Below are 43,209 nucleotides of genomic sequence, written 5' to 3'. Positions count from 1 at the left end.
CAGGACTGAATCTCAAACAAGAAGCAGAACGCATCTTAGCTTCTTCAACCGTCGGGACGACGGGGTTAGCCTGATCAGGTTTCGACCGTCAGGTCGAATAACTCAGGAATCCCCCACCTCTAAGTAAGGCGTAGGTGGGGGTAGTTCAAGGCTGGATTCACTTCAGTTTGTATGACGTTTAGAGTGAGGCGAAAAACATGATGATTGGCTATATGCGAACATTTTTTGAAGCTCCGGCATGTGAAAGACAGGCGGATGTACTCGGTACGTACGAGACGGATGATCTCCGGATTGAGGAACATGGTTCTTCAAAACGACGAATCGTACTTGACCAAACTTTGGAAGGTTTAGCTCCAAACGACGTCGTACTCGTTTCCCATCTCTACGTACTGGCAGACTCGACCCGGCATCTGATTGAGGTATTGGATCTGCTCGAAGCAAAACAGGCGTATCTGGTGTCCATCCGGGAGGGCATCGATACCCGGCAGGCGTTAAACCAGTCGTTCCGCGAAATCGTCCAGCACCTCGTCGCCCTGCAAAGCGACGTCGTCAGCATGACGACACGCAAAGGGTTGTCAAAAGCAAAAGAACTTGGGAAGCAGACCGGACGTCCCCGAAAAGCCGATGAAAACGTGAAACGCACGATTGAGAGGCATCAAAGCAAACAGTATAGCTTAGCCGATATCCGTGAACAAACGTGGATTAGCAAAAGTACGCTCTACCGATATTTTGAGCAATGAAGACAAACGATCCCCCGCACACAGTCATTCGCGAAAGGGATCGTTTTCTAATAGAGAGGAGAATAAACCATGACGAGCGATTTTAACGCGTTACAGGAAACCTTACAAAAACGGTTTGCAGCACATATTCATCGTCACCCCACTGTCGAGTGGAATGAGGTTCGGGCCAAGTTATCAGTAGCGACTCTTCGGTCATTAGGTTGGATGGAACAGACGGGTGGAGAACCGGATGTCATATCGATGCCGGACGGTCGCCTGCTTATGATCGATTGCGCATCGGAAAGTCCGACGGGACGACGAAGTTTGTGTTACGACGATCTGGCACTCGAAAAACGGAAGAAAAACAAACCAGCCGGCAGTGCGGTCGCGACCGCAACGTCACACGGTGTCGCGTTATTGACAGAGGACGACTATCGTCATCTGCAAACGTTAGGTGAATTTGATTTGAAGACATCGACTTGGATTGAAACGCCGGAGACGATCCGGACACAAGGTGGCGCCCTCTTTTGCGATCGGCGCTATGATAACGTTTTCGTCTATCATAATGGAGCGGATTCCTATTACGCGAATCGGGGCTTTCGAACGTATGTGGTGCTTTAAGTCTTAAGAAATGGATTAGAGCAAATGGATTTTATGCCCTATTCTAATTGTTAAGAGACACAAATCCGGAGACCAATTCATCAGAAGGCGAAAGGAGCATTGTTCATTTGCACCCTTCCTATCAAAAGCTGCTTTCCTACGTAAGTGAGATTAAGCATCTAAATCATAGCAGTGCCGCAGCGGTAGTTGTCATGCAGAATGATCAAATCATTTTAGAACACTACGAAGGATTTCATTCCAATGAAGATTCGAATCCGATCGGTAGACATTCCATGTTCAATATTGCTTCCGCTCGTAAAAGTTATTTAGCGTTAGCAATTGGTTATGCGTTGTATGAAAAAAAGATTCGCAGTCTTGATGATTGTGTCTCGAAATACTTGAGGAACTATGATCAACAGATTTTTCAAGGAATGACCATTCGGCATCTGGTCACCCACTCACATGGTTTAGATGAACGAGAGGACGGATCGATTTACAGGGAGTTCGCTGCAGGTGAAAGTTGGGCCTACCGTGGAATCAATATCCGGATTATCACGGAACTGTTTAAGTATCTATATGGCTATGATTTCACTCAGTTATTGAAGGAACGCGTTTTCATGCCGTTAGGATTTACGTCTACCGAGTGGTCAACGGAGGAGTCGGAAGCTTTGGTCAAAGTCATCGATGACCCTGAGCAGAAGGCAACGTTCCAGCTGTACCCATATGATGACGGAATGGGTTCAAACCTGCATACGACTGCAAAAGAATTTGCGTTATGGGGAAATCTTCATCTGAATATGGGATGTCATGAAGGGATTCAAGTTGTTCCGGAGGAAGTCATTCGAATCTGTACATCCATTCAAAGTCTTCAGTACGATGATGGACGACTTCCTGCCAATGGATTGTTTTGGTACGTGCAAGACGAAGCAAAGGAAAGAAGTGAGATAGGAGAACGTGTTCCAAAGGGTTCTTATCAAATTCTTGGAAACACTGGTCCATTCTTACTCGTAGTACCCGAAAATCAGCTTGTTGTTGTGAGGATGTATAATAAACGGTATAACTATGGCGGTAAGAACTATCTCCACTATCTTCGTGAGTTTAGTAATAGAGCCTCGGACGCGTTTACGATTCCGACATGCTCAAAAATGCATCGACTATGAACTCAAAAAGGTCAGCAAAACACGAGCTGTTTTGCTGACCTTTTTGTCGTGCAATGAGAAAATCTTTTATCTTTCCAGAAAGGGTCACCTTGCTGATCAATATACTCCTATCGCTCAGTATAATATCAAGAAAGTAAATATGTGAATTGTCATTTTTTGTATGTATTATTCAAGGCATTTGCTATAATTTAGTGTGTTCTATTGGCAACTTATGTACATTATCACTCATACATACGTTTTGATATGAGCTGAAGCATTAAAAATAAGGCAGGTGAAGCTTTTGTTGTGGTTTGGAATGACAATTGGGATTGGATTGACCCTCCTATGTTGTTGGATATTCAAAAAGATGCGTCCGCTGTCTCCACCTTCGACGATTGCCGCATTCGGGAACCATTCCAAAGATATCATGTATATCTTTGAAGTCAGACCGGTCTATCGCTTTCGTTATATCAGTCCTTCTCTCGATGAACATATCGGTGCCGGAACCGTCGAAGCAAGTTATGCGGATCCGTCTGATTGTTTCGACCGGATTCATCCGGAAGATATCGAGATTTTAATGTCGAAAATCTCGGGTAACTGTAACTACGATGAACCCTTCCTGCAACGCTGGCGGACAAACGCTGGTACATATATTTGGTTTGAAGAATACACGACTCCGATTTATGAGAACGGCGAAATCGTTGCCGTTCAAGGAGTAATTCGAAATATGGACGCAGCTAAAGCCAGGCAGCAGGAACTCGAGCAACTGTGTCAACGCGATACGTTGACCGGTCTCTACAATCGCCATGCATTCGACTGCTTGATCGAAGGGATGATATCCTCTGAAGCCATTCTGCTGGGTGTTCTCACGCTGGATCTGAATGATTTAAAACGGGTCAATGACCGGTTTGGTCATATCGCAGGTGATGCGTTGCTCCAACAGACGGCCCTTTGCTTAAGCCGTTTCAGCCAAGAGGCGTTCCGTCTCGGGGGAGATGAATTCGTCATCGTCTGCCAGGGGTACACGGAACAGCAGTGTCTCCATTTGCTGGAACAATTACGGAGCGAGTTCCTCAAACATGACCTGTCGATTGCCGTTGGGTTTGCGTATGATGAAGCAACAACCGATGTAGTAACCGTGTTTCAAAAAGCGGATCAAGCGATGTACAGCGAGAAGCAGCGGACTAAATCACTGGTTGGACTGAACTAAGATGCTCCGTTTCATTGCGACACGTCCTTTACTGGAGTTTGGTCGAGCTGTCGGATTGCCGCGATGACAAGTTCCGGCCGGTCGAGGTGAACGGCATGGCCTGCTCCTTCAGCAACCGAATCGTTGCCGTTTTTGTCAGATTCGCCTGTCGTAATATGAGTTGATGCCACCGCTCTTCCAGCTGACGCACTTCCGTTTCCGGTAATCCGTCCTGCAGTCCTTCGGCAATGGCTTGCCTTTGATCCCGTCCGATGACAATCAGTGGCACGTCGGGAAACGTGTTTCTTTTTATCCGTTGTGCATCCATTTTCCAGTGTGTGACTTCGGTCGCCATCATCGCATACAGTGCCGGTTCGGTCTGGAAGTCAAGCAATGCCGACTGAATCGTTTGTGGTAATTGCTGTTGCGCCGGCGTCAGTACCGGTTGAACCAAATGACGTAATTGATCCTTCGTTTGCGTTGCGTAATGCCGGCATTGTTCAATCCAGGTGGCATCGGATGACAGAGTATCAAGCACCGGTGTATCAAGAGTATCCAGTTCGTGTAAGTCAACCGATGTCGAATCGACCAAAAGCAATCCTTTTAACTGATCGGGATGACGCATCGCAAACTCTTGCGCAATCAGTCCCCCGTAGGAATGGCCGACCAAGAGAATCGGTTCGTCTACGTTGCAATGGGTCAATAGTGTCTTTAGTTGTTGAACAGCGTGACTGGTCCGGTGAACCCCGTCCCCTTCCCGCCATGAATGCCGGTGGAAGCTGAGCACCCGGTTGGTTGTTTGAAGGGCTTGGACAATCTCATACCATTCATGATAGGAACAGCCCATTCCGGTCAAAATCACGATGGGTGTTCCGTCTGTTTGTGTATCCAGATACTGTACTAGGTCAAATGAAGATATTTTTGTTTGCATGTGACTCTCCTTGTGCAAGCAGTTTAACGAATATAGATATAGTGATGTTCTGTACAGATTTAAGATATCCTGTTTGAATCTTGTGATTTTTTTATATTAAAATTACGGTAATTGAAATATATATAATGAATAGGAGTTGCTATTTCATGACCCTCTCCGCTGTTTTGTTCGATCTCGACGGGACGTTACTTGATCGTACGACTTCTTTGCAGCTCTTTTTGAAATCTCAACATGCTCGTCTGATTGCGCCCGTTTCAACTTGTACATTTGACGCTTATCAAACCCTCTTTCTGACCTTTGATCAAAACGGTCTCGTCTGGAAGGATGTCGTCTATCAAAAACTAATCACCTACTTTCAGTTTGAAGGTGTCACTGCTACTGAGTTGTTACAAGATTATCTCTCGTCGTTTGCCTCAAGCAGTGTCTTGTTCCCTCAAACGCTCGAACTTTTGCAACGTTTATCACACACGTATCGCCTTGGACTCATAACGAACGGTCGGAGTGACTTGCAACGATCGGTCATCGCCCACCATCAGTTGCAGACATTTTTTGATCCGATCCTGATTTCGGAAGAAGTTGGTCTTGTAAAACCCGATCCGGCTTTGTTCCTCCGTCCCGTACAAGACTGGGGACTCACACCGGAACAGGTCCTGTTTATCGGGGATCGGATCATCCACTGCACGATATCAAAGGAGCAGAAGCGGTTGGCATGACGGCGGTATTAAAAAGCAATCGACCGGTCGTCAATAGTCCGTCCTCCTACACTGTGAACGACTGGTCGGAACTCGAACCCATTCTCATACAACTGAACTTAGAAAGAAGGTCACGCTCATGACAACTGCATATCAGATCCGCCCGTACCAAGATCAGGACTTCCCCGCCATTCAGCGCTTAAATGCTGCGGAAGGTTGGAACCAGCTCGTCCGGCTGCATGAACGGACCCAACTCGCTTGGCAACACTCAAACGCTGCGCTTGTCGTCGAACATGCGGGTGACGTCATCGGTTATGTCCGCGGATTGACAGACACGCAGGTCACGTTGTACATCTGTGAATTACTGATTGATACGAATTTCCGTGGCCAAGGTCTTGGTCAACAGCTGTTCGCCCGTCTCCATGACTGGTATCCGACGACCCGGATCGAAGTCCTCGCGTCAAGCAGCTCGGAAAGTTTTTACCGCGGCCAGGCGTTCCGGCCGTTTTACGGCTTTCGGAAGTCCTTTGAGTAATTGGTGTTACTGGTTCAACTGCCCCCAGACATCATCAAATACTGGACCGTTGACGGCAAAGTAAAGGTCGAGCGGTTCATAATAAACATAGCCTTCACGAATCAACCGGAATTGGTTCGTCACCCCGTCTGCCATCGTCACGTTCAGAATCCGCAGGTCGGTGTCATTTTGATACTCGACGACATCCGCCGTTAGATCCGACTCGCGTAACGGAACCGCCTTGTTCAATTCAGCAAATAATTGACGCAGCCGGGACCCTGCGGAAATCGGTTCCGAGCTGGTCGATTCCCATGTCGAGAACGTTTGATAATTAGCACGAAGAATTTTCTGTTGCAGGTAAAGCTGTTGGAAATAATCCGGACGGAATGTCGACCGGTCCAGCACGCGGACGATTTCAGCCCCGTCTTCCTGTCCGACCGCGAGCAGTCGGATCGCGGGATCATATCCTTTTACGATGTAAATCGTATAATTCTCTAGATTCGATCCAAATGATTGCTTGACGTTAACGGCTTCCGCGCCTGCGGTCCAGGTGTTTTGGGAGACACCTAACTTTTGTCCACGCAACTGAAACTCCGTTTCTTCGGCGATTGTTGTATCACTTTGCAGGTATATCGCTTTCTGGTAGACAAGTCCTGGAATCATCGAGGCGGTCGATTGGTCGATCGGCGGCTGGATCCAGGATTCAATCCGATCATAGTGCAACAGACCAATCAGCAGACTAGCTGCTAAAATCAGTTGCGGTAAACGATGCATCCGTTTTTTCTGGCGGAGTCCCTGCTCCATCCGGGCATGAACGTTATCCGGTACAGGAATGTCTTTTAACACGGTCTCAAGTTGCTGTTTCATCCGGACTCTCCTCCTTTCGCTTGGTGCCGTTGCAGTTTTTGAATCGCCCGGTATAACGTACTTTTCACCGTACTGACCGGAATGTCGAGTAAGTCAGCGATTTCCTGAAAGGAATAATCGGCCTGATAACGTAACGTGACTAACGACCGTTCCCTGACATCGAGTCGCTCGAGTAAATCAGTCAGGTATAGTTGATCAACGACCAAATGTTCAAACGATGGGATTTGCGGCTTACTCAAATCGTGTGTACCGTCGTTCGTCCAGACTAACATTTGGTGTTTCTTAAGATGATCGAGTGCTGCATTGATCGTGATCCGGGTCAGCCAGGTCTTAAAGTAGGCGACTTCCTGCAGCGATTTCCGGTACTTCCAGGCGCGAAAAGCGACTTCCTGCACGTTTTCAAGCGCTTCCTGCTCGTGTTTTAAATACAGATACGACATCCGGTAAATATAGCGTTCTTCGGCATATAACGCCGCGAGAAACGCATCATCCGTCCAACTCCCGACGATTTTTTTACGAAACACAGCACTCCTCCCTTTCCTTTCTATATCATTAGACTGATTATGTACCGATTTAGTTTCAAAAATCTGTAAAAAAATTATACGACAGGAGATCGTTAGAGGAACTTTTATACTGCTAGCAGCTTCCGCAACATCGAAAACGTCCGTTTCATAAACGACCGATTAATCAAGCAAGGTCATCATCTGACGTACGACTGGACACAATCGAAACGGGTCGATACACCGGCTGCCCTGCCACGGATTGGACAGTTGGAACTGGATGCCGTCCGGTCGAGCGATTGCTTGATTGTAGTGCTCCCTGCCGGAAAAGGCAGCCACGTCGAGCTTGGAATTGCCCTTGCCAACCAGATTCCGGTTTTCCTTTGTATGCTCGATCCGACGAGTTGGACCGGTTCGAAAGCGAGCACGTTTTATCACATCGGTGATGTCAGACCGTGCTTCGGTCAAGCCGAAGACTGGGTCCGGACTATTCTAGACGCAATGAACGAGCAGACTATCCGGTGAGATTGTGCTGAAAGAACGAATCTGCCAAAGTGTTAATATGCCTCAGCTAAACACAACGTTTCGCTGATTTTTTTATTCTCATTCAACCGGAAACTTCTGTTTCGATTTTCTATTCTCTATTTAATAAATCTTTTTTAAATAGACAAAATTTTCAAATAATACTACACTTATTTTACCTTAATTTGTAAAATGAGTGGTTTGATGGACATCATCGTCAAAGACGTCTCGCATACATTCAGCCGGTCAGGCTTACAAAGTGACGTCTTAAAAGGATTGACCTGTCAGTTTTCTGCGAGTGACATCATCGCCCTTGTCGGACCGTCCGGATCGGGCAAATCGACTATGACGGACAAGACATCACGAAGTGGAAGAACCGTCAATTGTCGAAGTTCAGGGCGCAGGAAATCGGATTTGTCTTCCAACAGTTTCACCTGTTGCTGGCGTTGACGGTCAAAGAAAATCTGCTCGTTCCCTTGCTGAAACAAAAAACCGACTTCAACAAAGAAGACCGGATCGCAGAAATTCTCGAAAAAGTCGGACTGACAGCGAAACAGCATGCCTTACCGGCGCAATTATCCGGCGGTCAACAACAACGGGTCGCAATTGCCCGGGCTCTGATCAATCGCCCGCGCTGGATTCTCGCCGACGAACCGACCGGCAATCTCGATTCGGTCAACGGGGAGATCATCTTTCAACTGTTGCTCGATCTCCATCAGGAAGAACAATGCGGCATCCTGTTCGTCACGCACGATTTGGCACTCGCTGAGCGGGCGGACCGGATTTTATTCATGCAGGATGGCCAGATTGTCGAAGACCGGCGGAAACAAACGGTCCGAAGTGTGTGATTCGACGTTAATCTTCATATAAAAAAAAGGAGGGGTTTAATGTTACGTTTCGTTTTGAATCACTGGCGCCGGCAACCGTTTAAGTTCATCCTGACGCTGGTCGGCGCCCTGATCATCAGTGCCGGACTCAGTCTGATGTTCAACCTGACCGATTCAAGTCAAGGCACGGTCGAACAGACGTTACAGAAAAAATGGTCGTCTGCTTACGACATTGTCGTCCGACCAAAGGGCAGTCAAATGGCAACCGAGTCGAATAACCTATTGGAACCGAACTACCTGAACGGCATTAACGGCGGGATTTCCTTTAAGCAGTACGAAACGATTAAACAGATGAAAGCAATTCATATTGCGGCACCAATTGCAGTCATGGGGTATGCCAATATCAATGCCAGCATTCCGAAAATATTAAAATTCCCGAAAGAAAATGGCATTTATCGTCTTACTACACGGGAGTTTGATGATTCAGGGATTAAAAAGGAGCGCCTGTATGATCAGACGTATCATATCGCGCAAGGAACAAAAATTGTCATGCCCGAAAAAAGTAGCATGTCGACGACACCGCTCAAAGAATTTTCAGATCTTCACTTGAACCATCTGACCTTGCTCGTTGCCATTGATCCCGATGCGGAAGCAAAGCTCGTCGGCTTAGATAAAAGCATTTTAGATCAACAAAATTCGCGTTACTTTATGGATTCCGATCGCTATCGCGCAGGAGGAGAAAATGGATTTCATTCTATCCCTGTCCTCATCAATCCGGATGCTGTCAGCGCCGGAAACTTTGAATTCACAGTCGAAAAATTAGAAGTACCCTATTCGACTGAACAAGATCAACAAAAAATCGATGTTTGATTCGTCCTTAAACACGTATTCTGCTAAAGTCCTGCAAAAAGTCACCGTGCCGGTCAAAGATATGCAACAGATTTACTTTAATTCACTTCATGGGAAGACAACCCGCTATATGAACCGTGACGCAGCGGGTTCAACTGAAGCTGGACTATTTTTTAAAACAAGTCCACTTACTTACGAACCCATTGCTAGTCCATTTAAAACCCATTGGCCACATGCCTATGAAGTCAAAACAGCACCAACCAAACTGACCAATTGGTCATTCTCCACTTCCAACATTCCAAAGTATGGGTATCGTTCAATCCAATCGAACGGCAAGAAAACGAAGTCAGATGATCCGATGATGCTTCCTTACGAAGTTCCCTATGTGTCGATGGATATCGTCGGGCAGTACGATGGCAATTGATTCAACGTCTCAAAAGATCCGTTGAATCAATTGCCGATGGAAACCTATCGTCCGTCGACGGCAGATTTAGTTCTGGATGCCACTCAACAACCGATCAATCCGGCACGAAAGATTCAATCATCCGGTAACCCGGTCGGACTGTTGACGAACTCACCAAATATCTTAACGACGCTGGATAGTGCGCGTGCCATTTATGGTGAAACATCGATTTCCTCTATCCGTTTGAAAGTCAACGGAGCAACGACCGTCAGCGAAGAGTCGGAAGAACTGCTCCAAGACGTCAAGACACAAATCGAACAGGAAACAGGACTGCTAGCGACCATTACAAAAGGCTCGTCCCCGCAACCGGTCGTGACGAAAGTCGTCGAAGAGAGCAAAACACTCGGTTGGATTGAACAGCCGTGGGTTCATATCGGTGCCGCGATGACGATTTTCCGCGAGACGAGTGTCGGCTTCTCCGGTGTCATCTTCGCGATGCTTGCTGTGGCGATCGTCTATGTCCTTGCGACAAGTTACGTCTCGATGCTCGCCCGGCGGAAGGAATTTGCCGTCTTACTGGCGCTCGGTTGGCGGACAAAAGACTTGTACCGGATTGTGCTGATTGAAGCCGCCCTGCTTGCCGGTTTTGTCTCCGTCGTCGCTCTGATCGTCGAAAGTATTTTCTCCTATGTCCGAAACGAGACGATGAACGGCTGGAGCCTGCTTTGGATTACCCTGTTCAGTCTTGTAATTTACTTTGCCGGTGCCGCCTGGTCGTCGTTTACGATCCGAAAGATCTCGCCGTACGAAGCAATCAAGACGGGTGAATATGCGTCATCATCGCACGTTAAACTCAGTCTCCGTTCGACCTGGACGCTGGCACTGAAAGAGATCTTCGGTAAATGGAAACGCAATGCGCTGTCGATTCTCTCGATTGCGTTACCAACGGCGTTGTTGACGTTCTTTTTGTTCGTGACGTTCCATCTGCAAGGGGTGCTGTATACGTCCTGGCTCGGTCAGTTCGTTGCGTTACAGGTCGGTCCGATGCATTACGTGACAATGGGTGTTGCGATTACGATTGCCATCCTAACGACCGGGGAAATCATGTGGCAAAACGTCACCGACCGCCGGGCCTCGCTCGCGATTTTAAAAGCCGTCGGTTGGACGAACGGTTCGGTCCGCCAGTTGATTGTCTTGGAAGGGATATTGATCGGTTTCGTCGCCGGAATCGTTGGACTGAGCATCTCCTACATCACGATTTATCTGATGTACGATCTGGTCCCGTGGGATGAGCCACTGTTGATTGGCATCTCGCTCCTCCTGCCGGTTCTGTTCGGGACGATCGCTTCCCTATTGCCGGCGCAAATCGCGGCACGGGTGAATCCGTATCAGGAACTGAAGGACGCCGGGTGACAATCCGCCTGAGGATGGACTCTCTGTACGGAAAGGCATGCTACACTGGGTTCACATCAATTCCGTACAGAGAGAGGATGTTCGAGATGGGGAACTGGCAATCGTGGCTTGAACTGTACAGTTACTGGGGTGTCGTACTAGCTTTACTCGCGCATTTCATTCCGACTGAACTAATCATGGGGTATGCCGGCTATTTGGTCGCATCAAATCATATGTCGTTTCTCTTGATGTTCGGAGCGGGGCTGGTCGGGTTTTATGCCTCTCAATCCATCCTTTACGCTCTGGCATATTATGGCGGCGAACGTGTTCTGTCTTTTTTGAAACGATGGCTTCATGTCAATCCGGTCCGGATGCAACTAGTCGAAACGAATCTTCGGGCGTACGGCGGTTGGTATCTTCTGCTCTCTCCGATTTGGAAAACCCTGTTCGGTCTGATGGCAGGCACATTACGCCTTCGTTTTTCAACGTTCACCCTCTCGACGTTACTTTCATTCACCGTCTGGTCGTTGTTTTTCATGACGAGCGGGTATCTGCTGCAGGAGCGGTGGACGATTGTAGGGACGTTTGCAACACGCCATCTCAGTTGGATCATCATCGGCAGTATTGTCCTCTTTTTGTTGATTCGAACGATTATCAAAAGACGCCAGTCGAAAAAGAACCGTCCTGAAGATTGACTTGTTTCACAAAGGATATCAGTCCTCTTTTAAAATAATTGATACACTTAACTATATTCGTTTTCAAAGGAGGATGCTTAGATGTTAGGTGGAATTCCGCTTCATCCGTTGCTCGTTCATATGCCGATTGGTCTCTTGTTATTCGCGACGCTCTTGCTTTTCGGAAGCCTGAAGTGGACGCAACTTAAACTCTTTTCTTTAATTACGTTATGTGCCGGGCTGTTGTCCGGCATCGCCGCTTACTTAACAGGAGACGGTGCGGAGGAATTTGCGGAAAGCCAGTTGAACGTGGCGCGTGATGCGATTCATCTTCACGAAGACTTCGCTTTGTACAGTCTATTAACGTTTGGTCTGTCCCTCGCCCTGCTTCTCCTGCATTACCGGTCGAAGAAGAAACAACCATTGCTGATCGCAAGTCTCGTCATCGCCATCATCGGCAGTGGCCTTCTCACCTATGCCGGGCATCTCGGCGGACAGATGGTTTACGTTAAATAAGTAAAAGCCAAGCAATCTTTTTCTCGATGTGAGAACAAGATCAGTTTGGCTTTTTGAATACCCAATAATTTTGTCCGATGAAGTTCAAGACCGTATAAAGGACCATTCCGACAAGAATCGCTCCCGTTCCGCCGAACGACGGAACGAACAGGTCGATTACGAACAGGCTGAGACGATAGGCAATCAGATAGCTCAGGAGTACGACGAGCAAAAAACGAATCCAGTCCGTTTTGAAGCTAGTCGTTGCAGAAAACGTAAACCGGCGATTGAGCAGATAGCTGACCACGATGCCGCATCCGTTCCCGAATGCCGTCGCCACCCAGTACCCGGTCTGAAAGCCGTGGTACAACAAAAGGGTCATCCCGAGTCCAATCAGCGTGTTGACGAGACCAACCAGTAGAAAACGCAGGATTTTCCGTGTCATTTCAACGTTTCCTCAATCGTATACGAGGGGCGCCGTTTCACTTCACTGAAAATTTTACCGACATACTCGCCGATCAAGCCGATCCCGAACAGCTGTAAGCCGCCGATGAACCAAATCGACAACATCAAGGACGCCCAGCCGCTCATCGTTTCCCCTTCCGCAAACCGGTACAACGTATATCCGACAAAACCGCCGGACACGAGGACCATGAATAACGATAGAAAAAATAACAATTTGATCGGTCGGACACTGAACGAGGTCACACCGTCCCAGGCGAGCGCCACCATTTTCCGAAGTGGATATTTCGACTCTCCGGCCAGACGTTCTGCACGGGTATACGGGACTTCCGATGTCTGAAAGCCAAGTGTCGGAACGAGTCCCCGTAAAAACAGATTACGTTCCGGATAGGCCGCTAAGGCCGCCACTGCCCGCCGGCTCATCAGCCGGAAGTCGGCATGGTTATAAATCGTTTCCACCCCAAGTGCCTTTTCCAGCCGGTAAAACCACTGGGCCGACGTCCGTTTGAACCAACTGTCGCTCGTTCGATCCGTCCGGACGCCGTAGACGATATCCACACCGGCTTGAAACTGTTTTACGAAAGTCTCGATGATGTCTAAGTCATCCTGCAAATCTGCATCGACCGAGACGAGACAGTCCGCGGCTTCATAACCTTCCATCAATCCAGCATGCAAGGCGTGCTGATGCCCCACATTATGGGCAAGCTTGATCCCTTGAAACCGAGCATCATGCTGATGGATGCGTTCGATCTGTCGCCATGTGTCGTCGCGACTTCCGTCATCAATGAAGAGGACAAACGATTCGTTCGAAATTTTTCCGTTCCTGATCCAGTCAGACAGATGTTTCTGAAGCGCATTGATCGTGATCGGTAAGACTTCTGACTCGTTATAACAGGGAATCACGATTCCTAGAACCGGTGCTTGCAACATACGGGAACCTCCTTTTAAGGCGCGACACGATACAGATAAATCAACCAGGCCGACTGATCGTCACGGAACGTCTTCTCATATTGAAGACCGAGCACACGTGCATTTTGAATCGGAACAGCCGACAACAGATAATCTCCCCCCATTCGTTTGAGCTGAACGGTGTCGATGTCCAACTGACGGACCGGCTTCTGATTCGTTTTCGTATAGTCGTAATGTTTACCAAGCTCTGCTGCATACACGTAGACACGATTCCCCCAGTTATCAAAATAGCGCGTAAGACGTGGACTTTTCTTCAATTCACCAGCAATGATGTTTCGGAACTCCCGCTTATAGTCAATCGGATAAAAATTGACGTAACCATCGAGGGTCTGGAACCCGTTGTACTGGGCAACTGCCGGATGGAGACCAAGCGAAACGACGTTGTACGTTTCACGGGGTTTCCCGATGTATGTTCGGATCGTCGAAAACTGATCCACTGCATAAAATTCACTGAAACTCGGTTGATTGCGATAGACGATTTCTGGATTCCAGATGATTAATACAACCGCCTGCAGGAACAACACACCGATAACAAGCCGCTTCCGGGTACGGCGCCATAACCAATCGAGCGCCAGAGCGAACAAGATATACCACAGCATCGGTTCCATGAAATGAAAACGGGCGAAATTGAACGTCTGCATCACATGAATCCGTTGTTTCAACGGGTTCCATCCGCTATAAAACCAACAAGCATACCAAAGGGACAAACCCATTAATAAAAACAACGTGTGTTTCATCAATCGAACGGATGGATCTTTTTGGACAACCGCGATAGTGATCACAGTTAATACCAGCAGGAGGAGGACGGGCGACTGGGCCGCTTCGGCATGTGTATGTCCGAGGACGAATTGTTTAAAAAACAAGCGGATTGTCCGCCAGACTCCATTGTTGCCGAGCTCGAATTGATCACGACTGGTCACCTCATCCTGCCACAACATCGAATAGACCAGTCGATACTCGATGATCAAATAAAGGACGACTTGACCACCGAAGGCAAACCAAAACCACCGATGGAACGACTTCTGACGCCACTCGATCACGAAACTGACGACCGCTAACAACGCTAAGAAAAAGACGATGCCTAAGACAAAACTCGAATAAAACGGAACTAGAAGCAGAGTCACGCTACTCCAAACGATTCGTTTGTTGTACCAAAGATTAAGGTAGGCCCACAATAATAGCGGCATCCCAAGCGTACTGAGCATCCCGGACGGCCAAACAGGCGTCCAGGCGAACAAAACAGCTACCAGGAGGATACCGGGTCGCGGCAACTGAAGCTTCAGATGATCCCGTAACAACAGATAGAGCCCTAAAAAAGCAAAGAGTCGCGTCAACGTTTGACTGACGACATACGCCGTGAACGGTGAAAACCATTGATACAGCCAGATGATGCCCGTCCATTCACTGACGAAGGCATTTCTTGAAACGACACCTCCAACCAGGTTCGGGACCGTATCATGTAATCCGGCATAGACCCTGTCCGAGTCGACCAGATTTTTATACCAGACGATGTTCGAATCGAGATTATCATGAATCCGGATGTGTGCCTGCTCCCCGAACCAAAAGAGCGGCAGGAGATAACCGAGTGTCAGTAACACGCCCATTCCGATCCGGATCAGCTCTTTTGTTTTCATGTCATGCTCTCCCCTCGAGACGAACAGACAATTGTTTGATCAACACAGCAACAAGCAAAATAAACGGGAAGAATTGTAACGGAAATAAAAACAACAGCAACGTCGCCGTGACGAACGGTTGTTTCAGGATGACCGTACAACTTGCAGCAACACTGACCGCGATTAGCAAACCCGGTGTATACGGAAAAAAGCTCGCCAGGACAAACGCCATCGCCGTACTCGAAAAGACTGCCGGAAAGATTTTTCCGCCCCGCCATCCGAACGAAAAACAGACGTGTGTCAAAAATGCTTTCCCGACGGCAATGCTGATTAAAAAGAAGACCGATTGATCAAAGGCGATCCGGGAGAATTCCAAGATTTTGTGTTCGCCTGAAAATAAGAAGTAGGAGGACAGTGTGCCGAACAGTCCTAAGACCGCTCCGGCTGTTACAGCAAGACCCATGGGATGGGGATATTTCCGTGCCACGGCATCCAACCAGTGACCAAATAACAAAAACAGATACCCGAATCCCGTCCCGATCAAAATCGCCGGAATCAGAAAATACAAGACTTCCCACGTCCAGTTGACTTTTGGCGTACTGATTGAAAACAAGACTTCATGTGGAAACAATCGATTGATCGTCGTAAAGGCGAAGATGCCGCATGCCGTCGTCAGACCATATAGTACGATTTTAACTGACTTATGTTTGAAATTAGCACGGGTCACTCCGTCCTCGAATGCTTCACTGACACCGATCAACGGAGCGTAAAAAATCGTCGACAGCATCGCTCCGATCCCCAGTTCAAGTAACTGTTCCTTCTTTTGTAATGTCCAGGTCATCCGGTCGCCGACCCAAGTCATCAGTCCACCGAGGATGCTGATCAAAGCCGCTTCCGGTCCGAGACTTGCCCCGAACGTCAGGACGAGCAAGGCGGCCACAGTATTTTTGACGACTGCCCCTTCATACGTGACACGCCCCGTCGTCTTGAATTCCTCAAGCGTCTGGTGCATCGTCCGGGGATAGTCACCGATATACGTTTGGAACAAGCCAATCAACAGACCGCCGAACAGACAAATCCAAAACGGATACAACGAGGTGTCCAGCTGCTCGGGAACCGTCGTCCAGACGAGGTGAATCAACAGATTCGACAACGCTAGAAACAGTGACGCCAGTGCGCCAACGAGAAAGCCCAGTAAACAACTGTACAGGGCGAATACCAGATTAAAGTTCATCCGTAACACTCCTCAGTCCAAGGAAACAGCCCGTCACTTCCGGTTTGATTTATCTTTGTTTAAATGGAACTCTTTTAATGCCCGGTTAAAATTGACGATCAAGGCACTGATGACACCAATCCCAAGCAAGACATACCCCATCGTAAAAATCTTGCCGATCGGCGTGACCGGATAGATATCGCCGTACCCGACCGTCGTCAATGTCATGACGGAGAAATACAGCGCATCGAGATAACTCAGCTGTTCGACGTTGTGATAAAAAAACATCCCGATGGCTAGCAGAAACGCGACCGAAAACATGACTGCTTTTTGTTCATCTTGCCGAAACAGGATCTTCAGGACATAATACATATTTCGTAACAGAATGAAAAAGGCAATCATCGCATCCATCCTCTCCTGACCATCAAACATAAAACGTCTCCGACAGGTGGCAACTACCGTTCCTTTACCTTATCTAGAGAAATACCCGAAAAAAGGGAGAACGATTCATCAATCGTCTCCCCCAGCCACTCTATTCCTAATTCATTCCGCTATGTTAAAATAATGCACACAAACTGCGCCCTTGGCGTCAAGGAGGTCATCCATTGCGCATTCAAATCATCGGCGGTTCCGGTACCGGTAAAAGCACGCTCGGCAAGTGGATCGGGCAACAAGAAGGCATCCCCTGGATCGACAGTGATCATTACCTGTGGACAAACCACACCTTTACCGAAAAACGCTCGGTCGCCGAGCGGTATGCCTTGTATACACGGGATGTCGAGCGTTATCACCAGTATATCGTCTCCGGTTCTGTCTTTTCATGGAATCCGAACGGTTTTGCCGATCGGAAATTGCTTGTCTTTTTATTTTTAAACGAAGAGACGCGGATGTACCGGTTAATCAAGCGGGAACAAGCACGCTATCCCGATTTCACGGGATCAAATGAATTTCTTGACTGGTGTCGGACATATTTGACGGCGACCGATCCCGCCATAATCGGGACATTCGCCGAGCACCGTCTGCAAATGGAACAATCCGCTTCTCCCGTCGTTCAAATCGATGCTGCGTTGTCGACGGATGCGATGTACAAACAAATCAAATCTGCCTATCAGCAGCTTCAATCAGCACCATAACCTTTTCGATTCACCGAAACCAATCGGCTCCTTCCCGTTTGAGAAAATCGAGTTCTTGTTCATAGTGTGTGACGTGCCCCTCTTCGATCATCCGCTGGAAGGCTTCGTCACCTTCCGCTGCTTTGCGGTGAATCGTCGCAATCATTGCCTGGATGCGGAGTAACACCGTCTCATACAGGGCGTCCGTCAGCTCCGGTTTCCCGTAAGCTGTCAAAAACAGTTCGATCCGTCGGCGGATTCGTTCCTGATCGACGGCTGGATCATAAAGAGTCGGTTCCACTGCTTCCGTCATTTGATGGCGGCTTAACGGAACAAACGTGTACATCGTATAAACAATATCCCAAATCCGTGGTCCCGGAGCAGCGACGTCGAAATCGATGATCCCGACCGGACGCTCGTTTTGGAAGATGACATTATAGACGGCGAAGTCATTATGGCAGATGAGTTCAAACGGTTCCGGTGTTCCGTCGATTGGCTGCCAATCGGTTGGTATCGGAAAGTCCGCGACCGCCTCGTGATAGGCACGCAACAAACGTGCCGTCTCTTCGAGAACGACGTCCGAGCGCATGTACGGTTGGAGCGGATAATTCCCGGCTTCCCCTTCGATGAACGAGACGATTTCCCGATTTTGCGCGTCAATTCCTAAAAAACGTGGACTCCCTGTAAATCCTCTCTTCTCAAGATGGTGCAGCAACCGATGAATCCGGTCACTGTCCGGTTTTTGTTCCCGTCTGACCGTCTCCCCGACCCGTGAGACGTCCGAGACGTTTCCCCCTGTCAACCGTTCTTCCTGTTCGGATGAGTTCATTTTACATCCTCCCCTTTCGACTGATTGAATACCGGGACAAGAATCGCCGCTCCGGCTAAACTGATGATGAGATCGCGCCACGAGACTAATCCGATATCAAAATGAAGAATCGTTATTACCCCGTTCCTAACAATCATTAAGAGGACGTATAACGTAATACTCAGCGGCACCATACGTTTAACGAACCGCGGCACACGAACCCACATCCATAACAATCGTTCCCCTGTCTTATTCATCTCACCCACCTCAAACCCCAGTTTTTTCCTATTTTTGTTTAGCTTATCATGCCTCGATCAATCACTCAAAGTGTTCTCCCGTTGGATCAACTGGTAGACTAAAAGCAGAAGCACCAGGAAATGGAGAGGATTTTCATGAAAGCGATGACGATTTCAAAATACGGCCAGGTCCCGCTCGAACAAACCGAACAGCCCCGCCCGGACGTCCGGCCGCATGACGTTCTTGTGGAAATTCACGCAGCGAGCATCAATCCGGTTGATTTTAAGATTCGGGACGGTGACGTCAAGCTGTTGATTCCGTATCAGTTCCCGCTGATTCTCGGCAATGACTTCGCCGGAATCATCGTTGAGATCGGTCATGCCGTAAAACAGTTTCAAGTCGGTGATGCCGTCTACGGACGGGCTGAGAAAAACCGGATCGGCACTTTTGCCGAATACATCGCGATTGATGAACAGATGCTTGCCTTAAAACCGACTTCGCTCTCGTTCGAGGAAGCCGCGTCGATCCCGCTCGTCGGCTTGACGTCCTATCAGGCATTACACGACGTCTTGCAGGCGACACCGGGACAAAAGATCCTGATCCAGGCAGGCGCAGGCGGCGTCGGAACGTTTGCCATCCAACTGGCGAAAGCGATGGGCTTGTATGTCGCAACGACGGCGAGCCCCGCCGGACATGACCTCGTCGCTTCGCTTGGCGCTGATGAAATCATCGATTACCGGACGGAAGCGTTTGACGAAATCCCGCATGATTATGACGGCGTCTATGACACAATCGGCGGTGAGACGCTCCGGCGTTCGTTTAAAATCGTCCGTCCGGGCGGACAAATCGTTTCGATTTCCGGATTGCCGAACGGGCGGTTCGGGAAGTCCTACCGATCCGGTTTCCTGAAGACAAACCTATTCCGCCTGCTGACCCTTCGCGAGACGTTGCTCGAACGAAAACATGATGTCACCTATACGTTTTTATTCATGCGGCCAAGTGGTCAACAGCTCGAACACATCACGGAATGGATTGAGACCGGACAAATCAAACCGGTCATCGACCGGGTTTATCCGTTTGAAGACGCACAGGCTGCGCTCGAATATTCCGAGTCCGGTCGTGCCAAAGGGAAGGTCGTCCTGAAGATCAAATGATTTACTTCATCAGCACCAATAACTAGATCCCATTGACTATCCTCTTGCTGAAGATTGGATGGTCTTTGTTTTACCCGAAGAGTCCATTTCCAATGTTCGGTATGCTGCACTTTTGGTAATAATTAGTCATAAGGAGGGATTAAGATGACGAAACATCAGTTGTACACGACGGCATTTTCCAGTGTCTACCCACATTACGTAAAAAAAGCGGAGCGAAAAGATCGGACGAAACAAGAGGTCGATACAATCATCCGCTGGTTGACCGGTTACTCGGAACAGCAACTTGCGACGTTGACGACAGACGAGACAACATTCGAAACCTTTTTTGCTGAGGCACCGGAGATGCAGGAACGCCGTTTGTTAATCAAGGGCGTTGTTTGCGGAGTCCGGGTCGAAAATGTCGAGGATCCGTTGATGCGGGAAATCCGCTATCTCGACAAGTTGATTGATGAACTGGCAAAAGGTAAAGCGCTCGAAAAAATCTTACGGTAAGTGTCAGGGAGGGATGCAAATATGCTTACGACCATCGCTTCGATTTTCGCCGTCGCTACGATGTTGACGAGCGGAATCTACTTGTACGTCTATCTACAGAAAAAACAACAAGACACGCATCTATCCGTTCGCTATAATGTGGTCTTCACTTCCTTGATTGTCATCTTTGGCATAGTGTCGCTTCTCATCATACGATTTTAAAGAAACCGGACACCCGAGCAGGATGTCCGGTTTGCTGATTCTACTATTTGTCGACACGCATCGCGGCTGTCATGCAGGATAAGCTCCGGCACAATCACGGTAAATCCTTTACCGGAAAAGCATTTTAGCGAATTCGTCGTATCTGTTTGCACTCGATCCTCAGCCATGATACAAACAGATCGTTTTCTGATAATCTTGATGTTTGGCTGGATACGTCCGGATTGACAGAATGGAATCATTTAATTCATTCATCGGTATGTCTCCTTTTCGATCCCTATGTGAATGGATGACAATTATGTAAGTTGCCTTAATTATCCATTTTTTCGTTATGTTTGTGAACGAGAGGAGGAGAAATATGCAACATGTCTGGTTTAATCTAATCATGCTTTGTTTTTACTTTCCCAGCCTGATTCTGCACGAATACGGTCATGCGCTTGTCGGTCGCTGGATCGGTTTACGCTTAAAGTCTATCTCGATTGGTAAAGGGGAACCCTTTCTTCGAATCGGTCATTTTTCCATTGCCCGAAAGCAGTTTTGGGAAGGAATGTACGAAGCACATCCGGCAGCAGTTCCCCTTCGTCGCGGACAACGAGCAGCGCTGTTACTCGGCGGAATTAGTGCCAACTTTATCGGCGGAGCGTTTGCGGCTACACTAATCTATTTGTTTCCAAGTCCAGCCATGCACCTGTTGGCTCCACTCTTCATCCAGACTTCCTTGATTTTTGTTTTGTTCAATCTGATCCCAATCCGTTTGACAAGTGGTATTCCAAGTGACGGACTGCAGTTGAAACGGCTGTTCTTCAATAACAATCTACGTACAGACTGATAGGAGGTGAGTTCATGCTGAAACCTTTATTACTCGCAAGTAGCCTACTGCTCGTCGGATGTGCTTCTTCCGAACAACCGAAAACCGTTCCGTGGGGTGAAAATACACCGGCTCAAATGGAACGGCTAAAAGCCAATGACATTGAGTTTACAGTCGAGGGCGACCAATTACTGATCCCGCAAGATCAGGTCGGTCAAGCGACAAAGTGTTGTACTTAACAGAAAAAATCATGATGGCTATTTCCTTTAAAAACTCAGGAGATAGCCATTTTTAACTACCGGATTGTTCAGCAGAACTCGTATAATCCATCATCAAAATATCGAAATGCTTCTTCTGAAATCGGTTCCGATCCGTATTCGGTGTAAAAGGCTTCGAACATCTTAGGGTCCTTCCGAAAAGATCGTGTCGCCAAGGTCTCATCATACCGAGGGTCACCAACTGTCATACCTGCTAAGTCAATGAAAGCAACGATTTTATTTTCTCGGACCAACAGATTATCGGTCGTGCAATCGCCGTGAATCCAAGTTGCCGTGATTGGCACTGGTCGCTCAGAAGAAAGCGTTGTAAGCAAGGTTTTAGAACCGCTCGTCCAACTCTGTTCGATGTAATGTTCTGCTTGGGTCAGTTGCGTATCCAGCCATACTTCTGAGGAAGTCGAGTTATCAAGCATTTGATCATGAAAATGTCTGAGAAACCGTCCGAATGAACGGATCAATGCCAATCGTTGAAACTCGGAAGCATTCGCCAGTGCCGTTGTCAACGTCTCACCGGCTATGTAAGACATCAGTAAATAATCCTGTTGCTCGTCTTCCATATAATCAATACAAGTCGGGATAATGATGTGTTGTGACTTGAACGTCTGCATCACTGTCGCTTCCTGCGCCAACCACTCGCGGTAACGGGGTAAGCTTGCCTGCTTGAGGATATAGGTGCCGTCTAACGTTTTCACATAGTAGACGATGGCTGTTCCCCCCTGCTCGGCAACGGGATGGATCGAATGAATCAAACCGACTTTTTGTTCGATTCGTTGTTTTAGAGAAACGTTCATATCAAAATCCCATCTCCGACCGTAAACGCTTTAAACGCGATGGGTGACGACAAGCGGATCCAGGTCGACGGCTTACCGTATTTCATCGAGGCATCGATAAACGTTTCCAGAGTCTCGACGGACGGCGTATACAATTTGACCATGAAGTTAAACGTCCCGGCGAGCCGGTGGCACTCGACGACATCCGGATGATCTTTGCAAAACGTGATAAACGCGTCGCATCTTGTGTCTTCGAACATCAAAATCGCCATGATGGTTTTTTCAAGCGCAACAGGATTGATGACGGCCCGGTATCCTTCGATGACACCGCGGTCCTCCAGTTTCTTAACCCGCTCGTTGACGGCAGGTGTCGACAGACCTACCGTTTTACCGAGTTCCGTCCAGGACATCCGCCCGTCTGCCTGCAACACCCGGATAATTGCGTAATCAATTTCGTCCACTTTTCAACCCTCCTAATATTATGAAGACATATCTTAAAATTACCATTCATTTTCAGGTGAAGCTACTGAAAAACAAGGAAAACCGTCTGTCTAGTCACGTTCTTCTTTCGTACAATAAAGACAGATCAAACATAAGTGAGGTGAACGACATGCAGGCAACGAACTGTACCCGCTGTGCGGAGACATTTGAAGACGGTCAGGAAACGTACCACTGTTCGCACAACTGTACTTTTTGCAAAGAGTGTACCGAGACGATGAATTCGATTTGTCAAAATTGCGGAGAAACATTAGTCCGGGTAGAACAGTAATACATACAGCAAGGGAGCGGATGATTGGAATCCGCTCCCTACTTTCGTTATTCACGTGTCGACACCTTGCGTTCTGCCAGTCGGTCCTTCGCCTGTTCCTGATGTTTCTGAATCGGACTTTCGCCGACCGCTTTCGCCAGTCCCCGCGTCGGCAGATTAACATACATCGTCTCATAGTTGCTGATTTCAAACGTCTCATGGAAAATCCCGACGGCGTTACTCGCCCGCGACGACTGATTAAACTGTTTCCACGCGGTCAGGTGACGGTTGCCGTGCGAGTAGGCAATCAAAGCGTCCGACGAACGCCAATACTGAATCAACGTGACCGACCGCCATCCGACGAGCATCTCATGCGACAACAAACCAATCTGCTGCTCATAACATTCCTCAATCATCGGAGTCATCGCCCGAACGGCCGGTAACCACTTCCGGACCGCTCGCAAACGGTTAATCCGTAAGCCGATGATAAATACGACGACGTCTTCATTTGGTGTTGCGATCACGCGTTTCATCGTCTTTTCCTCCTTCAAGTGTCTGAATCGACGCAGCACACCATTCGAGCAAGGCTTGTGTCTTCCGTTTACCGTAATCAAGCGTCAACAGCCAGTAGACGGCCTCATCGGTTTCCGGATAGGAACGGATTGATTGTTCAATCATCTCATACGTGTCTAATCGCTCCCGGAGCAGAACGGCATGCTGATCGATTTTTTGAATCGTCGTTTCTTTTGACTCATGACGGGCAAAATAGAGTTTCAGTAACAGTTCATTCCGCTGGACCGGCAGTTCGGTCGTCGGCTCCTCGACCCAACGTCCGAGTTCCGCCTCGCCGTCCGGTGTCAGAACAAACGTCTTCCGGTCATCCCCTTCTCCGGTTTCTTCAACGATTAATCCTTCCTGCGCCAACGTCTTCAACATCGGATAGACCTGTCCGAAGCTGATTTTCCAAAAGTGATTAAGGCTCGTATCAATCGTATGTTTCATTTCGTAACCGGACGTACAGCCGCTTGCCAGCAATCCTAAAATCGCATATCGTGTCATGTTTTCTTTAGGCATCGGATTCTCCTATATCTTTTAGATAGTATCTTTTAGATATATATTCCCGGTCTTTCAGTTACTAAACGAATATTCAGAATATTCATCAAGGAAACGTCATCTTACATTCTTGTAATCTCCCTTTCTTATTTAGGGTAATGAAGAAGTTTCGTTTTAAACTAAGAGAGTTTTCATTTTCTTTAAACAGAACGGGAGTTTTTCGCTATGCCTTATTTTTTGAAACTCAGCTTATTCAGCCTTGTCCTGCTGATTGCCGGATGCAGTCAACCGGAACCAACGCCCCCGGTTCCAGCACCAAAAGAATTGATCCGGAGTGAGACGTTTTCGCCGCTCGGACAAAGCAACAGTTACGATTTAACTGCTGTCTATCAACGATATCCTTACCTGTCCGGTCCGAGCTATATTGATGAAGCAGCCGTGTACTTTTATGCCTCAAGCGAAAAAGACAGTTCGATTTTCCGTTACTCGCTGACGGATCGGCGCCTGGAAAAACTCTATTCGACGAGCCAAACCATCTATAAACTGGTTGGTGTCGGACGACAATTGTTCTGGATCCGTTATCAGGACAACGGAGAGGACAGCAACTGGACACTCGAAGTGATGGATCTAGCAACCGGATCGCTTCAACAACTTGACCATGGAAGAGAACCGTCTCGTTTTTACCCGGATTTGCAGACGACAGCGACCCATGTTTCTTGGATCAAGCATATCAGTCAGAAAGATCAGACCCGGTCACTCGTCCAAAAATATGATGCGGCGACCGGGTACGTCACGACACAAAAAACACTGACAGTGAAGGAAACAGCAACCCGGAGCGGCGACTATGCCCAGTCCTTACGGGACGGCGATGCGGGGATTCTTCTTGATCAAACGACATACAAAGCGGACGAAAAGACGACCGCCTATACGACGCTTTCCGGAAAAGCAATTAATAAGACGGCGATGCCGTTTGATTTCGCCTATGGACAGCATTATCTGGCGACGGGAGCGGAAGGATCTGCGGAATTTCAAGCTCACGTGTCGAATCATACGTCCTACCGTTACAAGACACCCGAACCGTATTACCTGATTGACGGGTTTTGTTTCCTGACGCCGGATCACATCGTCTTCCGGGAAGAACGTGATCAACTTCTGTATGCGGACTTGTCCAATGGAACCGTCGTCCCGTTGACGGACAAGGAAGGCGAATACTCAAAACCGGTCTTCACCAACGGTCAGCTTGGTTACAGCGTCGTCCAGGATGATGGAACCGTATCTTTCCGCATCATTCAAGTCAACAACTGAACATGAGAAAAACCCGTTCCAGATTGGACGGGCTTTTTACTGTCTGCTCGTATTCAGTGTTGTTCCGCGTATGCCTTGAAGCGGTCAAGGATGGCCTGCCACCCGGCCTGTTGCATTTCCAGAGGATTCATCGACTCCGCCTCAAATGTTTCCACGACTTCCGTTTCCTCCCCGTTCGCCGTAAACAGTACGGTCACATGTCGTCCGTCGTCGAGCGTATAGGCAAGTTTTTCATACAAGATGACTTCTAAGTAGACGCCGGAGAAGTCAAACCCCATACTGCCGTCTTTTGCCGCCATGTGGCTGGAAAAACGGCCACCCGCCTGGACATCATTCGTCGCTTCCGTCGTATGCCAATCATCAGACGCCGCATTCCAGGCTTTAATGTGGTCCGGCTCCGTCCAGTACGTCCAGACATCTGCGACAGGACGTTTGATTACGGTCTGAATCTGAATTTCTTGAGCCTGATTCATTCGAATCACTCCTTCTTAAGTGTAGAATCTATTCTTTGTTAAGGTTCTGTTTTTGATTATGAATTCCTTCTTTGTATAACGGGACCCACCGTAGTGGAATAGATCATACACTTGATTTAAAAAGATACGCAGAAAAAACCGTCTACCTAGCACAGTAGGTAAACGGTCTGTCTCAGTTAATCAAATAATCGACGTAAACTTTTTTGCTGTCTCATTCAATTCATTTGCCGTCTGACTGACGGTCTCAAACCGTTGCAATGTCTCTTCCATGACGGAAACACTCGATGAGGCATCGGCGTTTGCCCGCGAAATCCCCTGTTGAATCCGTTCCAGCTCCTTATTCATCTGTTCCGTCGTGTTCCGGACATTGATGACAGCCAGTTCAACGAGTTTCGACAGATTACGGACTTCCATCGCGACAACGTTAAAGCCGCTTCCGTGTTCACCGGCACGGGCTGCTTCGATCGAAGCGTTCAACGACAGCAAGTTCGTTTGTGCCGCAATCTCTTTGATCGTTCCGGTGATCTTTGTGATTTCAGCTGACTGTTCCTGCAGATTTGCCAATGTTCGCAAATTTTCCTCAGCATCGTCTGCCATCTTTTCAATCGTTTGTTTCAGTTGACGGCTCTCCTGTTTTCCTTGCATGGAACGGTCATCAAGATCCGTCGCAATGCCTTCAAAAGACATGGCATATTCTTGGATCGTCTCTTGGCGACTCGTGATATCGGAGGCGATTTTGACGACGCCGACGACTTGGTTTGCTTCGTAAATCGGCATATAGGTCGCTTCTAACCAGATGGAGTCGCCGCGGGCATCAATCCGTTCGATTTTATCAGCCGAACTGAAACCACTCAACAATTTGTTCCATAATTTTTGATAGCTGTCACTGTTCGCAAACTCTGTCGTACAGAAGAGATGATGATGCATGCCAATCATCTCATCGCGTTTGTACTTCATCGTCTTCGCAAACAAGTCGTTGACATCAACAACCCGGCGTTGCGTATCAAAACGGATCATTGCGACATTTGTATTTAAGGCTTCAAGGACGTGTGTAGAGGCAAGTGTCTGATTGGTAGGTAGCGGTGTCGTCACGTAGGTAATCTCCTTCGGGTCGTATAGTACTTTGATTTTTAAAAATTGAGTAGAAAAGATATTTTTTAACAGAACGTTTTTTCGTCTGCTGTTATCATAACAAGCCATGATTTACGTGCACATCATTCTGCTCATACGTCTCAAAACATTGACCCATCGCTCAAAACAGGTCTTTTAGGAAGGTTTTTTTATCCTTTACAAATTTTTCCAATCATGTATCATTTATATCGGGAGGCGATACATTGAGGAATGATACATCAGTTTTGACCGAGAGTACGTATTATGTTTTGCTTTCGTTGACGACACCGAAGCACGGATACGCGATGATGCAACAAATCGAGCAATTAACAGACGGACGCGTCCGGATGGGACCAGGCACGATGTATGGGGTCTTAAAGAATTTACTTGAAAAAGGCTGGATCGAAATTGTCGAAGAAGCCGGTCGCCAGAAAATTTATGGTTTGACAACATCCGGCTATAAAGTATGTTTGGCAGAACGGACCCGTCTGTCGCAAGTATTACAGCATGCTGATAACTTACTTAAAGGAGCAACTGATGAAAAAATTTAAATTTTACCTAAATGATGAAGCGGAAGAACGCTGGATCAATGAGATGAGTCGACAAGGCTGGCAACTGACGAAGTTTTCTCCGTTCGTCTACACGTTTGAACGGGAAGGTACGGTCTATACATATCGTAATGAAATGATCACTCAACAGAAAAATCGTTCTGAATACTTTGCTTTTTTAGAAGAGACGGGTGTCGAAATCGTTCATGCCAATCCTTTTTGGGCTTACTACCGCAAAGCCGGAACTGAAGAAAATTTTGAATTGTTTACGGATACAGTCTCGACCCGAACTTACTTACAAAAGAAACTTCAAACGTATTGGATCACCCTGCTTTTTTTACTGATTTCGATGCTGTCTTTATTTTTAATCCCAAATATCGGACAAGAGATGACACATCCCGTGACTGCTTCGGTGACGATTGGATTCGCCTTCCTTGAAGTTCTGTTGATTGTAGCGATTTTATCAATCATCTACCGGACAAAAAAACATCTACGATTGCTCTAACAAAAAATTCCTCTTCGATTTTTCCATAAATCGAAGAGGAATTGCTTATTCTAAGGTGAAACCACGGTCATTCAAAAGAGTCTCCCATTCACTTAAGTACATATAGTCCTGGGCGCCAAGCGGATTGTCGAGCTTCGTGATGAACTCGAGACTGTTGCCGTCTGGATCATTAAAATGAATCTTCGCATGGGCATGCTGGGTAATCGGCATGACAAACGGTTCCGTTCCTTCAAAACCAAACGCCTTACGCGGTGTGAACCCGCGTTCCGTCAGCCAAGCGACCGATTCACGTAGACCGTCGAGCGAAACGTGAAACGCGATATGGCGGATCGACGGATGATACGGCAGTTCGACTTGATCCGTCTGCCAAAGACCGAGCCAACTCTGGTCCTCGACAATCCAGAGAAAAGCGATTTTTCCATCTACGATGTGATCAAGCTTCAATCCGAGTCCCGTATAAAACGCGATTGACCGCTGTAAGTCGCGGACGGGCAGATGTGCTTCATATAGGCCAAGAATCATCGCCGTTCACGTTCCTTGACGTGTCCGTTCAACGCCTCGATATAGCGGCTTGCCGAACGGGCGACGGCTGCGTTCGCATCCGTAACAATGATTTTATGAAATGCATCGTAAATCTGATTAAAACGGACGTCTTTTAAGGCAGACGCCATTTCAGCGACGGTCGCCGCCGGTAACGGAATCAGGTTCGGATAACTGTACATGAAGCTGACCCACGCCCGGTCGGCGACGACACGAATGATGTCTCCGGTCAGTAAAATCCCACGCCCTTCGTCCCCTGCCGTCCATTCGAGCACGGTCGCCCCGTCAAAGTGACCGCCGATCCGGTGTAACACTACATCGTCAGCTAATTCCAAACGGTCACCGGACCAAAAGACAATCCGCTCACTCGGCCGCGTCACCCATCCCTTGTCTGCTTCATGGATGTAAAGCGGAATTTCAAACGTTTCCGCCCACTCGACCTGGGTCGCGTAATAATGCGGATGCGATAAGGCCATCGCATCGAGCTGGCCCACTTCCTCGATGACCGCCTGATCGAGATAGGTGATGCAGTCCCAAAGAATCCGTTTTGTCCCCGCGACGAGATAAGCTGTCTGCCCGATCCCGAACTTTGGTGTCGTGACGAGACTTTGAAGTCCCGGTTGTTCTTCTGTCACGGTCGTCTGATACGTGCCGGACGAAATCATATCCGGAAGTGTCGTCCACGATTGACCATTGGGATTCACATATTGCCGTTCATCGGTGCAGATCGGGCAGATATCGTCCTGTGTTATGTTCTCATCCATCTGGACTCCGCACGTCGTACAAATTAAGTAAGTCATGTCTATTCCCCCTGCTGTTTAAGATTTTCTGACGCGTACCCAGATGATGTTGATCAGGGCAAAAATCAAAGCACCGGCCATAAATCCAAGCAGGACACTGACGTCAAAGGTACCCTTCGCTTCGTAAACAATCAGTAAACCGACGATCGCGCCAATCAAAACGCCTAACACACGAAGTGCAATCTTTCCGTTTGTCATCGTCATGCCCCCTTTGTTCATTTGTTTTACAACGTTCTTGGCGCATCCGCCATTGCGTTAGCGAGAATCATGTAGATGATTAAGTTAATCGGAAGCGGAATGACAATGAAAATCAGGCGGACGGCCAATGAAGAAATACCGAAGTGTTCCGCGAGTCCGCCGCACACTCCCTGAATCGAACGGTCTGTCGCTGATCTGCGTAATGATTGTGCCAATCGTTTCCCCTTCTTTCTTCGATTCCACGTTGGGTGATTCATCCATATGTTACAATAATTAGTATAACGTAACGGAGTCCGATTTTGCAGGGGACAGCCCTTGTGAATCGGAACCCGAAAGAAAGGACGTTGCGACGTTGGATATTTTTTATTTGATTCAGGAACGGGCGTTACCATTCTCAATTTTGGCTTTATTGATGATGGCGAGTGCCATCGTCGTGTATGTCGTTTGGAAAAAACAGGTCAGCTTGCCGCTGCCGTTGCGTATTTTTACGACTGTCGTTTGCCTGACCTGCATCGTCGGTTCGGCCGGATTGATGCTTTTCACACTGTTCGTCGGCTACAATGCCTAAAAAATACGAGTCCGTTAAACAAACAGACGTCACTTTCCCTCAAGGAGGAGAATGACGTCTGTTTTTCAATCATCGTGTGACTGCCCGCTCAAAAGCGGACGGAGTGCGGTATTCTTGATCCTGCCAAATCCAGCGCTTCGCTGTTCCATTAGCCAATCGATAGGTGTTCTGTTCGAATTGATTGCCGGAGCTTGTCTTAAAAAAGTGGGCGACAAACAGATTGTCCGGCCCTGCCGTAAACGTATTATGGTCAATCCGGTTATCGCGGACATCATGCTGGACCAGCAGTTGTCCCCCTTCGAGCCCTTTTGTATCATTGCCGATGACTTGATTGTCCGTAATCCGGACCTGCTTCGTTCCACCCCGCTTTTTATCGTATCCGCCGATTGAAACACCGGTAAACCGGTTTTGTTGGATCAGATTGCCCTGGACCGTGATGTCTTCTGCATACTTCTTCGCATGTTCACTCGTCACTTCGATGCCGATATCATTCCGCTCGACGGTATTATCTGCAATCGTCAGCCGTTTCCCGCCGTCGACGTAAATGCCGGCCGCATTGTACTCCTTGCCGTAAACCGGATTGCCGTAACTTGAACTGTCGGAGACGTGATTCCCGGCAATCGTCCCGTTCCGTGCATAATCTTCTACCGGATTCGTTGCGACCCCTTCATATCCGATCAAGTCGATGCCGATGTTATCGTTGCGTCGAACGATATTGTCCGTGACGGAAAATCCATCGATGTTACCGTTAAGTACAAGTGCTTCACTTGCCCCAAGCCGATTATCTTCGACCCGGTTGCCCCGGACAGTGATCTGCTTCAACCGACCGGTTCCATAGATCGCAATCCCGTGGGCGTTGCCGTCTTTGGCGTTCGTCTTGATCCGACGGACCTGGTTGTCGATCAATTGAATGTTTCGCCCTGTGCCGGTGACGAACATCCCGATCGGTGTCTCATTGGTTCGTGTTGTTTTGATGTCTGCGACCACCAGTCCTTGAATCGTCACGTACTGTCGATTTTCGATCCGGACAAGTGTCGTGTCCCCATCTTTCTGCTTCAGCGTCTTACCGCTTAAAACGGCTTTCTCCTGTTGGTAATTCCGGAAGACGACCGGTGCCTGTTTCGTCCCGCTGTACTTGACGGTTAACGCTTCCTGATATGTTCCTTGACGCAGATAGACCGTTGTCCCGGCTTTCGCGAGCTGACTGGCCCGTTTCAGCGTTTTCAGTGGTTGCTTGATTGAACCGGAATTCGTATCCTTGCCGGTCGGGGCGACATACAGAACTTTTTTGGCAGCTGTCGACTCCGCCGGTTCTTGATTCCAAGTCGCCGAACAGCCAAACAATCCGAGCGACAGTAAAAGAATAAAACGTTTTTTCATGTAATCCATCCTTTCTGCGATGCCTAATCTGATTGTAAATATCATCCATTCCCCTTACACTAAATGTACTTACATACAAAGGACGTGACGTGGATGTTGAAACAACTGCTTGTCTGTTCACTATCGGCACTTTTACTCGCCGGTTGCAGCTCGGAAGAAGCCGTACCAAAAAAAGTCATTCAACCGACTGAACTGCCGTTAACACTCAAACGCGATACGTCTAAAAACCCATCAGATTCGGATAAAACTGAAGCTGTTTATACCATGACCGGTCAAACCGACAAACCCCTATACCTGAACGGGATCGAGTATTTTGCGTCCGGCGAACAAAAAATCTGGTTTAGCGAAACCATCAAACCCGGTCAATATGACGGGGAAAAACTGAAACTCGGAGAAGAGTTCGATACGATAAAAGGTTACCGTTCCTACATGTATGATTTAGATGGTCTCATGCAAGAAAAATCCGAGGAGTCAGATGATTTAAAGAAAATCATGATGAGTGGCGTCGAGTTTCGGAGCAAGTCGTTTCGTCCATCTGAATATGAACTGTTGATGTTCGAGAAATCGACGATGCAAGAGACAATGGGAGGAAAATCAATGGATAGCATCGATTCTCCTGAAGACATCAAACTCAAAAAAGGCGAACGCGCTTTTACGATTTCGTTATCGACAACTCCGGTCGGCGGATCGAGTGACGATACATTATAAAAACAGACCTGTCTCTTTACGTGAAAGAGGCAGGTCTGTTTCGTTCAGTGCCGCTGATGCGGCAAGGGAATCGTTAATGGCTTGAAGTCCGGTCCGAGCAGGATCTTCATCAAAAAAATCAGCTGTCCGGTATGATAGGCATAATGCGCGAGCTGGCGTTCAATCGCGTCGACGACAAGATGCGGTTCACCGCGGATTAAAACGGTTCGTTCCAGGTCGTCCGGTGTCAAGGAAGCAAGTGTTGATTCGACGAGTTGCCAGCCGTCATTCCACAGTGTCAGTAAGGTCTCTTTATCATGACCCTGGTCGACAAACTCGGCGTCCCGGTTGCGGTCCGGCTTTTCCCCGTCCGTCGTTAAAAAATCGGTCCAGCGTGACGTCATATTGTTCGTCATATGCTGAATCAACAACGCGACGCTGTTTGTGTCCGGTGCGAGCGTCTGATGGAACTGTTCCTCGTTCAGCCAACCGAGTGCCTGCTCCGCCGGTTCGCGGACAGCCCGGAACCGTGCTTGAATTGCCGTCAAATACACCTCTTCAAAAGCCATTTCATTTCCTCCCTTTAGTGTTAATCCACCACAAATAGTGTTAATCCACCACAAAGTCCACGCCGCTTGCTCCTTCGACCGGTATCGTCCGTAACGTTTTTAAGTTGTCATTCGTGACAATCAAGCGGCCTTTTCCGGAAAGTGACGATTTACTTTCCGTGAAATATGAGGTCTTCTTATCCGGATTCCGGTACAGGTAACGGTAATAGTTACCCTCCTTCCAAAAATCAGGTCGGACCGGTTCAACCCGGAACGCTTGTCCGAATGTCCACTTAACGAGCCGTTGATCCGTATCGTTTTCACCGGTGCCAATGATTTGATAACCGGTCTGTTTGTTGATCATCCGCATCGGTTCCGTCGCCCAGTAGTTGACATCATCCAATACTGAAAAGGACTTTTGTTGCATCGTTCCGTCCATCTTCAGCCGGATCATCAAGCCGTCGGTCGTTGCAAAATACGCTGTATCTTTCGCGCCGTATAAGGCCGTATAGGCATATGGTTCGTCCACTTTTCGAATGACGCGTGATTTTCCGGTCGTCTGGTCGAGCAGGACCATTCCGGCCGCTCCTCCTTTATCATCCTCGGTACCGTTGTTGGCATAAGCAATCGTCTGATCCAGTTCAAGGATCGGTGAATCAAAGACCGGCATCAGCCGGTCTTCAATCGGATACCGTTTGTCTGTCCGGACGTTGATTAACTGAATTTTTTCCGACGGCTTCGAGGCATTCGATTCCAGCCAGACATCTTTCCCGTAGTGGGCAACAGATGTTATCGCTGTATTCGGCACCTCATGTTTTGTAAACATGCCCCGTTTTAAATTGTACGTAAAAAAGTGATCTGCTTCGATGCCATCCGGGTGATGCGCATAGATGTGCCGCGGATCCGTTCCTTTTTGCGACAGCATCATCAGATAGAAATCCGGGTCAGCAATTGCTTCTGTCTTCAGCTCTTTACCCGTTTTCGACAATGTTGTCATCAATCCCGGTTCTTGCGGATCATCCTGTGTTTCTTTAAAACGGTTAATATCGCTTCCATACAGCAGGATGACCTGACCGTCTTTCGGTGTAAACGTCACCTTCGTAAGATCCTTCGAAATAACCGGATAGGAAACGGCTTTTGGTTCCTCCGGACGTAATCCGATATACAACGCACTTACACATCCGATTACTGCTAATCCCGCAGTTCCGTAAAGCATTCGTTTCTTCCATGATTGAAGCATTTTATTCACTCATTTCATTTGTCGTTTTCACCTTCCATTGTACCGCTTTTTTTTGTAAAAAAATTCTTTTAAAACGGATTTTCATTACCAATTGACCTGTTATTCCATAAAAAAGACACTGTCGGATGGACAGCGTCTTTCATTTCATTTCAGTTATCTGGCTGTGACGCCACCGTCGACCGGAAGACCGATTCCCGAGATATGGCTCGCTTCATCTGTCGCGAGGAAGAGAACGGCATGTGCGACCTCTTCCGCCTGACCAACATGACCAAGCGGAATCACTTGTTCAAAATAATCTTTATAGGCGGTCATCGACGGGGCACTCATCTTCGTCTCGATGTAACCTGGATAGACGGCATTGACCCGGATGTTGTGCTTGCCGTAATCGACAGCCGCTGCCCGCGTCACCGCATCGATTGCGCCTTTTGATGCCGTATAACCACCGGCTCCCGCCATTCCGCTGATGGCAGAAATCGAGGCGATGTTGACGATCGATCCACCCGTTTCCTGCATCAAGTGAATCGCCTGTTGCATCCCGAGCAGGACACTGTTGACGTTGATGTTAAAAATCCGGGACCAATCGGTTTCATCCTGCTCTAAAAACGGCGTACTTAGTGCAATGCCGGCATTGTTGACCAGAACATCCAGTCGATTAAACTCCCGCTTGATCATGTCCGTGACGTCCTGCCAACTTTTGCGGGAAGAGACGTCGTGGTGTAACGCATACGCTTGACCACCTTCAAGCAGGATCTGTTTGACGACGGCACGGACGGCCTCTTCATTGATGTCGGTTGCGACGACGATGGCGCCTTCACGCGCCGCCATCAATGCCGTTGCTTCTCCCATGCCGCTTCCGGCACCGGTCACTAACATGATTTTATCTGCTAATCGATTCATTTTTATCCACTCCATTTCTGAATTATTGCTGCATCGCCAAAAAGTCCGGGCTGGTCGGATTGCCGATGTAATGTCCGCCTTCAATCTGCAGGGTTTGTCCGGTCATGAACTTTGATTCGTCCGACGCGAGATAGACGACAGCATGTCCGATATCCGCGGCCTCACCGTGATACGGAAGGGCATTGTATTTTTCGAAGGTCGCAAGCAGACTTGGACTCATGTTGGCTTTTGCCGCCGGTGTCAAAATCAGACCGGGAGCAATTGCGTTACAGCGGATTAAATCCTTCCCGTACTGCGTCGCGATATACTTCGTCAACTGGACGACGGCAGCTTTTGACGTCCCGTAAGCGGAACGGATGCTGTCGCCTGCAAAAGCCGACATCGAAGCTGTATTGATGATCGATCCGCCGCCAGCCTGTTTCATATATGGAATCGCATAACGGGCACCGAGCAAAACACTTTTGACATTGACGTTCATTAAACGGTCCCATTCCGCCAGGTCCATTGCGACGACATCGAGATCTTTTTTTAAGTTCGTCAGACCGACATTATTAAACAACACGTTAAGTTTCCCGTATGTCGCGACGGTGAACGCGACGGCCTGCTGAATCGATTCGCTTTCCGACGCATCCAGGAAAATCGCCTTTGCTTGTTTTCCTTGCTTCCGTAAATCGGCCGCCACTTCTTCCGCACCTTGGAGGTTATAATCGGCGACGACGACAGCCGCTCCCTCTTCTGCCAACAATGTTGCCGCTGATAAGCCGATGCCTGATGCACCACCCGTCACCAACGCTACTTTTCCCGCTACTCGATTCATCGTTTCACTCCGTTCTCCCGCTTTGCCCGGATATGGGTCAACAGTTTTTCATTGATCGCTAAATAAAGCCGAATCTCTTCTTCATCCAATACATCATACAGTTCAAGATACTGTTGTGTTCCAATCGCCTGGGCTTCACGTAAGACCTGTTCGCCCTGCTGCGTAATCTGCAGCAAGACTTGACGGCGGTCCTGTTCGTTATAAACCCGTTCGACCAGTTCAAGTTGAATCAGTTTTTTAGCGATGTTCGTCATCGCGCCTCCTGTAAAACCAAGTGTTTCTGCTAACTTCATCTGATTTTGAGGACCTTTTCGTTTCAGCTCACCTAACGTCAGAATCGGCGAGATGCCGATTTTGTGTGGAAAACGGGTATTCCAATCGATGATCGCTTCATTCGTCACCGCTTCGACCGTGTGGATCATTTTAAAGAGTTGATCTTGTTCCATTCGTTCAACATCCTTTCCTGCTAGCTTGATGTAATCAAATTTCCGTCTGATTCCTTATCGCATTGAATAATTTAACACTAAACTATTTAGCTGTAAACATTTTTAAGGCCCTTTATTTTAAAAGACGGTATTTGTTCAACCCCTTAACTTTATTTTGCTATATTGTCTATAATTTCTTGAAAATCTAACCGATAACGTAGATAGGCAACACGCACCATATCATCAGGAGGTTTGTATGGACACAACACGGACGCATTCCATCAGAACACGGTTATTACTTATCATCAGCTTGATTCTCATCCTTTTCTTTGTATTTAGCAGTGTGTCACTTTATCTCAATACGAAACAAACGGCCTTGTCGACGCTCAAGAAAACGGCTGAGCAGGACGCGTTACGGATTGCGAAAACCATTGACACCACCGCCTATCAAACATTCTTGACGAATCCGACGAACGATACGAACTACGACCAATTACGCGAATCGCTTGATCAGCTGCGACAGCAAAATGGGTTGCTGTATGCCTATACGGCGAAGGTCGAACAGAATCAAGTCAAGCTGTTAATCGATGGTCTACCGGTCGCTGACGCTGCGAAAATCAATGATCCGGCGACCGGTGCTGTCGCATCCGACATGAAAGAGGTCTTACAAGGCAATACGCATTCGACCGATGTCATCGATGATCCGAAGTATGGACAATACATCAGCGTTTATGTCCCGATAAAAAGTTCAACGGACGACATCATCGGGATTTTAGGTGTCGACATTGCGGCAAAAGACGTCGATGCATTGACGACGACCCTTCTGAAACAAAGTCTGCCGCTGTTCATCGGACTGTTACTTGTCTTACTTGCCGGGACGCTTGTCTCCCTCTACTACTTACTTGGCCGGAAGTTGAAGCCACTCGAAACGCTTCAATCCGTCGCCCGGATGATTGCTGACGGAAAACTTTCGCAAGCCGATCAGACGATGCAACACCTGAAGATTCCGGCAAAAGATGAAATCTATACGCTCGCCCGCTCGATTCAGCAGATGAACGAAACACTTCGCCTGATGATCGTCGACATCAAACGGACGACGGCTCTCGTCACGGACACGAGTCAGGCGATTGATGCCGGGACGACGGAAGTCCTCGACGGTTCAACGCAAATTGCCGAGACGATGTCGGAAATTGCGACCGGTACGGAAAGTCAGACGCACACGACACTCGCCTTGACCGATGAGATGACCGGCTTCTCTTCGCTCGTGCAAAAGACGACCGACGACAGTCAGCAAATCGAACAGACGGTTGAGACGATGCGTGTTGCGACGCGCGACGGACAAACGCAGATGAAACAATCCGTCATCCGGATGAACACGATTCATACGCACGTCGTCGAAGCGACGGAACAGGTCCGCCAACTGAAACAACAGTCCACCGACATCCAAGGACTGGTCACGATCATCCGTGATATCGCGGCACAAACGAACTTACTCGCACTCAATGCGGCCATCGAAGCGGCGCGCGCCGGTGAACAAGGCAAAGGATTTGCGGTCGTCGCAACCGAGGTCAAACAGTTATCGACGCATGTCGCAAGCAGTGTCAATCAGATTGCTGCAATCGTCCAGAATATCACCGGGAATTCGACGCAAATGGAAGTCCGATTCGCTGAGACCTTACAGGAGACGGTCTCCGGTCAACAGGAGATTCAAGCGACGGATGGTTCGTTCACCCAAATCGCGGAACAAGTCGGAACAGTCGCTGCGTCCGCTGCCGGAATGCGTCAACAAATGCTTGACGTCGCCAGAACCGAAGCCCGGATTCGCAATGCCCTGACGGAAATTGCTGCTGTCGCCGAAGAACATACGGCCGGCAACGAAGAAGTTGCTGCGGCGTCCGAACAGATGATTGCGACGATTACCGGACTGCATGTCCTCGTCGAGACGTTGAATGAAACATCGGCTTACTTGACTGATCAGACAGAGAAGTTTGAACTGGAATCATGAAAAACGTCCGTTTCCTAAGATAGGAAGCGGACGTTTGTTTGTGCTAAAATTTAAACCAGAATCGTTGAACATGATCCATTTCGCGATTGACTGGAAAGGACGTTATTTCATTGAAACAAATCCATCATCTCTGTATCCAGACGACTGATTACATCGCGTCAAAAACCTTTTACGAACAACTCGGATTCGAACTGGTCCAGGAGTCACCCGATTTCCATACGCGCGCCTTCAACAGTTGGCTGAAACTTGGTGACTTCTACATCGAACTCCAGACGAACAAAGCCGAAGAGACGCTGTCAGACTATACGAAACACGCAGCCGGTCCCGTCCATTTCGCATTGTATGTCGATGATTTACAGGCGGAAGTCGCACGGCTCGAACAACTCGGGATGCCGTTTTTGCCGAAACACGGCGGAAACATTTACTTCGTCGTCGATGGCCATCTCAGTAAACTGAAGGCACCGGAAGGAACGATCATCGAACTGCGGGATACTTTTACAATTCACGGATGAATGAACAAACGCTTATGCCTGGTATGTTTAGGGCATAAGCGTTTTTCCGTTACAATAGAATATCCTATCATTTGATTCCCGAGTTTTCGAGGTACGTCGTTTTCGTTTTATCCAGTTCATCCGACACCGTCTTACTATCCTTTACCCGGACATACCGGCCATCCTGCTTCTGATAGACACTTTCTTGCAGTGCTCAGCTGTTCGTTTCGAACTGGTAGGCAATCCGTAAATCACGCCGCTTATCCCAATCTTTATCAATCACCCGTTTTTGAAAGATGGCATGTTTCGGTTTTCCTTTTGAAAACAGCGGTGTCGGGCGGATCGTCCGGGTATGTAAATCTTCTGCGCCGTATGCCAAATACAACTGAAACTGTCCGTCCGTTAACTTCGCCGCAATCGCCGTCACCGTTTCCGGGAAATGGGCGATGGCGTCACACGTCGACCGGTACGGCGGCAAGTTATTTTTATGATGCATCCGGGCCTGATTTTTGACCGACCATGGCAACGGTTGCCACGATTTCAACTTCTCCTCATACTGTTTTTCGGTTGCTTCGGATGTGTCCGTTGCATCGTAATACACGACATCAATGTCCTGTTTATCTGTCAATGCCAGTCCCCAAATCAACGACCGGATATAGCCGGCGCAAATCCAGGCGTCGGGTAATCCAAGCCGATCAAGGAGTGCGAGATGTTCCATCAACGTTTCGTTTTCTTGTAACAGCTGTTCGATTTCGATGGTTCTATGCATTCCTGCTCCCCCTTGTTCAACATGATGGTTTTTTTATGCTTTCAACTTTTTCCACGTCTTCGGATACGTCCGTAACTCTTTTTTCGTCGGATACTCGGGGTCGAGTTTCTTCCCCCGCCGTTCGAGGACTGAATCCGTCATCAATAATCCGACGGCGAGCACAAGATAAATGCTGATGCTCGTGAAAAATGGCAGACTCAGATTCAATACGACCGGCAGGAACAGACTGACCAAGACGATGAAACAATAATCAATCACGTACTGGACTTGAATGATCCGCTTCATTGTCGGGTTCGGCGTCAGTGCCATATCCCGGTTGACTTCTTGTGAGTGCACCCGGGCGATCAGCACCCGGGCAACGACTAAGACAGCAAATGGCCAATAGGCGCCTCGGTTGGCAACAATCAAGATAATGCTTGTCCCGTATAATAACGTGCTCACCATCCGTTGCTTCATCAATTGCCGTTTTGCTTCTTGGATGAACTGGGTGCGTTCTTGTTTATTTTTCACGTTCTCCGCTCTTCCCTCTTCCATTATACAATTTATAGGAGATAATGAATCGTTGTATGAAAAAAATGGGGTGCTTCAAACTGAAAACGTCTCCTTTTAGGATTGATTAAATCCAAAAAGAAGACGTTTCATTACAAGCGAATCAATACGATTCCAACAATCATCAGAGCAAGACTGACCAGTTGAACACCCGTGACCGGTGTCTTCGCCGCCCCAAACAATCCGAAGCGGTCAATCAACAGACTGCCGGTCAAAAGACCGATTGTCACGATGACGACAGCAACGCCTGTTCCAACAAGCGGCACGATGACGGCGTTACCAGCAATGAACAACGCCCCGATCAAACCGCCGATCCAGATCCACCATGGTGTTGGAAGCGACCGGTCGAACTGCCACTTCGTCCGGACGATCACGTTTACAAGCAACAAGGTCACCGTGCCGACGATAAAGGAAATCAATGCTGCTTTAATGGCGGAATCGAGCACCACACCAAGATGTCCGTTGATCGCGGCTTGGGCAGCACTCATCATCCCCATGACGACACCGAGAACCCGCCAGCCATAAATCGTTGTGTCGACCGGCTTGGCCTGTTCCGGATGGCGACGTTTTGCTAACCAATCGCCCAGGGCGACCGTTCCGATGACACCGAGCAGAACAAATCCCGCGCCGAGTAGACGCGTCGACGACAGCGGTGTGACAGCGTTTGAAAACCAACCGAAGTTGTCAATCAGCAACCCCATCAGCACCTGCCCGAAAATCGGCATAATAACCGTCTGGACACCGCCGATTCGCGGGAAGAGCAGAATGTTTCCAGTTAAAAAGATGACACCGAGCACGCCGCCGATCCAAATCCAGCCCGGTTCCGACCAGACGCCCGGATTCAGACTGAAATTGCGTTCGACGAAAAGTGTCAGCAAGATCAAAAAAACCGTCCCGATGCTGAACGACAGCAGAGAGGCAAGGAACGGCGAGCCGACAATGCCGCGTAAGCGTGTGTTGACACTCGTTTGAACGGGAACGAGGATCCCGATGATTAATCCGATGATAATGGCAAGAATAAGAAGCCCTCCTTTTATACGAGTCGTTCCTATCATATGCCAGAGGCGGACAGGAAAGCGATTTGCCTGCTTATACCGTCAGTTGAACACAAGAAAAAGCATCCGGATTTCGCGGATGCTTTTTTGCAACAGATGAATTTCATTACCGGTATTCATTGCTCATCGGCTGTTCCGGGTCGGCTTGTCTAACGCGGTGATCGAAGTTAGTTTCGACGACGACTGTCATTATGATTATTACCGAACTAGCCAAATACCAATAGAACATGTGCGAATCAGAAACATCAGCCACATGAGGGATCACGAAAAGAGTCATCGCTATACTTATAAGGACAAGACTAGCAACGTAACGCAGTTGAATCCACCGTTTGGCTTGTTTCATGTTTGTTATCCGACAGATTTCGAGACACTCTTTTCCTGAAGATATACCGAAAAGAATCAAAGCGAAAACGATCAGAAAAATCGACCATATAGGCTGATCGGTTAAAAATAGGATTAGGAATCCAATCGCCGCAAAACAGGCAGATACCATTCGTACTGGTTTTATCCGCTTGCGAATGGTCTGAATGATTTGGATCCGTTCTTGTTTGTTCATTTTCTCACCTCTTGACGTTAATACGTGCTCTGACTAGAGAGGTTCCCTCTTTTTGGAAAAATCATGTTAACCCTTTACCACCGCACGGCTGATCTTCAAGCACTCGTTCGACATGCAACAGAATCGGTCGTGCCTGTTCAATCAATTGCCGTGTCGCCGGCAGTTGTAAGGATGCTAGATGAGCCGCTTGATCTGTCCAAATCTCCCGGACCATTACGGTATCAGCTTCTTCGGTCGTGCTGACGATATACTGCTTACAATCCGAGACATCCTGTAAGGACGTTGCTGCTTCTAACAGTACCTGCACCAATCGTTGTCCCTCACCTGCTTGTGTTGTAAACTTTGTCCATAATCCGTAATGCATCTTCATTTCCCCTTTCATGACAGGATGATTGCTTGTTTAAGTAAAGAATTCTGGGAACACTTGGGTAAAACGGACGTATATGAAGTAATAACTTACATAAGAATAAGGAGGATCCTCTCTTGAAAAAACGTCTGATTTTAACGACCGGTTTGTATCTCCTCGTCATGGTGATGACGATTTATGCCATCTTTTTCGAACAATCCGATTCGACTTTCCTGCTGATCATCCAACTTGGACTGTTGATCCACTTCTACTTCCAGTACCGGATGGCATACATGGTACCGGATCAGGATGTACCTGCTGCACGACTCGGCTCAAATCTGCTTCGGACTATGTTCATTTTGGCGGCTCTCGTGACGTTCTTCGCATGGAATACGGTCCCGATCCCGCTCGCAACGGCTGTCGCATTGGTACTCGCTGTCCCGACGCTTGTCTCCTACTTCCGTCTACGGACGCAGGAAAACTGACACGCACGACTTATTCACGTTCCGGCAACGAGCGGGTCCGCCCGATGAAGACGACCTGTTGTTTTGCCAGTCGAAAGACCTGATACTCGCCGCGCGGATCGGTTTTTAATTGAACGGCGACCTGATGCCTTGCCTCTTTCGAAGAAGCCGTCTTGTCATAAGCGGACCGGACCGCAATGATTGTCTCTTTGCCATATTGCTCGGCGACGTGTTTCGTCACCCGGGCCCGTACGATTTGTTCAAACGTTTCATCCTGTTCCTGCTCAAGAAAAAACCAACCGATGCCGCCGATCATTCCTAATAAGAGTAGTGCCAGTACCGTCTTTCGCATTTCGAACGCCCCGTTTCCGTTTTGTTCTCTGTAGACAGAATTCGCCGTTCATTAAAGATTTCCTGCTTTTTTGCATAAAGACCGAGATGGACAGGAATCCTTTTAAACAAGCCTTGCATCCATTCCCTTTTCGGAAATCGGATGCAAGGCTTGTTCGTTACTGCTTTAATTCTTCGGCTAAATTCTCCTGTTGGCGTCTTATCGCCAATCAGAAAAATCCGGTAATCCGGTATATACAAATCCAACAAAACAGCCCGCTGAACGTGAACTGCCCCATAAAAGTTGGACATAAAAATCCAACTTTTATGGGGTGTTTTTTATGGTCAAATATACGAAGGCGTTTAAGATCAAGG

The 43,209-nt window shown here is 48.1% G+C and carries 60 protein-coding genes; 28 read left to right on the top strand and 32 right to left on the bottom strand.

The genetic code is table 11. From position 1 onward, the window contains the following. Window positions 1-197: 197 nt before the first annotated feature. From KNQ13_RS10365 to KNQ13_RS10350, 4 genes are all read left to right on the top strand, one after another. Entirely contained in the window at window positions 198-740 is a 543-nt protein-coding gene (locus KNQ13_RS10365) for a recombinase family protein (RefSeq protein ID WP_209548287.1), read from the top strand. A 69-nt stretch (window positions 741-809) separates the two neighbouring features. Next, window positions 810-1,340: a DUF4256 domain-containing protein gene (locus tag KNQ13_RS10360; RefSeq protein ID WP_209548286.1), complete on the top strand. Its 531-nt coding sequence runs from the start codon at window positions 810-812 to the stop codon at window positions 1,338-1,340. 107 nt (window positions 1,341-1,447) lie between these two features. Continuing rightward, the gene (locus KNQ13_RS10355; protein ID WP_209548311.1) at window positions 1,448-2,479 is read left to right on the top strand and encodes a serine hydrolase domain-containing protein; all 1,032 of its coding nucleotides are present in this window, start codon (window positions 1,448-1,450) and stop codon (window positions 2,477-2,479) included. Between the two features lie 346 nt (window positions 2,480-2,825). Continuing rightward, window positions 2,826-3,668: a sensor domain-containing diguanylate cyclase gene (locus KNQ13_RS10350; protein WP_209548285.1), complete on the top strand. Its 843-nt coding sequence runs from the start codon at window positions 2,826-2,828 to the stop codon at window positions 3,666-3,668. 28 nt (window positions 3,669-3,696) lie between these two features. Here the strand turns inward: KNQ13_RS10350 and KNQ13_RS10345 are convergent, their stop codons facing one another. Then, window positions 3,697-4,578 (bottom strand): alpha/beta fold hydrolase, encoded by an 882-nt coding sequence (locus KNQ13_RS10345; protein ID WP_209548284.1) that lies wholly within the window; start codon window positions 4,576-4,578, stop codon window positions 3,697-3,699. Between the two features lie 146 nt (window positions 4,579-4,724). Here KNQ13_RS10345 and KNQ13_RS10340 point away from each other — a divergent pair, with 146 nt between their 5' ends. Both KNQ13_RS10340 and KNQ13_RS10335 read left to right on the top strand, forming a co-directional pair. Further along, on the top strand, window positions 4,725-5,291 hold the full coding sequence (locus tag KNQ13_RS10340; RefSeq protein ID WP_209548283.1) for an HAD family hydrolase: 567 nt from the start codon (window positions 4,725-4,727) through the stop codon (window positions 5,289-5,291). Window positions 5,292-5,409: 118 nt separating this feature from the next. After that, entirely contained in the window at window positions 5,410-5,805 is a 396-nt protein-coding gene (locus KNQ13_RS10335; protein WP_209548282.1) for a GNAT family N-acetyltransferase, read from the top strand. A gap of 6 nt (window positions 5,806-5,811) precedes the next feature. On the opposite strand, the gene KNQ13_RS10330 is transcribed toward KNQ13_RS10335, so the two are convergent. Together KNQ13_RS10330 and KNQ13_RS10325 are read right to left on the bottom strand one after the other, a co-directional pair. After that, window positions 5,812-6,651: a hypothetical protein gene (locus KNQ13_RS10330; RefSeq protein ID WP_209548281.1), complete on the bottom strand. Its 840-nt coding sequence runs from the start codon at window positions 6,649-6,651 to the stop codon at window positions 5,812-5,814. Continuing rightward, window positions 6,648-7,175 (bottom strand): RNA polymerase sigma factor, encoded by a 528-nt coding sequence (locus tag KNQ13_RS10325; RefSeq protein ID WP_209548280.1) that lies wholly within the window; start codon window positions 7,173-7,175, stop codon window positions 6,648-6,650. The genes KNQ13_RS10330 and KNQ13_RS10325 overlap by 4 nt, the downstream gene beginning before the upstream one ends. A gap of 246 nt (window positions 7,176-7,421) precedes the next feature. Between KNQ13_RS10325 and KNQ13_RS10320 the strand changes: the two genes are divergently transcribed. The 7 genes from KNQ13_RS10320 to KNQ13_RS10290 all read left to right on the top strand — a co-directional run bounded on the left by KNQ13_RS10320 (window position 7,422) and on the right by KNQ13_RS10290 (window position 12,334). Continuing rightward, entirely contained in the window at window positions 7,422-7,676 is a 255-nt protein-coding gene (locus tag KNQ13_RS10320; protein WP_209548279.1) for a hypothetical protein, read from the top strand. A 380-nt stretch (window positions 7,677-8,056) separates the two neighbouring features. Continuing rightward, window positions 8,057-8,521, top strand: a complete 465-nt coding sequence (locus KNQ13_RS10315; protein WP_251027381.1) for an ABC transporter ATP-binding protein — start codon at window positions 8,057-8,059, stop codon at window positions 8,519-8,521. Window positions 8,522-8,560: 39 nt separating this feature from the next. Further along, window positions 8,561-9,370 (top strand): hypothetical protein, encoded by an 810-nt coding sequence (locus KNQ13_RS10310; RefSeq protein ID WP_209548278.1) that lies wholly within the window; start codon window positions 8,561-8,563, stop codon window positions 9,368-9,370. Continuing rightward, window positions 9,363-9,773 (top strand): hypothetical protein, encoded by a 411-nt coding sequence (locus KNQ13_RS10305; RefSeq protein WP_209548277.1) that lies wholly within the window; start codon window positions 9,363-9,365, stop codon window positions 9,771-9,773. Before KNQ13_RS10310 ends, KNQ13_RS10305 begins: the two co-directional genes overlap by 8 nt. A gap of 36 nt (window positions 9,774-9,809) precedes the next feature. After that, complete coding sequence (locus tag KNQ13_RS10300) at window positions 9,810-11,165, top strand: ABC transporter permease (protein ID WP_209548276.1); 1,356 nt, start codon at window positions 9,810-9,812, stop codon at window positions 11,163-11,165. An 86-nt stretch (window positions 11,166-11,251) separates the two neighbouring features. Next, window positions 11,252-11,839: a DedA family protein gene (locus KNQ13_RS10295; protein ID WP_209548275.1), complete on the top strand. Its 588-nt coding sequence runs from the start codon at window positions 11,252-11,254 to the stop codon at window positions 11,837-11,839. A gap of 81 nt (window positions 11,840-11,920) precedes the next feature. Continuing rightward, window positions 11,921-12,334 carry a DUF2231 domain-containing protein gene (locus tag KNQ13_RS10290; protein WP_209548274.1) on the top strand — a complete coding sequence of 138 codons (414 nt, stop codon included), beginning with the start codon at window positions 11,921-11,923 and terminating at the stop codon, window positions 12,332-12,334. Between the two features lie 40 nt (window positions 12,335-12,374). Here KNQ13_RS10290 and KNQ13_RS10285 read toward each other — a convergent pair whose 3' ends face one another. From KNQ13_RS10285 to KNQ13_RS10265, 5 genes are read right to left on the bottom strand one after another with little or no spacing between them, the layout of a single operon-like run. Continuing rightward, a complete protein-coding gene (locus KNQ13_RS10285; RefSeq protein ID WP_209548273.1) occupies window positions 12,375-12,758 on the bottom strand; it encodes a GtrA family protein in 384 nt (127 codons plus the stop codon). Beyond that, entirely contained in the window at window positions 12,755-13,705 is a 951-nt protein-coding gene (locus tag KNQ13_RS10280) for a glycosyltransferase family 2 protein (RefSeq protein WP_251027382.1), read from the bottom strand. Before KNQ13_RS10280 ends, KNQ13_RS10285 begins: the two co-directional genes overlap by 4 nt. Before the next feature lie 14 nt (window positions 13,706-13,719). Beyond that, window positions 13,720-15,378, bottom strand: a complete 1,659-nt coding sequence (locus tag KNQ13_RS10275) for a DUF6044 family protein (RefSeq protein WP_209548272.1) — start codon at window positions 15,376-15,378, stop codon at window positions 13,720-13,722. A 1-nt stretch (window position 15,379) separates the two neighbouring features. Continuing rightward, on the bottom strand, window positions 15,380-16,591 hold the full coding sequence (locus KNQ13_RS10270; protein ID WP_209548271.1) for a chloride channel protein: 1,212 nt from the start codon (window positions 16,589-16,591) through the stop codon (window positions 15,380-15,382). Between the two features lie 33 nt (window positions 16,592-16,624). Then, a complete protein-coding gene (locus tag KNQ13_RS10265; RefSeq protein WP_251027383.1) occupies window positions 16,625-17,002 on the bottom strand; it encodes a potassium channel family protein in 378 nt (125 codons plus the stop codon). 173 nt (window positions 17,003-17,175) lie between these two features. Between KNQ13_RS10265 and KNQ13_RS10260 the strand changes: the two genes are divergently transcribed. Next, window positions 17,176-17,703 (top strand): shikimate kinase, encoded by a 528-nt coding sequence (locus KNQ13_RS10260; protein ID WP_209548270.1) that lies wholly within the window; start codon window positions 17,176-17,178, stop codon window positions 17,701-17,703. 10 nt (window positions 17,704-17,713) lie between these two features. Here the strand turns inward: KNQ13_RS10260 and KNQ13_RS10255 are convergent, their stop codons facing one another. Beyond that, window positions 17,714-18,511 (bottom strand): phosphotransferase, encoded by a 798-nt coding sequence (locus tag KNQ13_RS10255; protein ID WP_209548269.1) that lies wholly within the window; start codon window positions 18,509-18,511, stop codon window positions 17,714-17,716. Beyond that, the gene (locus KNQ13_RS10250) at window positions 18,508-18,747 is read right to left on the bottom strand and encodes a hypothetical protein (protein WP_251027384.1); all 240 of its coding nucleotides are present in this window, start codon (window positions 18,745-18,747) and stop codon (window positions 18,508-18,510) included. Before KNQ13_RS10250 ends, KNQ13_RS10255 begins: the two co-directional genes overlap by 4 nt. Window positions 18,748-18,882: 135 nt before the next feature. On the opposite strand from KNQ13_RS10250, the gene KNQ13_RS10245 reads away from it, so the two are divergent. From KNQ13_RS10245 to KNQ13_RS10225, 5 genes are all read left to right on the top strand, one after another. Then, window positions 18,883-19,881, top strand: coding sequence for an NADP-dependent oxidoreductase (locus KNQ13_RS10245; RefSeq protein ID WP_209548267.1), 999 nt, complete (start codon window positions 18,883-18,885; stop codon window positions 19,879-19,881). Window positions 19,882-20,025: 144 nt separating this feature from the next. Continuing rightward, window positions 20,026-20,373: a DUF2200 domain-containing protein gene (locus tag KNQ13_RS10240; protein ID WP_209548266.1), complete on the top strand. Its 348-nt coding sequence runs from the start codon at window positions 20,026-20,028 to the stop codon at window positions 20,371-20,373. A gap of 21 nt (window positions 20,374-20,394) precedes the next feature. Beyond that, entirely contained in the window at window positions 20,395-20,574 is a 180-nt protein-coding gene (locus KNQ13_RS10235; RefSeq protein ID WP_209548265.1) for a hypothetical protein, read from the top strand. A gap of 355 nt (window positions 20,575-20,929) precedes the next feature. Beyond that, on the top strand, window positions 20,930-21,400 hold the full coding sequence (locus tag KNQ13_RS10230) for a zinc metalloprotease (RefSeq protein WP_209548264.1): 471 nt from the start codon (window positions 20,930-20,932) through the stop codon (window positions 21,398-21,400). 14 nt (window positions 21,401-21,414) lie between these two features. After that, on the top strand, window positions 21,415-21,618 hold the full coding sequence (locus KNQ13_RS10225; protein ID WP_014970402.1) for a hypothetical protein: 204 nt from the start codon (window positions 21,415-21,417) through the stop codon (window positions 21,616-21,618). A gap of 68 nt (window positions 21,619-21,686) precedes the next feature. On the opposite strand, the gene KNQ13_RS10220 is transcribed toward KNQ13_RS10225, so the two are convergent. Together KNQ13_RS10220 and KNQ13_RS10215 are read right to left on the bottom strand one after the other, a co-directional pair. After that, entirely contained in the window at window positions 21,687-22,448 is a 762-nt protein-coding gene (locus KNQ13_RS10220) for a phosphotransferase (RefSeq protein ID WP_209548263.1), read from the bottom strand. After that, on the bottom strand, window positions 22,445-22,888 hold the full coding sequence (locus KNQ13_RS10215; RefSeq protein ID WP_209548262.1) for an Lrp/AsnC family transcriptional regulator: 444 nt from the start codon (window positions 22,886-22,888) through the stop codon (window positions 22,445-22,447). Before KNQ13_RS10215 ends, KNQ13_RS10220 begins: the two co-directional genes overlap by 4 nt. A 20-nt stretch (window positions 22,889-22,908) precedes the next feature. On the opposite strand from KNQ13_RS10215, the gene KNQ13_RS16210 reads away from it, so the two are divergent. Beyond that, window positions 22,909-23,196, top strand: a complete 288-nt coding sequence (locus KNQ13_RS16210) for a DUF1272 domain-containing protein (RefSeq protein WP_353048748.1) — start codon at window positions 22,909-22,911, stop codon at window positions 23,194-23,196. A gap of 47 nt (window positions 23,197-23,243) precedes the next feature. Here the strand turns inward: KNQ13_RS16210 and KNQ13_RS10205 are convergent, their stop codons facing one another. Together KNQ13_RS10205 and KNQ13_RS10200 are read right to left on the bottom strand one after the other, a co-directional pair. Then, on the bottom strand, window positions 23,244-23,708 hold the full coding sequence (locus tag KNQ13_RS10205) for a DUF4188 domain-containing protein (protein WP_209548261.1): 465 nt from the start codon (window positions 23,706-23,708) through the stop codon (window positions 23,244-23,246). After that, entirely contained in the window at window positions 23,680-24,249 is a 570-nt protein-coding gene (locus KNQ13_RS10200; protein WP_209548260.1) for a PadR family transcriptional regulator, read from the bottom strand. Before KNQ13_RS10200 ends, KNQ13_RS10205 begins: the two co-directional genes overlap by 29 nt. Before the next feature lie 204 nt (window positions 24,250-24,453). On the opposite strand from KNQ13_RS10200, the gene KNQ13_RS10195 reads away from it, so the two are divergent. Next, window positions 24,454-25,533, top strand: coding sequence for a hypothetical protein (locus tag KNQ13_RS10195; RefSeq protein ID WP_209548259.1), 1,080 nt, complete (start codon window positions 24,454-24,456; stop codon window positions 25,531-25,533). Between the two features lie 53 nt (window positions 25,534-25,586). Here the strand turns inward: KNQ13_RS10195 and KNQ13_RS10190 are convergent, their stop codons facing one another. Further along, window positions 25,587-26,006, bottom strand: coding sequence for an SRPBCC domain-containing protein (locus tag KNQ13_RS10190; protein WP_209548258.1), 420 nt, complete (start codon window positions 26,004-26,006; stop codon window positions 25,587-25,589). Window positions 26,007-26,186: 180 nt separating this feature from the next. Beyond that, window positions 26,187-27,098, bottom strand: coding sequence for a methyl-accepting chemotaxis protein (locus tag KNQ13_RS16115; RefSeq protein ID WP_209548257.1), 912 nt, complete (start codon window positions 27,096-27,098; stop codon window positions 26,187-26,189). 242 nt (window positions 27,099-27,340) lie between these two features. Between KNQ13_RS16115 and KNQ13_RS10180 the strand changes: the two genes are divergently transcribed. Then, window positions 27,341-27,667 (top strand): PadR family transcriptional regulator, encoded by a 327-nt coding sequence (locus tag KNQ13_RS10180; protein ID WP_209548256.1) that lies wholly within the window; start codon window positions 27,341-27,343, stop codon window positions 27,665-27,667. Then, a complete protein-coding gene (locus KNQ13_RS10175; protein ID WP_209548255.1) occupies window positions 27,654-28,169 on the top strand; it encodes a DUF2812 domain-containing protein in 516 nt (171 codons plus the stop codon). The genes KNQ13_RS10180 and KNQ13_RS10175 overlap by 14 nt, the downstream gene beginning before the upstream one ends. 45 nt (window positions 28,170-28,214) lie before the next feature. Here KNQ13_RS10175 and KNQ13_RS10170 read toward each other — a convergent pair whose 3' ends face one another. The 4 genes from KNQ13_RS10170 to KNQ13_RS10155 are packed head-to-tail and all read right to left on the bottom strand — an operon-like array spanning window position 28,215 to window position 29,922. Further along, window positions 28,215-28,691: a VOC family protein gene (locus tag KNQ13_RS10170; RefSeq protein ID WP_209548254.1), complete on the bottom strand. Its 477-nt coding sequence runs from the start codon at window positions 28,689-28,691 to the stop codon at window positions 28,215-28,217. After that, complete coding sequence (locus KNQ13_RS10165; RefSeq protein WP_209548253.1) at window positions 28,688-29,509, bottom strand: hypothetical protein; 822 nt, start codon at window positions 29,507-29,509, stop codon at window positions 28,688-28,690. Before KNQ13_RS10165 ends, KNQ13_RS10170 begins: the two co-directional genes overlap by 4 nt. 18 nt (window positions 29,510-29,527) lie before the next feature. Further along, window positions 29,528-29,707, bottom strand: a complete 180-nt coding sequence (locus KNQ13_RS10160) for a hypothetical protein (RefSeq protein ID WP_209548252.1) — start codon at window positions 29,705-29,707, stop codon at window positions 29,528-29,530. Window positions 29,708-29,733: 26 nt separating this feature from the next. Further along, a complete protein-coding gene (locus tag KNQ13_RS10155) occupies window positions 29,734-29,922 on the bottom strand; it encodes a PspC domain-containing protein (RefSeq protein WP_012370394.1) in 189 nt (62 codons plus the stop codon). Window positions 29,923-30,059: 137 nt separating this feature from the next. Between KNQ13_RS10155 and KNQ13_RS10150 the strand changes: the two genes are divergently transcribed. After that, complete coding sequence (locus tag KNQ13_RS10150) at window positions 30,060-30,275, top strand: hypothetical protein (protein ID WP_251027385.1); 216 nt, start codon at window positions 30,060-30,062, stop codon at window positions 30,273-30,275. Between the two features lie 69 nt (window positions 30,276-30,344). On the opposite strand, the gene KNQ13_RS10145 is transcribed toward KNQ13_RS10150, so the two are convergent. Beyond that, the gene (locus KNQ13_RS10145) at window positions 30,345-31,655 is read right to left on the bottom strand and encodes a right-handed parallel beta-helix repeat-containing protein (RefSeq protein ID WP_209548251.1); all 1,311 of its coding nucleotides are present in this window, start codon (window positions 31,653-31,655) and stop codon (window positions 30,345-30,347) included. A gap of 93 nt (window positions 31,656-31,748) precedes the next feature. Here KNQ13_RS10145 and KNQ13_RS10140 point away from each other — a divergent pair, with 93 nt between their 5' ends. Continuing rightward, window positions 31,749-32,363 carry a hypothetical protein gene (locus KNQ13_RS10140; RefSeq protein ID WP_209548250.1) on the top strand — a complete coding sequence of 205 codons (615 nt, stop codon included), beginning with the start codon at window positions 31,749-31,751 and terminating at the stop codon, window positions 32,361-32,363. 44 nt (window positions 32,364-32,407) lie between these two features. On the opposite strand, the gene KNQ13_RS10135 is transcribed toward KNQ13_RS10140, so the two are convergent. The 5 genes from KNQ13_RS10135 to KNQ13_RS10115 form a co-directional block, all read right to left on the bottom strand. After that, window positions 32,408-32,911 (bottom strand): DUF1572 family protein, encoded by a 504-nt coding sequence (locus KNQ13_RS10135; RefSeq protein WP_209548249.1) that lies wholly within the window; start codon window positions 32,909-32,911, stop codon window positions 32,408-32,410. Between the two features lie 40 nt (window positions 32,912-32,951). After that, window positions 32,952-34,130 (bottom strand): hypothetical protein, encoded by a 1,179-nt coding sequence (locus tag KNQ13_RS10130; protein ID WP_209548248.1) that lies wholly within the window; start codon window positions 34,128-34,130, stop codon window positions 32,952-32,954. A gap of 153 nt (window positions 34,131-34,283) precedes the next feature. Beyond that, complete coding sequence (locus tag KNQ13_RS10125) at window positions 34,284-35,027, bottom strand: SDR family NAD(P)-dependent oxidoreductase (RefSeq protein ID WP_209548247.1); 744 nt, start codon at window positions 35,025-35,027, stop codon at window positions 34,284-34,286. A gap of 22 nt (window positions 35,028-35,049) precedes the next feature. Continuing rightward, window positions 35,050-35,844 carry an SDR family NAD(P)-dependent oxidoreductase gene (locus tag KNQ13_RS10120; RefSeq protein WP_209548246.1) on the bottom strand — a complete coding sequence of 265 codons (795 nt, stop codon included), beginning with the start codon at window positions 35,842-35,844 and terminating at the stop codon, window positions 35,050-35,052. Continuing rightward, window positions 35,841-36,290 (bottom strand): MarR family winged helix-turn-helix transcriptional regulator, encoded by a 450-nt coding sequence (locus tag KNQ13_RS10115; RefSeq protein WP_209548245.1) that lies wholly within the window; start codon window positions 36,288-36,290, stop codon window positions 35,841-35,843. Before KNQ13_RS10115 ends, KNQ13_RS10120 begins: the two co-directional genes overlap by 4 nt. Before the next feature lie 235 nt (window positions 36,291-36,525). On the opposite strand from KNQ13_RS10115, the gene KNQ13_RS10110 reads away from it, so the two are divergent. Both KNQ13_RS10110 and KNQ13_RS10105 read left to right on the top strand, forming a co-directional pair. Continuing rightward, complete coding sequence (locus tag KNQ13_RS10110; RefSeq protein ID WP_209548244.1) at window positions 36,526-38,274, top strand: methyl-accepting chemotaxis protein; 1,749 nt, start codon at window positions 36,526-36,528, stop codon at window positions 38,272-38,274. A gap of 110 nt (window positions 38,275-38,384) precedes the next feature. Then, a complete protein-coding gene (locus KNQ13_RS10105; RefSeq protein ID WP_026831351.1) occupies window positions 38,385-38,786 on the top strand; it encodes a VOC family protein in 402 nt (133 codons plus the stop codon). Between the two features lie 193 nt (window positions 38,787-38,979). On the opposite strand, the gene KNQ13_RS10100 is transcribed toward KNQ13_RS10105, so the two are convergent. The 5 genes from KNQ13_RS10100 to KNQ13_RS10080 all read right to left on the bottom strand — a co-directional run bounded on the left by KNQ13_RS10100 (window position 38,980) and on the right by KNQ13_RS10080 (window position 42,058). Continuing rightward, complete coding sequence (locus tag KNQ13_RS10100; RefSeq protein ID WP_026831350.1) at window positions 38,980-39,534, bottom strand: nucleotidyltransferase family protein; 555 nt, start codon at window positions 39,532-39,534, stop codon at window positions 38,980-38,982. 33 nt (window positions 39,535-39,567) lie between these two features. Then, on the bottom strand, window positions 39,568-40,044 hold the full coding sequence (locus KNQ13_RS10095; protein WP_026831349.1) for a hypothetical protein: 477 nt from the start codon (window positions 40,042-40,044) through the stop codon (window positions 39,568-39,570). A gap of 131 nt (window positions 40,045-40,175) precedes the next feature. Then, window positions 40,176-41,138, bottom strand: a complete 963-nt coding sequence (locus KNQ13_RS10090) for a DMT family transporter (RefSeq protein ID WP_081809613.1) — start codon at window positions 41,136-41,138, stop codon at window positions 40,176-40,178. A 106-nt stretch (window positions 41,139-41,244) separates the two neighbouring features. Then, window positions 41,245-41,694, bottom strand: a complete 450-nt coding sequence (locus KNQ13_RS10085) for a hypothetical protein (protein ID WP_026831347.1) — start codon at window positions 41,692-41,694, stop codon at window positions 41,245-41,247. A 61-nt stretch (window positions 41,695-41,755) separates the two neighbouring features. Further along, entirely contained in the window at window positions 41,756-42,058 is a 303-nt protein-coding gene (locus tag KNQ13_RS10080; RefSeq protein WP_081809612.1) for a putative quinol monooxygenase, read from the bottom strand. 119 nt (window positions 42,059-42,177) lie between these two features. On the opposite strand from KNQ13_RS10080, the gene KNQ13_RS10075 reads away from it, so the two are divergent. Then, window positions 42,178-42,525 (top strand): hypothetical protein, encoded by a 348-nt coding sequence (locus KNQ13_RS10075; protein ID WP_026831345.1) that lies wholly within the window; start codon window positions 42,178-42,180, stop codon window positions 42,523-42,525. Between the two features lie 10 nt (window positions 42,526-42,535). On the opposite strand, the gene KNQ13_RS10070 is transcribed toward KNQ13_RS10075, so the two are convergent. Beyond that, window positions 42,536-42,856, bottom strand: coding sequence for a hypothetical protein (locus KNQ13_RS10070; RefSeq protein WP_026828365.1), 321 nt, complete (start codon window positions 42,854-42,856; stop codon window positions 42,536-42,538). Between the last annotated feature and the right edge of the window lie 353 nt (window positions 42,857-43,209).

It is taken from the genome of Exiguobacterium sp. s128 (assembly GCF_018618815.1).
GTDB lineage: Bacteria > Bacillota > Bacilli > Exiguobacteriales > Exiguobacteriaceae > Exiguobacterium_A > Exiguobacterium_A antarcticum.
Note: the sequence above shows the minus strand (reverse complement) of the source record. Positions and strands in the feature narration are given on the sequence as shown.

Excerpts from the sequence above, each read along its gene's own strand:
- KNQ13_RS10145 (WP_209548251.1), bottom strand. The coding sequence starts at position 31,655 with ATGAAAAAACGTTTTATTCTTTTACTGTCGCTCGGATTGTTTGGCTGT.
- KNQ13_RS10130 (WP_209548248.1), bottom strand. The coding sequence starts at position 34,130 with ATGCTTCAATCATGGAAGAAACGAATGCTTTACGGAACTGCGGGATTA.
- KNQ13_RS16210 (WP_353048748.1), top strand. The coding sequence starts at position 22,909 with ATGAAGACATATCTTAAAATTACCATTCATTTTCAGGTGAAGCTACTG.
- KNQ13_RS10350 (WP_209548285.1), top strand. The coding sequence starts at position 2,826 with ATGCGTCCGCTGTCTCCACCTTCGACGATTGCCGCATTCGGGAACCAT.
- KNQ13_RS10195 (WP_209548259.1), top strand. The coding sequence starts at position 24,454 with ATGCCTTATTTTTTGAAACTCAGCTTATTCAGCCTTGTCCTGCTGATT.
- KNQ13_RS10200 (WP_209548260.1), bottom strand. The coding sequence starts at position 24,249 with ATGCCTAAAGAAAACATGACACGATATGCGATTTTAGGATTGCTGGCA.
- KNQ13_RS10140 (WP_209548250.1), top strand. The coding sequence starts at position 31,749 with ATGTTGAAACAACTGCTTGTCTGTTCACTATCGGCACTTTTACTCGCC.
- KNQ13_RS10295 (WP_209548275.1), top strand. The coding sequence starts at position 11,252 with ATGGGGAACTGGCAATCGTGGCTTGAACTGTACAGTTACTGGGGTGTC.
- KNQ13_RS10100 (WP_026831350.1), bottom strand. The coding sequence starts at position 39,534 with ATGCATAGAACCATCGAAATCGAACAGCTGTTACAAGAAAACGAAACG.
- KNQ13_RS10270 (WP_209548271.1), bottom strand. The coding sequence starts at position 16,591 with ATGAACTTTAATCTGGTATTCGCCCTGTACAGTTGTTTACTGGGCTTT.
- KNQ13_RS10305 (WP_209548277.1), top strand. The coding sequence starts at position 9,363 with ATGTTTGATTCGTCCTTAAACACGTATTCTGCTAAAGTCCTGCAAAAA.
- KNQ13_RS10275 (WP_209548272.1), bottom strand. The coding sequence starts at position 15,378 with ATGAAAACAAAAGAGCTGATCCGGATCGGAATGGGCGTGTTACTGACA.
- KNQ13_RS10205 (WP_209548261.1), bottom strand. The coding sequence starts at position 23,708 with ATGAAACGCGTGATCGCAACACCAAATGAAGACGTCGTCGTATTTATC.
- KNQ13_RS10360 (WP_209548286.1), top strand. The coding sequence starts at position 810 with ATGACGAGCGATTTTAACGCGTTACAGGAAACCTTACAAAAACGGTTT.
- KNQ13_RS10235 (WP_209548265.1), top strand. The coding sequence starts at position 20,395 with ATGCTTACGACCATCGCTTCGATTTTCGCCGTCGCTACGATGTTGACG.
- KNQ13_RS10285 (WP_209548273.1), bottom strand. The coding sequence starts at position 12,758 with ATGACACGGAAAATCCTGCGTTTTCTACTGGTTGGTCTCGTCAACACG.
- KNQ13_RS10240 (WP_209548266.1), top strand. The coding sequence starts at position 20,026 with ATGACGAAACATCAGTTGTACACGACGGCATTTTCCAGTGTCTACCCA.
- KNQ13_RS10115 (WP_209548245.1), bottom strand. The coding sequence starts at position 36,290 with ATGGAACAAGATCAACTCTTTAAAATGATCCACACGGTCGAAGCGGTG.
- KNQ13_RS10250 (WP_251027384.1), bottom strand. The coding sequence starts at position 18,747 with ATGAATAAGACAGGGGAACGATTGTTATGGATGTGGGTTCGTGTGCCG.
- KNQ13_RS10365 (WP_209548287.1), top strand. The coding sequence starts at position 198 with ATGATGATTGGCTATATGCGAACATTTTTTGAAGCTCCGGCATGTGAA.
- KNQ13_RS10110 (WP_209548244.1), top strand. The coding sequence starts at position 36,526 with ATGGACACAACACGGACGCATTCCATCAGAACACGGTTATTACTTATC.
- KNQ13_RS10085 (WP_026831347.1), bottom strand. The coding sequence starts at position 41,694 with ATGAACAAACAAGAACGGATCCAAATCATTCAGACCATTCGCAAGCGG.
- KNQ13_RS10255 (WP_209548269.1), bottom strand. The coding sequence starts at position 18,511 with ATGAACTCATCCGAACAGGAAGAACGGTTGACAGGGGGAAACGTCTCG.
- KNQ13_RS10230 (WP_209548264.1), top strand. The coding sequence starts at position 20,930 with ATGCAACATGTCTGGTTTAATCTAATCATGCTTTGTTTTTACTTTCCC.
- KNQ13_RS10160 (WP_209548252.1), bottom strand. The coding sequence starts at position 29,707 with ATGACAAACGGAAAGATTGCACTTCGTGTGTTAGGCGTTTTGATTGGC.
- KNQ13_RS10165 (WP_209548253.1), bottom strand. The coding sequence starts at position 29,509 with ATGACTTACTTAATTTGTACGACGTGCGGAGTCCAGATGGATGAGAAC.
- KNQ13_RS10220 (WP_209548263.1), bottom strand. The coding sequence starts at position 22,448 with ATGAACGTTTCTCTAAAACAACGAATCGAACAAAAAGTCGGTTTGATT.
- KNQ13_RS10345 (WP_209548284.1), bottom strand. The coding sequence starts at position 4,578 with ATGCAAACAAAAATATCTTCATTTGACCTAGTACAGTATCTGGATACA.
- KNQ13_RS10335 (WP_209548282.1), top strand. The coding sequence starts at position 5,410 with ATGACAACTGCATATCAGATCCGCCCGTACCAAGATCAGGACTTCCCC.
- KNQ13_RS10280 (WP_251027382.1), bottom strand. The coding sequence starts at position 13,705 with ATGTTGCAAGCACCGGTTCTAGGAATCGTGATTCCCTGTTATAACGAG.
- KNQ13_RS10080 (WP_081809612.1), bottom strand. The coding sequence starts at position 42,058 with ATGCATTACGGATTATGGACAAAGTTTACAACACAAGCAGGTGAGGGA.
- KNQ13_RS10190 (WP_209548258.1), bottom strand. The coding sequence starts at position 26,006 with ATGAATCAGGCTCAAGAAATTCAGATTCAGACCGTAATCAAACGTCCT.
- KNQ13_RS10120 (WP_209548246.1), bottom strand. The coding sequence starts at position 35,844 with ATGAATCGAGTAGCGGGAAAAGTAGCGTTGGTGACGGGTGGTGCATCA.
- KNQ13_RS10300 (WP_209548276.1), top strand. The coding sequence starts at position 9,810 with ATGGAAACCTATCGTCCGTCGACGGCAGATTTAGTTCTGGATGCCACT.
- KNQ13_RS10310 (WP_209548278.1), top strand. The coding sequence starts at position 8,561 with ATGTTACGTTTCGTTTTGAATCACTGGCGCCGGCAACCGTTTAAGTTC.
- KNQ13_RS10290 (WP_209548274.1), top strand. The coding sequence starts at position 11,921 with ATGTTAGGTGGAATTCCGCTTCATCCGTTGCTCGTTCATATGCCGATT.
- KNQ13_RS10245 (WP_209548267.1), top strand. The coding sequence starts at position 18,883 with ATGAAAGCGATGACGATTTCAAAATACGGCCAGGTCCCGCTCGAACAA.
- KNQ13_RS10340 (WP_209548283.1), top strand. The coding sequence starts at position 4,725 with ATGACCCTCTCCGCTGTTTTGTTCGATCTCGACGGGACGTTACTTGAT.
- KNQ13_RS10225 (WP_014970402.1), top strand. The coding sequence starts at position 21,415 with ATGCTGAAACCTTTATTACTCGCAAGTAGCCTACTGCTCGTCGGATGT.
- KNQ13_RS10070 (WP_026828365.1), bottom strand. The coding sequence starts at position 42,856 with ATGCGAAAGACGGTACTGGCACTACTCTTATTAGGAATGATCGGCGGC.
- KNQ13_RS10125 (WP_209548247.1), bottom strand. The coding sequence starts at position 35,027 with ATGAATCGATTAGCAGATAAAATCATGTTAGTGACCGGTGCCGGAAGC.
- KNQ13_RS10175 (WP_209548255.1), top strand. The coding sequence starts at position 27,654 with ATGAAAAAATTTAAATTTTACCTAAATGATGAAGCGGAAGAACGCTGG.
- KNQ13_RS10090 (WP_081809613.1), bottom strand. The coding sequence starts at position 41,138 with ATGATAGGAACGACTCGTATAAAAGGAGGGCTTCTTATTCTTGCCATT.
- KNQ13_RS10265 (WP_251027383.1), bottom strand. The coding sequence starts at position 17,002 with ATGTTTGATGGTCAGGAGAGGATGGATGCGATGATTGCCTTTTTCATT.
- KNQ13_RS10170 (WP_209548254.1), bottom strand. The coding sequence starts at position 28,691 with ATGATTCTTGGCCTATATGAAGCACATCTGCCCGTCCGCGACTTACAG.
- KNQ13_RS10135 (WP_209548249.1), bottom strand. The coding sequence starts at position 32,911 with ATGGCTTTTGAAGAGGTGTATTTGACGGCAATTCAAGCACGGTTCCGG.
- KNQ13_RS10330 (WP_209548281.1), bottom strand. The coding sequence starts at position 6,651 with ATGAAACAGCAACTTGAGACCGTGTTAAAAGACATTCCTGTACCGGAT.